Source organism: Pantoea sp. 9140, from assembly GCF_000745295.1.
Taxonomy (GTDB): Bacteria; Pseudomonadota; Gammaproteobacteria; order Enterobacterales; family Enterobacteriaceae; genus Pantoea; species Pantoea vagans.
On the sequence record NZ_JQNO01000001.1, the window covers coordinates 2348382 to 2406052 of the forward strand.

53 protein-coding genes, 1 tRNA gene, 3 pseudogenes and 1 riboswitch (1 of these 58 only partly in view) are annotated in these 57671 nt (G+C 56.2%); of the genes and pseudogenes, 32 read left to right on the plus strand and 25 right to left on the minus strand.

Annotated elements, in window-relative coordinates:
• Together FA92_RS11050 and FA92_RS23610 are read right to left on the minus strand one after the other, a co-directional pair.
• Positions 1-499, minus strand: the beginning of a protein-coding gene (locus FA92_RS11050; protein WP_239780529.1) for a bifunctional diguanylate cyclase/phosphodiesterase. 1019 nt of this gene lie to the left of the window's left edge; 499 of the gene's 1518 nt are visible here — the first part of the coding sequence; its start codon is at positions 497-499; its stop codon lies off the left edge, out of view.
• 616 nt (positions 500-1115) lie between these two features.
• A complete protein-coding gene (locus FA92_RS23610; protein WP_033783580.1) occupies positions 1116-1418 on the minus strand; it encodes a hypothetical protein in 303 nt (100 codons plus the stop codon).
• A gap of 635 nt (positions 1419-2053) precedes the next feature.
• Here FA92_RS23610 and FA92_RS23615 point away from each other — a divergent pair.
• The 4 genes and pseudogenes from FA92_RS23615 (at position 2054) to FA92_RS11075 (ending at position 3869) form a co-directional block, all read left to right on the plus strand.
• Positions 2054-2578, plus strand: a complete 525-nt coding sequence (locus tag FA92_RS23615) for a hypothetical protein (protein ID WP_051926514.1) — start codon at positions 2054-2056, stop codon at positions 2576-2578.
• A gap of 12 nt (positions 2579-2590) precedes the next feature.
• Positions 2591-2851, plus strand: coding sequence for a hypothetical protein (locus FA92_RS23620; RefSeq protein ID WP_072008972.1), 261 nt, complete (start codon positions 2591-2593; stop codon positions 2849-2851).
• Between the two features lie 16 nt (positions 2852-2867).
• Positions 2868-3077 (plus strand): annotated as a pseudogene (locus FA92_RS22670) (hypothetical protein); the annotation flags it as partial.
• A gap of 546 nt (positions 3078-3623) precedes the next feature.
• Positions 3624-3869 carry a M24 family metallopeptidase gene (locus FA92_RS11075; RefSeq protein ID WP_255359546.1) on the plus strand — a complete coding sequence of 82 codons (246 nt, stop codon included), beginning with the start codon at positions 3624-3626 and terminating at the stop codon, positions 3867-3869.
• A 29-nt stretch (positions 3870-3898) separates the two neighbouring features.
• On the opposite strand, the pseudogene FA92_RS11080 reads toward FA92_RS11075, so the two are convergent.
• Positions 3899-4210 (minus strand): annotated as a pseudogene (locus FA92_RS11080) (helix-turn-helix domain-containing protein).
• Positions 4211-4392: 182 nt separating this feature from the next.
• Between FA92_RS11080 and FA92_RS11090 the strand changes: the two are divergent.
• Positions 4393-5268 (plus strand): SDR family NAD(P)-dependent oxidoreductase, encoded by an 876-nt coding sequence (locus tag FA92_RS11090; RefSeq protein WP_051926516.1) that lies wholly within the window; start codon positions 4393-4395, stop codon positions 5266-5268.
• Between the two features lie 275 nt (positions 5269-5543).
• Positions 5544-5885, plus strand: a complete 342-nt coding sequence (locus FA92_RS11095; protein WP_343251857.1) for a VOC family protein — start codon at positions 5544-5546, stop codon at positions 5883-5885.
• Between the two features lie 108 nt (positions 5886-5993).
• On the opposite strand, the gene FA92_RS22685 is transcribed toward FA92_RS11095, so the two are convergent.
• From FA92_RS22685 to FA92_RS11105, 3 genes and pseudogenes are all read right to left on the minus strand, one after another.
• Entirely contained in the window at positions 5994-6284 is a 291-nt protein-coding gene (locus FA92_RS22685; RefSeq protein ID WP_081917149.1) for a helix-turn-helix transcriptional regulator, read from the minus strand.
• 55 nt (positions 6285-6339) lie between these two features.
• Positions 6340-8233: pseudogene (locus tag FA92_RS11100) on the minus strand (relaxase/mobilization nuclease and DUF3363 domain-containing protein); the annotation flags it as partial.
• Positions 8234-8560: 327 nt separating this feature from the next.
• Entirely contained in the window at positions 8561-8935 is a 375-nt protein-coding gene (locus tag FA92_RS11105; protein WP_197061502.1) for a hypothetical protein, read from the minus strand.
• Between the two features lie 63 nt (positions 8936-8998).
• A riboswitch (ZMP/ZTP riboswitch) is annotated at positions 8999-9081 on the plus strand.
• Positions 9082-9097: 16 nt separating this feature from the next.
• Here FA92_RS11105 and FA92_RS11110 point away from each other — a divergent pair.
• A complete protein-coding gene (locus FA92_RS11110; protein WP_033783585.1) occupies positions 9098-9730 on the plus strand; it encodes a LysE family translocator in 633 nt (210 codons plus the stop codon).
• 398 nt (positions 9731-10128) lie between these two features.
• Here the strand turns inward: FA92_RS11110 and FA92_RS11115 are convergent, their stop codons facing one another.
• The 3 genes from FA92_RS11115 to FA92_RS11125 all read right to left on the minus strand — a co-directional run bounded on the left by FA92_RS11115 (position 10129) and on the right by FA92_RS11125 (position 12163).
• Positions 10129-10431 (minus strand): helix-turn-helix domain-containing protein, encoded by a 303-nt coding sequence (locus FA92_RS11115; protein ID WP_013358385.1) that lies wholly within the window; start codon positions 10429-10431, stop codon positions 10129-10131.
• A gap of 4 nt (positions 10432-10435) precedes the next feature.
• Entirely contained in the window at positions 10436-10789 is a 354-nt protein-coding gene (locus FA92_RS11120; protein ID WP_033783586.1) for a type II toxin-antitoxin system RelE/ParE family toxin, read from the minus strand.
• Positions 10790-11074: 285 nt separating this feature from the next.
• Positions 11075-12163, minus strand: a complete 1089-nt coding sequence (locus tag FA92_RS11125; RefSeq protein WP_033783587.1) for a YncE family protein — start codon at positions 12161-12163, stop codon at positions 11075-11077.
• 424 nt (positions 12164-12587) lie between these two features.
• On the opposite strand from FA92_RS11125, the gene fhuE reads away from it, so the two are divergent.
• Positions 12588-14750 (plus strand): ferric-rhodotorulic acid/ferric-coprogen receptor FhuE, encoded by a 2163-nt coding sequence (fhuE, locus tag FA92_RS11130; protein ID WP_081917151.1) that lies wholly within the window; start codon positions 12588-12590, stop codon positions 14748-14750.
• A 78-nt stretch (positions 14751-14828) separates the two neighbouring features.
• Here fhuE and FA92_RS11135 read toward each other — a convergent pair whose 3' ends face one another.
• From FA92_RS11135 to FA92_RS11150, 4 genes are all read right to left on the minus strand, one after another.
• Positions 14829-15230: a cell envelope integrity TolA C-terminal domain-containing protein gene (locus FA92_RS11135; RefSeq protein ID WP_033783588.1), complete on the minus strand. Its 402-nt coding sequence runs from the start codon at positions 15228-15230 to the stop codon at positions 14829-14831.
• Positions 15231-15327: 97 nt separating this feature from the next.
• Positions 15328-15609 (minus strand): hypothetical protein, encoded by a 282-nt coding sequence (locus tag FA92_RS11140; RefSeq protein ID WP_033783589.1) that lies wholly within the window; start codon positions 15607-15609, stop codon positions 15328-15330.
• 189 nt (positions 15610-15798) lie between these two features.
• Entirely contained in the window at positions 15799-17100 is a 1302-nt protein-coding gene (locus FA92_RS11145) for an LLM class flavin-dependent oxidoreductase (protein WP_033783590.1), read from the minus strand.
• 45 nt (positions 17101-17145) lie between these two features.
• The gene (locus FA92_RS11150) at positions 17146-18216 is read right to left on the minus strand and encodes an iron-containing alcohol dehydrogenase family protein (protein ID WP_033783591.1); all 1071 of its coding nucleotides are present in this window, start codon (positions 18214-18216) and stop codon (positions 17146-17148) included.
• Positions 18217-18471: 255 nt separating this feature from the next.
• Between FA92_RS11150 and FA92_RS11155 the strand changes: the two genes are divergently transcribed.
• Genes FA92_RS11155 through FA92_RS11165 form a run of 3 tightly spaced genes read left to right on the plus strand, consistent with a single transcriptional unit; the run spans position 18472 to position 21469 of the window.
• Positions 18472-19017 (plus strand): GNAT family N-acetyltransferase, encoded by a 546-nt coding sequence (locus tag FA92_RS11155; RefSeq protein ID WP_033783592.1) that lies wholly within the window; start codon positions 18472-18474, stop codon positions 19015-19017.
• Positions 19014-20168, plus strand: coding sequence for an amidohydrolase (locus FA92_RS11160; protein WP_033783593.1), 1155 nt, complete (start codon positions 19014-19016; stop codon positions 20166-20168). Before FA92_RS11155 ends, FA92_RS11160 begins: the two co-directional genes overlap by 4 nt.
• Entirely contained in the window at positions 20165-21469 is a 1305-nt protein-coding gene (locus FA92_RS11165; protein ID WP_033783594.1) for an MmgE/PrpD family protein, read from the plus strand. Before FA92_RS11160 ends, FA92_RS11165 begins: the two co-directional genes overlap by 4 nt.
• A 4-nt stretch (positions 21470-21473) precedes the next feature.
• Here the strand turns inward: FA92_RS11165 and FA92_RS11170 are convergent, their stop codons facing one another.
• The 4 genes from FA92_RS11170 to FA92_RS11185 are packed head-to-tail and all read right to left on the minus strand — an operon-like array spanning position 21474 to position 26360.
• Positions 21474-23759 carry a molybdopterin-dependent oxidoreductase gene (locus tag FA92_RS11170; RefSeq protein WP_033783595.1) on the minus strand — a complete coding sequence of 762 codons (2286 nt, stop codon included), beginning with the start codon at positions 23757-23759 and terminating at the stop codon, positions 21474-21476.
• 30 nt (positions 23760-23789) lie between these two features.
• Positions 23790-24551 carry an amino acid ABC transporter ATP-binding protein gene (locus tag FA92_RS11175; RefSeq protein ID WP_033783596.1) on the minus strand — a complete coding sequence of 254 codons (762 nt, stop codon included), beginning with the start codon at positions 24549-24551 and terminating at the stop codon, positions 23790-23792.
• Positions 24544-25467 carry an amino acid ABC transporter permease gene (locus tag FA92_RS11180; RefSeq protein ID WP_013358396.1) on the minus strand — a complete coding sequence of 308 codons (924 nt, stop codon included), beginning with the start codon at positions 25465-25467 and terminating at the stop codon, positions 24544-24546. Before FA92_RS11180 ends, FA92_RS11175 begins: the two co-directional genes overlap by 8 nt.
• Complete coding sequence (locus FA92_RS11185) at positions 25464-26360, minus strand: ABC transporter substrate-binding protein (protein ID WP_033783597.1); 897 nt, start codon at positions 26358-26360, stop codon at positions 25464-25466. The genes FA92_RS11180 and FA92_RS11185 overlap by 4 nt, the downstream gene beginning before the upstream one ends.
• A 680-nt stretch (positions 26361-27040) precedes the next feature.
• Here FA92_RS11185 and FA92_RS11190 point away from each other — a divergent pair.
• Positions 27041-28963, plus strand: a complete 1923-nt coding sequence (locus FA92_RS11190) for a methyl-accepting chemotaxis protein (RefSeq protein ID WP_033783598.1) — start codon at positions 27041-27043, stop codon at positions 28961-28963.
• A 338-nt stretch (positions 28964-29301) separates the two neighbouring features.
• On the opposite strand, the gene FA92_RS11195 is transcribed toward FA92_RS11190, so the two are convergent.
• The gene (locus FA92_RS11195; protein WP_033783599.1) at positions 29302-29562 is read right to left on the minus strand and encodes a hypothetical protein; all 261 of its coding nucleotides are present in this window, start codon (positions 29560-29562) and stop codon (positions 29302-29304) included.
• 200 nt (positions 29563-29762) lie between these two features.
• Here FA92_RS11195 and FA92_RS23775 point away from each other — a divergent pair, with 200 nt between their 5' ends.
• Complete coding sequence (locus tag FA92_RS23775; protein ID WP_255359531.1) at positions 29763-29897, plus strand: hypothetical protein; 135 nt, start codon at positions 29763-29765, stop codon at positions 29895-29897.
• A gap of 72 nt (positions 29898-29969) precedes the next feature.
• Positions 29970-30668, plus strand: coding sequence for an RluA family pseudouridine synthase (locus FA92_RS11200; RefSeq protein WP_033783600.1), 699 nt, complete (start codon positions 29970-29972; stop codon positions 30666-30668).
• Between the two features lie 16 nt (positions 30669-30684).
• Here FA92_RS11200 and FA92_RS11205 read toward each other — a convergent pair whose 3' ends face one another.
• Positions 30685-31224 (minus strand): DUF2058 domain-containing protein, encoded by a 540-nt coding sequence (locus FA92_RS11205; protein ID WP_033783601.1) that lies wholly within the window; start codon positions 31222-31224, stop codon positions 30685-30687.
• Positions 31225-31363: 139 nt separating this feature from the next.
• Here FA92_RS11205 and FA92_RS11210 point away from each other — a divergent pair, with 139 nt between their 5' ends.
• The 3 genes from FA92_RS11210 (at position 31364) to FA92_RS11220 (ending at position 34305) form a co-directional block, all read left to right on the plus strand.
• Complete coding sequence (locus tag FA92_RS11210) at positions 31364-31996, plus strand: TetR family transcriptional regulator (RefSeq protein WP_013358401.1); 633 nt, start codon at positions 31364-31366, stop codon at positions 31994-31996.
• An 83-nt stretch (positions 31997-32079) separates the two neighbouring features.
• Positions 32080-33462 carry a D-arabinono-1,4-lactone oxidase gene (locus FA92_RS11215; protein WP_033783602.1) on the plus strand — a complete coding sequence of 461 codons (1383 nt, stop codon included), beginning with the start codon at positions 32080-32082 and terminating at the stop codon, positions 33460-33462.
• Positions 33463-33474: 12 nt separating this feature from the next.
• The gene (locus FA92_RS11220; protein WP_033733187.1) at positions 33475-34305 is read left to right on the plus strand and encodes a glycosyltransferase family 8 protein; all 831 of its coding nucleotides are present in this window, start codon (positions 33475-33477) and stop codon (positions 34303-34305) included.
• A 94-nt stretch (positions 34306-34399) separates the two neighbouring features.
• Here the strand turns inward: FA92_RS11220 and FA92_RS11225 are convergent, their stop codons facing one another.
• Entirely contained in the window at positions 34400-35521 is a 1122-nt protein-coding gene (locus tag FA92_RS11225; RefSeq protein WP_033783603.1) for a Gfo/Idh/MocA family oxidoreductase, read from the minus strand.
• Between the two features lie 333 nt (positions 35522-35854).
• Here FA92_RS11225 and FA92_RS11230 point away from each other — a divergent pair.
• From FA92_RS11230 to FA92_RS11275, 11 genes are all read left to right on the plus strand, one after another.
• A tRNA-Asn gene (locus tag FA92_RS11230) sits at positions 35855-35930 on the plus strand.
• A 528-nt stretch (positions 35931-36458) separates the two neighbouring features.
• On the plus strand, positions 36459-37592 hold the full coding sequence (locus tag FA92_RS11235; protein WP_033783604.1) for an LLM class flavin-dependent oxidoreductase: 1134 nt from the start codon (positions 36459-36461) through the stop codon (positions 37590-37592).
• Positions 37589-38443 carry an ABC transporter substrate-binding protein gene (locus FA92_RS11240; protein ID WP_033783605.1) on the plus strand — a complete coding sequence of 285 codons (855 nt, stop codon included), beginning with the start codon at positions 37589-37591 and terminating at the stop codon, positions 38441-38443. Before FA92_RS11235 ends, FA92_RS11240 begins: the two co-directional genes overlap by 4 nt.
• Positions 38440-39270 (plus strand): aliphatic sulfonate ABC transporter substrate-binding protein, encoded by an 831-nt coding sequence (locus tag FA92_RS11245; RefSeq protein ID WP_239780531.1) that lies wholly within the window; start codon positions 38440-38442, stop codon positions 39268-39270. Before FA92_RS11240 ends, FA92_RS11245 begins: the two co-directional genes overlap by 4 nt.
• Positions 39197-39376 (plus strand): hypothetical protein, encoded by a 180-nt coding sequence (locus FA92_RS23625; RefSeq protein WP_239780533.1) that lies wholly within the window; start codon positions 39197-39199, stop codon positions 39374-39376. The genes FA92_RS11245 and FA92_RS23625 overlap by 74 nt, the downstream gene beginning before the upstream one ends.
• A gap of 22 nt (positions 39377-39398) precedes the next feature.
• Positions 39399-40448 carry an LLM class flavin-dependent oxidoreductase gene (locus FA92_RS11250; RefSeq protein WP_033783606.1) on the plus strand — a complete coding sequence of 350 codons (1050 nt, stop codon included), beginning with the start codon at positions 39399-39401 and terminating at the stop codon, positions 40446-40448.
• A gap of 315 nt (positions 40449-40763) precedes the next feature.
• Positions 40764-42425: an ABC transporter substrate-binding protein gene (locus FA92_RS11255; protein ID WP_051926520.1), complete on the plus strand. Its 1662-nt coding sequence runs from the start codon at positions 40764-40766 to the stop codon at positions 42423-42425.
• Positions 42426-42478: 53 nt separating this feature from the next.
• Positions 42479-43438: an ABC transporter permease gene (locus FA92_RS11260; protein WP_033783607.1), complete on the plus strand. Its 960-nt coding sequence runs from the start codon at positions 42479-42481 to the stop codon at positions 43436-43438.
• Positions 43438-44385, plus strand: coding sequence for an oligopeptide ABC transporter permease (opp4C, locus tag FA92_RS11265; RefSeq protein ID WP_033784641.1), 948 nt, complete (start codon positions 43438-43440; stop codon positions 44383-44385). Before FA92_RS11260 ends, opp4C begins: the two co-directional genes overlap by 1 nt.
• Positions 44382-45362 (plus strand): ABC transporter ATP-binding protein, encoded by a 981-nt coding sequence (locus tag FA92_RS11270; protein ID WP_033783608.1) that lies wholly within the window; start codon positions 44382-44384, stop codon positions 45360-45362. The genes opp4C and FA92_RS11270 overlap by 4 nt, the downstream gene beginning before the upstream one ends.
• Positions 45359-46429, plus strand: a complete 1071-nt coding sequence (locus FA92_RS11275) for an oligopeptide/dipeptide ABC transporter ATP-binding protein (RefSeq protein WP_033783609.1) — start codon at positions 45359-45361, stop codon at positions 46427-46429. The genes FA92_RS11270 and FA92_RS11275 overlap by 4 nt, the downstream gene beginning before the upstream one ends.
• 132 nt (positions 46430-46561) lie before the next feature.
• Here the strand turns inward: FA92_RS11275 and FA92_RS11280 are convergent, their stop codons facing one another.
• The 3 genes from FA92_RS11280 to FA92_RS11290 all read right to left on the minus strand — a co-directional run bounded on the left by FA92_RS11280 (position 46562) and on the right by FA92_RS11290 (position 51696).
• Complete coding sequence (locus FA92_RS11280; protein ID WP_033783610.1) at positions 46562-47773, minus strand: MFS transporter; 1212 nt, start codon at positions 47771-47773, stop codon at positions 46562-46564.
• Between the two features lie 236 nt (positions 47774-48009).
• Entirely contained in the window at positions 48010-50229 is a 2220-nt protein-coding gene (katG, locus tag FA92_RS11285) for a catalase/peroxidase HPI (RefSeq protein ID WP_033783611.1), read from the minus strand.
• Between the two features lie 444 nt (positions 50230-50673).
• Positions 50674-51696, minus strand: coding sequence for an LLM class flavin-dependent oxidoreductase (locus tag FA92_RS11290; protein WP_013358412.1), 1023 nt, complete (start codon positions 51694-51696; stop codon positions 50674-50676).
• A gap of 208 nt (positions 51697-51904) precedes the next feature.
• On the opposite strand from FA92_RS11290, the gene FA92_RS11295 reads away from it, so the two are divergent.
• The 4 genes from FA92_RS11295 to FA92_RS11310 all read left to right on the plus strand — a co-directional run bounded on the left by FA92_RS11295 (position 51905) and on the right by FA92_RS11310 (position 55918).
• Positions 51905-52867, plus strand: coding sequence for a fatty acid desaturase (locus tag FA92_RS11295; RefSeq protein ID WP_033783612.1), 963 nt, complete (start codon positions 51905-51907; stop codon positions 52865-52867).
• Complete coding sequence (locus tag FA92_RS11300) at positions 52860-53633, plus strand: PhnD/SsuA/transferrin family substrate-binding protein (RefSeq protein ID WP_013358416.1); 774 nt, start codon at positions 52860-52862, stop codon at positions 53631-53633. The genes FA92_RS11295 and FA92_RS11300 overlap by 8 nt, the downstream gene beginning before the upstream one ends.
• Positions 53634-53813: 180 nt before the next feature.
• The gene (locus tag FA92_RS11305; RefSeq protein WP_033783613.1) at positions 53814-54728 is read left to right on the plus strand and encodes a ketopantoate reductase family protein; all 915 of its coding nucleotides are present in this window, start codon (positions 53814-53816) and stop codon (positions 54726-54728) included.
• A gap of 128 nt (positions 54729-54856) precedes the next feature.
• Positions 54857-55918, plus strand: coding sequence for a LacI family DNA-binding transcriptional regulator (locus FA92_RS11310; protein ID WP_033783614.1), 1062 nt, complete (start codon positions 54857-54859; stop codon positions 55916-55918).
• Between the two features lie 88 nt (positions 55919-56006).
• Here the strand turns inward: FA92_RS11310 and tmaR are convergent, their stop codons facing one another.
• Complete coding sequence (gene tmaR / locus FA92_RS11315) at positions 56007-56333, minus strand: PTS system regulator TmaR (RefSeq protein ID WP_004571340.1); 327 nt, start codon at positions 56331-56333, stop codon at positions 56007-56009.
• 160 nt (positions 56334-56493) lie between these two features.
• A complete protein-coding gene (locus FA92_RS11320) occupies positions 56494-57552 on the minus strand; it encodes an FUSC family protein (protein WP_033783615.1) in 1059 nt (352 codons plus the stop codon).
• Positions 57553-57671 lie beyond the last annotated feature (119 nt).

Here is a 57671-nt window from a genome sequence, read left to right on the forward strand (position 1 = left end):
ACTCATCACCACCGATGCGGAATACCTGCGTTTCAGGCCCGGCGAATTCAGTCAGCAGCCGGGCCAGAGCGATCAGTACGGCGTCACCCTGCAGATGCCCGTGAAGGTCGTTAATGCTCTTGAAGTCGTTAATGTCAATCAGGGTAAGGGTGTAGGGTGTCCCGCCTGCGTCAAGTTCAGCAAGGCGGGTGCTGAACGCCCTCCGGTTACCGGTACCGGTCAGCTCATCCGTTCCGGCAAGCAGGAGGGCACTTTTCTCAGCGGCCAGGCTTCTGCGGAGTAGGCCGGCGATGAGGAGGCCCGGGATTATCATTGCCAGCCCGGCAAAGACCGTGGACGTCAGAATAAATCTCAGCCTTTCACTCGCCTCAAAGCCAGCGTCATAGCCCAGGCCAAGTACGCCCGAAACAGGCTTTTCCAGCCCGAACTCCCAGAGAGAGGAAAGTAAAACAATGGTAGCCATGTTAATCATGGCCAGCCGGAAAAGCTTCTGTCGCATCCGGGGACTCCCGTCAGTATAATCAGTGAGCATTGTGCTGTTTTTAATCAGTCCGGAACGGGACGTGCTTCCCGCACAATACCTGCCTGCTGCCAGAAATAACCCGTTATTTATCCTAAATTGAGCATGAGAACGTAAGCGGATGAAGGCTGTCACCGGCTGCCTGCTGTTGCCCGGCCCCGGAAAGAAAGGCTGTACGGGCACCTGTAGTCAGCGAAGAAACCAGAAAAGCAGTCAGAAGCGCATACAGACTGTATCGGCCTTGCGCACTAAAATAACAGGGCCCTGCCAATAATATTCCTGTCGCTGCAGGCGCTCTTTGTAACCCTGACCGCGCACAGGTGAGAGTCACCTGCAGGCAACGCTTCGCCGGACCTGAGTTCAGTTGCCATAATATGTCCCTTACAGGATGGTACGGTACCGAAGGCGCACGCAGAAATGTCGGAAAAAAACCGAAGGCGAAGTTGTTGCGGAGAGAGAAAAAAGAGGGTCCCGTTAAACAGCTTAATCCGGGGAAAAGCATGCTGGTATCGTGTTGCGTCACCGGAATTGCGGCCGACAAACGCCATTGCCCGGTACCGTAAGAATCCTTAGCGGCAGTGGCATTTTAAAGGCGTCAGCGATGCACATATTTTTGTTCCAGACGCGCCATGTCACGTTCTGCTTCCTCAATTTCCGACAGCATCGAGGTCAGAAACGTCGCACTTACGTAAGGATTAAGGCAGGCGCGCCGGTAGCGCAGCCGTAATGCAATAAGACGAATCAGAGACTCCCGCCAGGGCGTTGCGCCGGACACCATTGTCACTTCCTCTTTATCAGTTTTCTGCTTACGCCGCCTGAAGGTTGCCAGCGGCACGTAATTCTGCGCGACTTTTCCGACTGGCTCCTGTGAGACACTCATCAGGCGGGATGCACGCATGCGGACTCTTAACTTCTGCCCCTTGCGGGCAGGCTTTCCTGTACCATACGTCAGAGTACTGTAAAATGCACAGTTGCTGACGGGGGACCCGTTCCGGTGGCGACAGGAACCCGTCTCATTCAGCCTGACGACCCGGCAGTTTTTCTGCTTGATGTCTGCAGGCATAATGAATGCTGAAGGGGTGTTGTTCAGATCGGTGTTTTTTTATAACAGCATTTTCCGGGTATAAAAAACCACCACGAGCACGGTTTAAAGAGGAACTTACTGACTGTTGATTTTATCGTGAACCGGATGAGCCACCGGAGGACCTTAATGATAAAAAAGATGATCACAACAACAAGCGTAAGCGGTAAAAAACTGATTTTTTATGCTTCCGTACCTGCGTCGTATTCACCACCGGCTTTTAGCCTGAGTCCTGCCCTTCATGAATAAAACCCCTTCCTTTCTGGCAGACAGATTAATCAGAATATATACATCTGCGCCCATGGGGTCCGGCAGAATAGCGGCAAACACACGCAGCGAGGCAGTGAACTAAAGCAGTTTCGGGATGTGTGCGTGCAGCGCACGTGTTGTAAGAAACAACCACTGAATGGACTTCATCTCATTTTGATGTTCCATTCCACATAAACGGCGATATGTCGGCCCGCATGATGGCCATACTGGGCGAGACGGCTGCAGGACAGGAGGTTTACTCTATTGATGAGTCATTTCTGGACGTCACCGGCATCAGCAATGTGATCCCACTTGAGACGTTCGGACACCAGATGCGTGAGCGCATCCGGAAAGAAACCGGGCTGGTAATTGGCGTTGGGTTCGGCCCAACGAAGACTCTGGCCAAACTGGCTAACCATGCCGTGAAAAAGTGGATGCAGACAAAGGGTGTGGTGGATTTATCCAGCCCGACCCGGCAGCGAAAGCTGCTTCACCTGACCGACGTCAGCGATATTTGGGGTATCGGCCTCCGCATCACTAAGCGCATGCACCAGCTGGGAATCACCACGGCTCTGCAGCTGGCGGACAGTAACATCAGCATGATCCGGAAAAACTTTGACGTTATCGTTGAGCGCACCACCCGCGAGCTCAATGGCGAGTCCTGCATCGCATTGGAAGACGCGCCGCCGCCGAAGCAGAACATCCTTAATTCACGCTCATTTGGTTAGAGGATCACTGAGTTGGAGGACATGAGGCAGGCCGTTACACTTTATGCCACCCGTGCCGGAGAAAAGCTGCGAGAACAGAACTCGCGTTGCCGACATATCAGCGTGTCGATCGCTACCGCCAGGCACGCAAACGAACTTCAGTATTCAAATACAGCCTCATGCGTCTGCGACTATCCCACCAGCGACACGCGGGACATTATCGAATCTGCGCTACGCGGGCTGAGCACCATCTGGCGCGACGGCTATGTCTTACTGGTGAAGTGTCCGGTTTGAACAGGGGCTATTAAAGGTGGCAGAAGCGGCGATGTACCGCGTTAAACAACTGTTCGGTGGGCATCTTACGCTGCGGGATTATGATGCACAGGTTGGGGAGGCTATAGCCATGATCCGCGCATTAAACAAAATGACGCGAGCAGGCAGCCACAACACGCCCGAGGCGATGATCGAATGGACGCACTGGAAGAACAAAAGCGGCACGGCTCTGCGCGGCGCGGAATGATACGACTTTGATCCCGAGACAGGAAAAATCTCAGAGATCCGCGCCTACTACGCCTCGCCCGCCGACCCGTCCGCCCGCATCAATGAACTGGTTGCGTTCGACTATGCTGATCGGGGCTATCACCTGCAAAGCGCCACGAAGGCAACAACATGATCCGGCACATTGTCTTGTTCCGCCAGCGTCCCGACTCGAGCGTGATGCGGCGCTTGAAGCGCGCCTGGCCGCGCACATGAGCGCCTTAGATGCCGACATTCCGGCTATACGGTTATGACGGGTTGCCGCAAACGAACTGACACGCCCCATTAGCTGGGATTACATCCTAGAGTCCGAAGTCGACAACGCGGCCGAACTCGACGCCTACCTGTTCCACCCGCTGCATGTCGCACTGTTGGCTGATTTGAAGCCGTACTTCGAATGGGCCGCCGTTGACTACACGGTGTAGGACAACGCTGAAACCTTTGCGAGACTGTAACATGACACTGTCTGGAAGCATGCTCATCGGAGCATCCGACGTAACGGGCGACGAAGGCGTCGCCCACGCCATCAATCCGGCAACTAATCAGAAGATCCCGACAGGGGCTGCGACTGGAGGAAGGCATGGTCTTCACCATCGAGCCGATGCTCAATGCCGGCAAGCGCGATACCAGGCAACTGTCCCATGGTTGGACCGTCGTCAAGCGCGACCATTCGCTGTCCGCCCAGTGGGAGCACATTGTTGCAGTGACGGCCGAGGGATTCGAGGTGCTGACGCCTTGGCCCGAGGGGACTGGCGCCTATCCGGCGATTGCCTAACAAAACATCCGCGAGTGTTCGCCTGCCGGTCAGCACGGAAGCCGCGCATCGCCGCTGGCGTCGGCCCACGCAAGAATCGCCTCGAATACCGGCCTCAACCGCCGTGCGGTATCGGTGATTTCGTACTCCACGCGTGGCGGCACCTCGGCGTAGACCGTTCGCCGCACCAGTCCATCGCCTTCCAGCTCGCGCTACCGTGCCGTGAGCATATGTTGCGTCACATCGGGAATGGCGCGCCGTAGCTCGCTGAAGCGATAGGTGCGCTGGTTGAGCAGCCACAGGATTTCCAACTTCCACTTGCCGCTAATCAGGCTCACGGCGCGGCGCATCTTCTCGCGCATGGCTGCTATCTCGGCCGGAGCGGTGGATGTGGTTGCATTAGTATTTTTTTCATACTAGGTACTAAAAATCATCCTTATTTGATTATCGACTATAATCGCATAAACTCGTGCAGTTCAAGCGGGCAGTTTCATCACTGCGGTTCACTCTCTTGCCCGATTTCTTCGATGGAGGCCTGATCGCCATGGCAACGTCCCCCGCCGAGCGCAACGTGCGCGGCAACAACTTCGTGTTCTTCGGCGGTTCGGCCGGCATGGGCCGTGCGGCGGCGCTGGCATTGGCCAGGCGCGGCGCCTCGGTGCTGATCGTGGGCCGCGGCGAGAAGGACGGCCAGGCCGTCGTCGAAGCGGCTCGGGCCGCTGGCGCGGTGTCGGCCGACTTCCTCGCCGGCGATCTGGCCACCGTGGCGGGCATCCAGCAGGTGGCCGATGGCGTACGCGCATGGCGCTCCGAACTGCACGGCGTGCTGCACACGGCGATGGCCGCGTTCCAGGGCAAGCAGGTCACGGCAGACGGTTTCGAGTTCGCCTTTGCTCTCCAGTACTTCGCGCGCACGGCGCTTAACCGACTACTGGTGGAGCGGCTGGCCGCATCGGGCGACGGCCGCGTCGTGCATATCGCAGGTGACGTACCGGGCTTCTTCAAGCCTGATCTGGATGACCTACAATTCGAGCGGCGCAAGTGGGGGTTCTTCAAGTCGGTGCTGGGTACCCACATCCTGGGCTTCCTTCACATCCAGGAAGCCGCGCAGCGCTGGCGAGATCTGCCGGTCAGTCTGACCGCCACCTGCGTGAACTCGACCAAGACCAAGGCGATGGCCGACCCGCGCATGCCGCTGGCGATGCGCCTGATGGGCCAATTCGGCACCACACCCGAGGTATCGGCAACCAATGCTGTGCGGGTGCTGACCCAGGCCTCCGCACAGGGGCTGAACGGCGCGGTCCTGCGTCGCCCAAAGCGCTTCGAGCCGCAGGCCTTGCAGTTCGATTCCGGTGATGCGGCCCGGCTATGGGACATAACCACCGAACTGGCGGCCCAGCGCGGCCTGCGTCTGCCTTGAACGTAATTGAGGCGCGGTTCCTCTAAGCTCTGAACATTCTCTCGAAGGGATTCCCATGACCCTGAATACCGATGCCATTCTTCATCCCAAGCTACAGCATGTCGGTCTGCTGACCGGCAATTTGCAACGCCTGTTCCAGTGGTATCAGACGGTGCTGGGGATGCGGCTGGTCAGCAGCTCGCCCAATCCTACGGCGGCCCCGGGAGGTAGCCCGGCGGCGGCAATAAATAAAGGCCGCCTTCCTGAGCAACGACGAGATCAGCCACCGCTTGGCGGTGATCGAGGTGCCGGGCCTGATTCGCGACCCTCAGCGTTCGCATCATCTACGCATCCAGCACATCGCCTTCGAGTTGAACTCGCTCGACGACCTGCTGGGTACCTACGTGCGACTCAAGCGCAAAAGTATCGTACCGGTGTTCTCGGTGGACGAAGGGCCGCAGACCGCCTTCTACTACGAAGACCCGGACGGCAATAGCGTGGAACTCAATGTCAACAACTACACCGACCATTGGGCAGCGCTAGACCACATGCAGAACTCTGAGGCCTTCGCGAAAAAGCCGCTGGGCATGGACCCGGACAAACTGGTTGCGGCACGCGAAGCTGGGGCCTCAGCCTAGGATATCCACCTACGGGCGTGGCAGGAGGAGTTCCTGCCCGCGCAGGCTTTTGATCCTGCTAAGGTACTGCGACCGGTCGGGCGTGCCTGCCCAGACTACCGGCGTCGGTTACGCCTGCGCGCCCAATAGCGCTTCGGAGAGCGCAAACATGCGTTTAAAGACGCTGTAGAAGGCACTTTCTGATGCACGCCCCAGCGACTTTGCAATGGCGCCATCACGGCGTAAGAGCTGTCGCGCCAAGTGAATGCGCCAGCGGATCAGGTAGTCCAGCGGCGGCAGTCCCGCGTGCTCCTTGAACCTGAGCGCGAAGTCCGGCCGCGACATGCCGGCGACACTCGCGAGATCCTCGACCTTGCAGTTGCGCGCCACGTCGGTGTGCATCAGCCGCAGCGCTTCCATGCGTAGTATTCATTAGTTGCATCGTGTACCTGCTACTAAAAATAGGCGAACATCTAACTGACGGCCCACTTTGCTGCCCAAATTCCCACGACACTGCTCCCCCGTGCACTGTCGAAGCGAGATGCTGCCCCAGTCTCTGTTCCATCACTGATCTCCACGGCACCAGCGAGAAGCCCATGCTAGCATCGCGTAGCGTCCGCTGGCGAGCATGACGGAGCGCCGGTAGATGCCAGCTACGCGCTGCCCGTCCGCAACCGGGCGATGTTCTAGGCCGGTTGCGGCGGCAATGTCCTTGGCGGCTTGCGCCAGTTCCCGATTGCGCAACGTGCCCAGCAGATTGCGGGCGAGGATTACGCGCTGCCCGCGCCGTTGGGCCAACCCCTGTTCTTCGAGGAAGTCAGTGCGCTGCTGCAAGGCCCCCTTGGTGTCGCCACCAAAGCCTAGGTCGCCCAGCCCTCGGCCGCCGCCGATCAACTGCTGATCCAGCCAGGTCGCGCCGATCACGCGCGCCTGCCGCTCGATGGGCAAGTGCGATTTCAGCTCTACGGTGACACCGCCCAGCCGCTGTGTGTCGTACTGGCGGCCACGTTCGGCCAGGTCGTCCGGCACCTTCCATAGCCCTTCGGCCATGCGCTCCACGATGCCGGCGCGGCGCAGGGCTTCCAGCCGGCGGACGTGGGCGGCGACAACCTCCTGCGGGTCGCATCAGGGCGTGGCCCGGCCCTGTTCGATTGCCAGGTGATGATCGGCGCGGTATAGGCCATCGCTCGCCAGCGCAGCGATGTTCTTGTCGGCCGCGCGCACGTCGGCCGAACCCTTCACCTCCACCACCGCGCCCTTGGGGTAGTTCGCCAGCTCGTCGCGGGCGTTCAGCGCGACGTAGTGCGCCTTGCCATCCGTGCCGTCGATGACCAGATAGCCCCGATCGTGCAACTCGTCGGCCAGCCTCTTCGCGGCCAAGCGACCGATGCTGCTGCGGCCATTGTCGCCCGGCTCGAACACGGCCAGCTCGCGCGGCTGCCCGCTCATGGCACGCTACATCGTTCGGATAATGTCGCCACGTTCGCCCAAGGCGCGCAAGGTCTTTTCCGCGTCCGCATGCACGGCCCAGGTGCCGGGCTGCTCGGTCAGGCCAGGCGCTGCAAGCGTTGCAGGCGACCGATCAGCAGCAGGCGCTGGAGTTGCAGCGTCGGTTCGTTGAAGCGTTCGACCTGCACCCGGCCATCCTCGCCGGCCTTACGTTGCAGGGTACGGTCGAGGCTCGTCCACCGCTCTTGCTCCACCTCGCGTTGCAAGGTCTGCTGAATCTCCATTTCGGTGCGCGGCCTCAGCCATTCCGTCGCCAGCTCGGCTGCCCGATGGCGGAAGCCGTGGGCGATGTAGTCGCCCGCGATGATGAGGTCTTTGCCGGTGTCGTCGCACCCACGCACGATCAAGTGGGTGTGCGGGTTGTCGGTGTTCCAGTGATCGACCGCCACCCAATCCAGCCGCGTGCCCAGGTCGGCTTCCATGCGGCCCATCAGGTGCCGCGTGTACGTGCGCAGGTCGTCCAGTTCGGCTCAATCTTCGGGCGAGACGATGAAGCGGAAATGGTGCCGGTCGTCGGCACAGCGTTCCTTGAAGGCATCCAGATCGGCTTCGTCGGCCTGCGGCCCGTAGGCCCAGCCCGGCTCACCATCGCGGTCGGCGCCGTCACGCTCGATGTAGCGCAGGTGCTTAGCGAGCGACTGCAGGCTGGCGTTGCGTTGATTCACCAGCAGGGTCTTGATTGTCACGCGCCGCGACATGGGCGTCAGCCACGCCCCGGCGAAGCGCGCCGCCGACTTGCCGCTGCTGGCTTTGCCGGCCTGCTTGAGCACATTGGAAACGAAGCTCTGGCCCTTGCTTTTGCCCCGGTTTTTCGGGGCGCTGGGGCGCACCCGGAAATCGTCGTCGCGGCGGTCGGTCATGGGCACTGCCGCCTGTGTCGCCACAAAACACCATGACATCAGCAACCGGAAACAGATCAGCCGCGTGATTAAGCGACGGCAGATACGTATTCCCCGGACGCAGTCGCACCGGCAGTTGCCAGAAAGTGTCTGTTACGGCCAGTACGAAAGCATGCCAGTGATGCAACGGAACCGTGCTGACATGCTCGATGGTGTAGACAACCGACATGGAAGCCTGCGAAGAAGACAAGTTTTTCATCGATAAATCCTCCGCGAATAAAAAAAGGGGGGGGGATTTATCCCCCGGACGGGAGTAAATCCCCGTCAGGGTGTGTTCTGTCTTTCTGATTACATCATTTCGAGGGCCGCGATAACTTTGTCACCACAAGCCTCATCCTGCCCTCGGGTCACAGCCTGCTCCCAGACAGGCCGGTTAATTTCTTTACCGAGACTGTCCAGTGCGCAGAGAAGTTCTCTGGCAGTGGCAGGCAGCGGCGGAATATCACCGTCCCTGAGAAAACAGACAAACCAGCCATAGGCTATGCCGGCGTTAATGATGGCGTCTTCCAGATACGTCAGTTCACTGGGTTCATCCCGGTCCGTATGAAGATCGATAGGTTTTGCTGATTTAGCACAATCAATCAGAGAGGGTCTGCTTTGAGCGAAAAGCGGAAGTTGACAATTCTCCGCGAACAGGCCCTGAGAATAGAGTAAACTTCTCACTGCCGCAGCAAATAATGTTTATGATTTGCGAAGCCCAGTGTTGTTGATATTGTGTAATAATAAATGCGCTCATGTTACTGACGCTTAAAGATAGATCACTATCGGGGAGCATGGGTCATTGCTAGCCGCGCGTCTGGGCATAACCTTCCTTGGAGATAAGTTATGCCTGATTACGTACATATTCTTACTTTTGGTCTGGTTGCGTTAGGAATGGTATTAACTCCCGGCCCAAACATGATCTATTTAATTTCTCGCTCCATTTGCCAGGGAAAACGCGCTGGGCTTATTTCCTTGGGCGGCATTGCGCTTGGCTTTGTCTTCTACATGCTTTGTGCCGCATTCGGCATAACAGCATTTGTGTTTGCCATTCCTTATGCCTATGATTTACTTCGTTTTGGCGGAGCTGCTTACCTTCTCTATCTCGCCTGGCAAGCTGTAAAGCCCGGTGGAAATGCCCCTTTTTCCGTTAAAGAGATGTCGGTTGATGGCCCTAATAAACTATTTATGATGGGCTTCATTACTAATCTCGCTAACCCTAAAATTGCCATTATGTATTTATCTTTGCTTCCGCAATTTATTCAACCAGACCATGGCAGCGTTCTAAGTCAGTCACTGGCCCTTGGATGTGTCCAAATCTTTATAAGCCTGATGGTAAATTCCATGATTGTCCTCGTTGCAGGTTCAATAGCAGGGTTTCTTTCAAGTCGTCCTTCATGGATAAAAGCGCAACGTTGGTTTATGGGTACTGTACTGGCAGGGTTAGCCCTGAAGATTGCTTGCGAGGCAAAGCGATAGTGCTTGTTTCCCACTAATGAGCACATCACGACATCAGCAATGTCCTCATATCAACTATGAGGACATCCTGATTTGATCCTCATAAGCTAACATAGATCAATGGTATCAATGTCCGCTTCTGGCACAGAACAGACAGCACTTGTAGATGTGACAATAGTAGCGATCTCTAAATGCATGAGACTGCTCAAATCAGTTTTATTGAATCAGTTTTGATTAGTGGTCATTCTGGTGGTCTTGACAGGGAGAGTTTTCAGGTTTAGCTTACACATTAGCCAGTTATTGGCAAAGGCGATCCCAGTCAGAGGAGCCAGAATTAGAAAAGCCCGCTCAGGGAAACCTGAGCGGGCTTTTTGCATTGATGTTTTTAATCACGGCGGCATGGTTTTCACGCCAGAGGCTTACACCACGAACCCGAAGTGGGAACCATCCGGCAGCTCCACCACCAGCCGCAGTTTCCCCCCCGCCGCATCGACGTAGCGTTTGAGCGTGGAAAGCTTCAGGTCACGCCCCGGCTTTTCCATACCCGCCACGGTCGGCTGTGTGATGCCCAGCGCCTGCGCCATTTCCACCTGCGTTTTCTGCACTTTCTCACGCAGCTCGGCAAGGTGAATGTTGAGCAGGATTTCGGTCGCCATAGCCTGTGCGTCGGCAACGACTTCCGGTTTTTCATCCGCAATAAGCTGTTCCAGCGTTCTGCCCATCACGCTACTCCTTATGGTTAAAGCTTTTTAGCCAGTGTGTGAATTCCCGATCGGCAACCGGAAGCATCTCCTGATAAAATCGCTTTTCATTGCCCGCCTTATTACCGGCACACAGCACAATTGCCGTGCGGTTCGGGTCAAAAGCAAAGAAAGCCCTTATTAGGTCGCCGCGGCTCTGGATACGTAACTCTTTCATGTTGCTATAAGCGGAACCTTTAATCGTATCCGCATAGGGTCGGCTTAATCCCGGCCCCTTTTCCCGCAACACCATCAATGCAGCCAGCACGCAGGCGCGATCGCTGTCATTAAGCGACGTAAACCAGCGATCAAACCGCTCTGTCGTTTTAATCATCCACACGCGATCTCCTTATCAATATAGGTCAGATGCTATATAGGTGTAAAGCGATAACCGAGTGTGATGTAGCGGAATAGGATCAGCAGCGATCTTTAATGAAATGCCAGAGAGGTATTCAGCTACGATAGTGAAGACTGCACAAGATTTGCACAGAGTGGCGAGCTCTATCTGATCTTCTGCGGGTGTGGTGGTCTCATTGCTGTCAGGACGAAAGCCCACTCAGGCTTTCCAGAGTGGACTTCAGGAAGGTCAGCGGCTGAACGCTAAGAGATAACGCCTGGCGTACGTTTATGGCAACACGATACGGGCAATCTCATCAGTGCCTTTAGTGGAGGAGTCTTTGTTAAATTCCGCTTTAAGGGTGACATAGAGCGTATTGTTGTCCGGGCCAATCAACAGGCTGTTTGGATTCTTGTCAAACGACCAGCTGTTTTTCACCGCGTAGGTGGTGGCATCCAGTTGCAGCACTTTCTTCGATTCGCGCTGGCTGATGTAAAGCTCATTGCGTTTAGCGTTGAACTTGATGCCCATCGCATCGCCTTTGATGCGCTTGATCACTGTGCCGGTGCGCTCATCAAAGATCAGCGTCGCTTTGCCTTTGGAATCGTCAGTCACAAATAGCCGACTGGTGGCAGGATCTTCCGCCATGTTCAGGAACAGATACTCTTTGCCATCGCCTGCGGTCCAGCGCTTCTCAATTTTATGGCTGCGTGGATTGATCACCAGAATTTCACCCGAGCCATTGGCCGCATAAATGCGCTCAGTCAGCGGGGAATAGATGATACCGGTGACCCATTTCCCGGCGTTTTTAATCTCGGTTTTCAGCTTAAAGGTTCGGGTATCCACGACGGAGATATACCCCGGTTCGGCTACGCGACCGACATAAAGCTCGTTGCCGTGCCACAGGACTTCACGCGCACCAGCCGGATAGCCCTCTTTACTGATCTTGCCCGGGAACACCAGACGCTGCAGCACTTTGCCACTCTGGGCGTCCACTTTGGAGATCGCGCCATCCAGTGAGTTGGTGGTGTAGAACACCTGACCGTTTTCATCGATAGCGGTACCGAAGTTTTTCATGTCGGTATGCGTTTCGCCTTTAGTCGTCAGCGTGGCCGGGTCGAGACGATAGATCATGCCGCCGTTCACATCCTTAAACGCCTGCGCGCTGGCGACAAACAACGCTTTTGACGCAGAGGAGTAAGCCATTTCGTACAGACCATCACCCAGAGCGCGTTGTGTCACTGCGGTATTAACCGGTTTTGGGGCTTCAGCGGCAGGCGCATCAACTTTTTTAGCAGGTGCCTGACACGCTGTCAGGCTAATGGCAGCGGCGGCAGCCATGGCAACAGCGGCTTTGCGCGGGCTTAACGATTTCATGCAGAACTCCATCAGGGAATAAAGGGTGCCGGGCCATTCTGATCGGCCTGAATAAAGAATGAGAATCATACTCATTAACAATCACTAAGCAAATAACAGCTCAAATTCCTTTAGCCCTCCAGTGCGTTATCACGGCATAAACGTTCAATTTCCGCTTTTTTTTGAGTTCTATTCGCCCTTTTTCAGTGCTAAAAACAGGAAAACGTCAGCAATTACAGGGCTTTTATCGCGCTTATTTAATTGATTTATATCAAATTAATATAATGTTACATCTTGATTTGAATCTTGAAGAGAATTTATAAAGCAAATGATTATCATTGGCATTCTCACAATGAATTCGACATCTGTCTTCCTGTGATGGGCTGAGAAAAATAACAATCAAACGTAATGGCTTAACGCATTACCAACATTTAATGGGAAATTTATGGCTTGTAGTGGCAGGGAATCAGAAAGTAAAAACGTTTTCAGCCTCTCGTTGCTGGCACTGGCGGTACACGCTCTTCTCAACCCCGCTCTGGCGGCAGCGGAAACATCGCAGGATATGGTCGTCAGCGCGAGCCCCGCCGATAGCGGTGAAAGCGATAAACAGAATTACGCAGTCCAGACCACCCGCGCGGGCACTAAATTGATGCTGACACCACGAGATGTACCGCAATCCCTTAGCGTGGTGACACAGCAGCGGATGCAGGATCAGGATCTGCAATCCGTTAATGATGTGCTGACCAATGCCACCGGTATCTCCACCAATCTAATCGACAGTGAACGCTCCGAATACTATTCACGTGGCTTTAAGGTCAGCAACTTCACCTTCGATGGCATTCCGACGTCGGTCAACGATACGTGGAACTATGGCGATGCGGCGTCCGACACGGCTATCTATGACCGCATTGAGATCGTGCGCGGTGCAACCGGGCTGATGACCGGCGCGGGCAGCCCTTCGGCCTCAATCAACATGGTGCGTAAACATGCCGACAGCAAAACCGCCACCGGCACGCTGAGTGCCAGCTACGGCAGCTGGAATAGACAGCGGTATGTAGCAGATCTCTCCTCTCCGCTGAACGGCGACGGCAGTCTGCGCGGTCGTGTGGTGACCGGCTATACCGACCAGCAGAGCTGGCTTGACCGCTATCAGAAGACCAAAAAATTCATTTACGGTGTGATTGATGCCGATCTCACTGAAAGGACAACAGTATCATTGGGTTACGACTATGAAGATGACAATACCGGAAATCCCACCTGGGGTGGCCTGCCAATGTTTTACAGCAATAATGCCACCACGCATTACGACCGGAGCCTGAATTCGTCAGCCAACTGGGCACGTTACAACACCAACTCGCGTAAAGTCTTTGCGGACATTGAGCATAATTTTGATAACGGCTGGAATATTCATATCAACGGCACACACGCCGAAAACACCTTCAGCGATAAGCTGCTCTATGTGATGGGCAATCCCGACCAGGAGAGCGGTGAAGGGACCACCGGTTACGGCAGCATGGATCGTGGCAAGCGTAAAATGGATTCCATAGATGGTTTCGCCAGCGGACCCTTTGAACTGCTGGGCCGTCAGCACCTGTTAATGGCGGGTGCGAGCTACAGTCGCCAGCACAATGCCGCCTACAGTCAGGATGGATTCAGTGATGTGGCGGCGCGTGAAATCTCCACTGCCGATATGGGTATTTTCAATAATCACTGGAACGGTAACGTAGCAGAACCTGAATGGCAGGGCTGGTATCTCAATGATGATGATACGGTTCGTCAGAAATCGGTGTATAGCGCTGCACGTCTGTCGCTGGCCGATCCGCTGTCACTCATCGTTGGCGCACGCTATACCCAGTGGAGTACGAACGGCAGCAGCGGAGAGATGACCAATAACAACACCACGCCGTATGCCGGTCTGGTCTATGACATCAATGATACCTGGTCCGCTTATGGCAGTTATACCGCCATTTTCCTTCCGCAGACATATCGTGATACCCATGGCAGTTACCTCTCGCCTGTCACCGGCAAAAGCTATGAAACCGGTCTTAAATCGGCCTGGAACGATGGGCTGCTGACGGCCAGCGTGGCGATTTTCCGCCTCGAGCAGGACAACGTCGGTCAGGCACTGGATGGCGTCTACCTGAGCGGCAGTGAGCAGGCCTATGCCGCAGCGAAAGGTGCCGTGAGTAAAGGTGCCGAGTTCGAACTGAATGGTGCGCTGACTGATAATCTGCAACTGACCTTTGGTGCAACCCGCTATGTGGCACGTGACCAAAGTGGCCGCTTTAACAGCTATCAGCCACAAACCTCATTTAAGCTTTTTACCCGTTATCAGCTGGCCGCAATCCCCGACCTGACTGTCGGTGGCGGCGTCAACTGGCAGAACCGGGTGTTTAAAGATGTCACCAATGCCAGCGGCGACAGCGTAAGAGTTTATCAGGGCAGTTATCCCCTGGCCTCACTGTTTGCCCGCTATCAGGTGAATAAGCAGGTCGCGGTGCAGGCCAACGTCGATAACCTTTTTGACCGCGAGTACTACAGTTATATGAACAGTTACGTATACGGTGAGCCGCGCAACGTGAACGTCAGCGTTTCGTATCAGTTCTGATACATTCTGTCGCTGAGAAAGCAGACAGCCCGCAATTGCGGGCTGTCTGGTAGACTGATTTAACCGGACAGAAGAGAGTCAGGGTTGCCCTTCCATATTCCAGCGCGCCGATCCCATTACGTCAAAAACATGCTGATCGGTAAACGCCGGGAATCTGGCGCGTTTTGCTGCCTCGGCTAATGCCTGGCAGTAATCTTTATCGCCCCTTTTAATAATAAAGTTCTCCAGAGTGCCATCCTTTTTAAAATCCAGATGCACATTACAGCGTTTCCCATTCCAGGCGTGCGGCGCTGACAGCGCGTCATCCAGTGATTTTTTAATACCCGATGCCTGCTGGCCATAGATATCTTTGTCGCTGACTTTTCCTGAGCGTTTATAACTACAACTATCAAGTGCGCTTTTTTTAATACATTCATGTGGTGTAAGAGGCGCACAACCAGCTGACAGAATGCAGCAGAAAATAGCGATGACCGTTTTCATGGATAAATCCTTTTAAGTGAAGAGGCGACGGAATCTGTGCCCTGGTGAAGCGGGAAATCAGAATAGCTAAATCCTGATTCTCTGTGTCAGAATAGCCCTACTTTCCTGCTCTTTTACGCCAGAAGAGAAAAGTAGCTACGGCTGTCAGCACGCCAATCAGCGGCATGGTCGCTGCGCCCGCCAGGAAGTTGTGCTGGTCAATACGCTGGTTCCTGCGGATATCCGCGAAGCGTGCCAGCGCCTCTGTTTCATCTGATGCACGCACTTCCTCAAACTCTTTTTTATACCCCTGCTCTGTCAGATCTGAAGCCCTTTTTACATCTGATCTTTTCAATGCAACGGTGTGTTTGCCTCTGGAATAGAACCTGTAGTCTGACATTCAGTACGCTCGCGGTCAGAAGAGTGAATGTCTGTTATATCGGGCAGGCAGTGATTTGCAAAACGGTTTTGGTAAAGCGTGAGGCACGATACAGATTTCGTGCTGGTTAAACTAACCGCACGTCATCTTCTGGCAGACTCCGTGCGGTACAGGCGACAACATTCCACGCGATGAGAGTGAGCCCGGCTGTTAAATCACGTCCAGCCCCAGATTCTGACGCAGCGTGGCAAACTCATACTCCTCACGAAACAGCCCGCGACGGCGCAATTCCGGGATCACCCGTTCCACAAACAGATCGAGCTGTTCCGGCATGATGGCGGGCATGATGTTGAAGCCATCCGCACCGCCCTGCTCCAGCCACAGCTGGAAATCATCGGCGATATCTTCAGCCGTACCGACAATCACGCGGTGTCCGCGGGAACCGGCGGCGACGGCGGCCAGTTCGCGCAGCGTCAGGTTTTCGCGTTTTGCCATATCGGTCATCAGCTTAACGCGGCTCTGGTTCCCTTCGCCCAGCGGCACCTCCGGCACCGGGCCATCCAGCGGATACTGACTGAGATCCATGCTGAACCGCAGTGAGAGCTGACGCAGCCCATTCTCAATATCCACCAGCGTATTCAGCGCTTTCCACAGCGCCTTAGCGTCTTCGCGCGTGCGGCCAATAATCGGCATGACGCCAGGCATGATCACCACCTGATCCGGGTTACGTCCGGCAGCCACCACCTGCGCCTTCTGCGCACGATAGAAGGATTGCGCTTCCTCCAGACTGGCAGAGGCGGTAAAGATCACTTCCGCCGTCTCCGCCGCCAGCTTCTGACCATCTGCCGATGAACCCGCTTCGATAATCACCGGACGGCCCTGCGGCGAACGGGTGATATTCAGTGGACCCTGCACCTGAAAATGTTCACCCTGATGATTAATCGGCTGGATCTTCTCATCAACAAAATAGTTTCCGGTCGCTTTATCCGGCTGCACGGCGCCCTCTTCCCAGCCCGCCCACAGTTTACAGGCTACCTCAAGGAATTCACGCGCACGGGCGTAGCGTGAAGCATGATCGGGCATGTCGCTGCGGCTGAAGTTACGCGCAACGTCTGTGGAAAACGAGGTCACGACGTTCCACGCGGCACGGCCCCGGCTGATGTGATCCAGCGAAGAGAAGCTGCGCGCCAGCGTAAAGGGATCGCTGAAGGTGGTGGAGGCGGTCGCGGCCAGGCCAATGCGCCGGGTATTAACTGCCAGCGCCGCCAGCATCGTCAGAGGTTCAAGACGGGCCATGGTGGACGGCAGACGATACATGCTGGTTGCCAGGGCATCACCCACAAAGAAGAGGTCGAACTTACCCGCTTCGGCTTTTTTCGCCAGAGCGATCAGCCAGTCAATATCGGTGGGATCGCCCAGTTGTTCGGTCAGACGCCAGCCACTGACGTGCTGACCCACAGGTTGAACAAACAGGCCGAGCCGCAGGCGACGTGGTGAAGTTGCAGAGTTCATAAAAGATTCCTGGTCTGAAAGATGAAAAAGCGCGCCGCAGCACGCTTAAAGAAGGGTGTCGGTCGCCAGCAGGGCCTGTTCCAGCGTGTTGGCAGAGACGGTAAACGGCAGGCGTTCTGCGCAGGCTTTGGGAAATTTAATTTGCTGTGCGATGTGACGCAGCGCCGTATCACGATCGCCCGGCAATGCAGGAAGCTTTAGTGGCATGCCGTAATAGCGCAGCAGCGCCAGCAGTTCTGCATCCGGCTCCCCGCCATGCTCAATCAGCGACTGCACCAGCAGGCTGAAGCCCACTTTTTCGCCGTGCAGCCAGTGATGGAGTTCCGGCTGGTGGGTCAGACGATTATGGATGGCATGCGCCAGCCCTGGCGTCGGCAGCGCGTCGCGCACGCTGTTCGCCAGCCCGGCCAGCACGATACTGGCATCGATGACTTTGACCAGTTCGGGTGTAACCCGCTGCTGCTGGCAGGCGGCTATCGCGGCCTCGCCATATTGCTGAAACACATCTGCCGCCTGCCGCGCGGTCATCACCTTTAAATCCAGCGCCAGATCGTCGGGGTTATGCCGCTGGTAAGGGCGGAATTCGTAATATTTTGCCAGCGCATCCACAATGCCCGCTTTCAGAAAGCGCACGTCGCTCCGGGCAATGACCTCACTGTCCACCAGCAACAGTTCCGGCATTTTGCCCAGCGGCTGGCTGCGCAGATGCCCGCCCGCTTCGTTATAGATGATGGCAATCGGTGACCAGGCGGCACAGGTCGCTGCCTGAGTAGCAAAGTTAACCAGCGTAAGTGCCGGTAACTGGCTGGCGGCGGCTTTAGCGGCATCCAGCACCCGTCCACCGCCAATCGCCAGCAGCAACTCTGCGCCCTGCTGTTCGGTTTGCTGTTTTACGCGGGCAATTGCCTCTTCAGTACATTCACCCGCTAAATAGTCCAGCTGCCAGTGAATGCCCGATGCCTCAAGACTCTGGCTTAATTCCGGATTAACCGCCTGCCACGCGTGCGGCGAGGTCAATATCCGGATATGGCTGGCGTAGGGTTTAATAAACTCACCGACGCGTGCACGCAGGCCCGCCTCATGTGCATAGGCTCGCGGAGAAGTAATCGCTAACACAGCGGCATCCTGATTATAAGAATTAGGCCAAAAAGGCTTTAATTACATTTAGTTATTAACGAGTGGGTAGTGTTATTTCTTTTTTAAATACTACGACAACCAGCAATTTAAGCAATTGAAAACCGGCCATTTTTTATTCACAAATCTGCATGAGGTTAGTTATTTTTCACATATAGCGACCCGGCTTTTTACTGTTAATCTGCCCCTCTGGCTGAATTAATTAACTGCTTATCAGGCAGTGTTCCGGAAAAGAATATGCAACTCGATTTTCGTCAGGTCAGAGAAGATGAAACAGATGTTTATCTGGCGCTGATGCATGCGGCCTATGCGCCGGTGAAAGCGCTGGGCATTAAGTTTGATGCCGCCACCGCAGACCGCGCTATGGCTCTGGGCCACCTGCAGAGCCACGGGGTGTATGCGCTCTATGCTGATGAGAAGATGGTCTCGTCAGTGACCGTCCGCTATCCCTGGGGGCCGCTGCCCGGCCCGTTTGGTCTGCCGCATATTGGCTGGTTCGGCGCGCACCCTGACTATCCCGGCCAGCAGTTTGGTCGTCAGGTGCTGGAACGGGTCGAACAGGCGATTCTGATCGATCAGCTGCGTGCTCCTGCGGTCTCGCTGGGAACCGCCACCAGTCACCCCTGGCTGCAGGCGATGTACCTGAAGCGCGGCTTTCAGCCAATGCATACCCGCGACCTCGGCAAGGGTCATATCACCCTCTATATGAAGAAAATTCTGGACCCGGTGGCACACGATGCCTGGGTGAGCCGCCAGACAGCCGCACAAGGAAACCCACAATGAGCATCACTATCCCCCCGACATTAGGCGAACCGCTGATCGCCTTCCGTCACGAACTGCACCAGTTCCCGGAGCTGTCGAATCAGGAGTTTGAGACCACGCGCCGACTGCGCGATCAGCTGGAACAGCATCAGATACGCATTCTCGATCTGCCGCTGAAAACCGGCCTGGTGGCGGAAATCGGGGCGTCAGCGGGGCCGCTGATTGTACTGCGGGCCGATATCGACGCGCTGCCGATTGAAGAGCAGTCTGGCGTCCGCTATCGCTCGCAGCATCCGGGCGTAATGCACGCCTGCGGTCATGATTTTCACAGCGCAGCGGCACTGGGCGCGGCGATCCTGTTAAAGCAGCAGGAAGCGAACCTGCCAGGCCGGGTACGGATTCTTTTTCAGGCAGCAGAGGAGACCGGCCAGGGCGCGCCAGAGGTGATTGCCAGCGGCGCATTGACTGACGCGCTGGCGATTTTCGGTATCCACAACGATCCTTCACTGCCTGCTGGCGTCATCGGTTCCAGAGCCGGGCCGCTCACTGCCGCCGTCGACCGTTTTGACATTGCGATTACCGGTATCGGCAGCCATGCCGCCAAACCCGATCAGGGCAACGATCCGATTGTCATCGCGGCACAGATTGTCTCGGCGGCGCAGACGCTGATCAGCCGCAACGCTCCTTCTGCCGATAACGCGGTGGTCTCTATCACCCAGATCCACAGCGGCAGCACCTGGAACGTCATCCCGGATAGTGCATGGCTGGACGGCACGGTGCGCTCGTTTTCATCATCCACCCGCCAGCGTCTTGAGCAGCGCTTTCGGGCAATTGTGGCGGGCATCGCGGCAGCCTTTGATGCGCAGGTGAGCTTTACCTGGCACGCCGGGCCGCCATCGGTAGTAAATGATGCGCACTGGGCGGACTTTGCTTTGCAGCAGGCTGAGAACAGCGGACTGGAAGCACGCGTGGTCGAGGCAAGTCCGATTGGTGAAGATTTTGCCTTCTATCAGCAACAGTTGCCTGGTGCCTTTATGATGGTGGGCACCGGTGAACCCTATGCACTGCATCACCCTGCTTTTCGCATTAACGATGAGGTGCTGCTGCCAACGGCGCGCTATCTGGCCGAGCTGGCACGGGCGGCACTCCTTTCTCCGGAGCGACCACAATGAGCCTGACTGCCGCGCTGGCGGATGCGATTCTCAGCGGCCAGCCGGATGCCCCTGCACGTGAGCATGCGCGCGAAGGCATCCGGGATTTTCTGGCGGTGAGCTGGCCGGTGCTGCAGGGCACCGTACCGGATAGCGGCTTACCGGCTCTGCGCACCCTCTACAGCGATGGCAGCGTGCGTTCACAGGCGCTGCTGCTGGGCTATGCAGGACATGCGCTGGACTACGACGACTTTCATGCCGATTTTCGCGGTCATCCCAGCGTCGTGATCCTGCCTGCACTTTTCGCCTGGCAACGGGTTCAGCCCAGAAGCCTGGAGCATTTTCTGGATGCTTACGTCACGGGGGTAGAGATGGCCGGTCGTCTGGGGCTGGCGGTCAGCCAGCAACATTACGCACTGGGCTATCACAACACGGCGACGCTGGGGACCCTTGCGGCGGCGGCGGCGCTGGCGCGTCTGCTGGAGATGAAGAGTGATACCACGGCCACCCTGCTGGGCATTGCGGCGACCCAGGCCAGCGGATTACGCGCTCAGTTTGGTTCGGCGGTAAAACCGCTGCACGCGGGTTTTGCCGCCGAACGGGCCGTGACAGCGGCTCAGCTGACCCTGGCCGGAATCAATGGCCGCCAGCAGGGGGTTATTGAAGCCTTTGTTGCCGCCAGCAGCGCGGACCAGGCACAGCCGGAGAAATTACTGGAAAACTGGGGCAGCCCGTGGCGGATCAGCACGCCGGGACTTGAATTCAAACCCTTCCCGACCTGCGCCGGTACGCATAGTGCGGCAGAAGCGGCCCGCAGCCTGCGCCAGCAGTGGCTGGCGGCGGGTAAACCGCTGGATGCGCTGCTGAGCCAGATTGTTGATATCACCGTCGGCTTCCCGCCAGGCGGTGACATCGCCGCCTCGATACGGGTGCCGGTTAACGGTATTGAAGCGCGCTTCAGCCTGGAATATGTGATTGCCGCCATGCTGATTTATGGCGATCTGCGCTTGCAGGATTTTGCGGAAGGCGATCTCAATCATCAGGTTATGCCGCTGGCCGCCCGCGTACGTCGCACGCCGGATCAGAGTGCGCCGCCCGATGCGCTCAATCCCGCTCTGCGCTTTCACGTCGTTACGCTGACGCTTGCGGATGGCACAGCACTGCATCAGCGCCGTACACGCCAGCAATCGCTGGCGGAGGGCGTGAATGTCAGCAGTAAGCTACATCAGGCGCTGGGTGACACGTCGCCAGAACTGCTTGCTGCCACTGCGCTGCATTCTGCGGCAGAGTTGCAGATGCTGACCGGGGCGCTGACCCGATAGTGGCTTAGCGCGGCGGAACGAAGGCCTGAACCGGCGTAACCTCACCGGCAAATTTCCGCACCTGCACTACCGTAATCTGGCCGCTGCAGCCCTGCGACAGCGACGAAGTGCCGATATCCATGGTCAGCACATTGGGATTACCGTGGCGGCATAACGGACGGGCGGCAGTGGGCTCGACCGGATCGTACCAGGCACCGGTTGGCAGCTGAACTACGGCAGGCATGATGGTATCCGTGAGACGCGCGCTGGCGAGCACATGGCCGCGCGCGTTAAAGAGTTCGATGATGTCGCCATCCGCGATCGCCTGTGCTGCCGCATCGTCCCGGTTCAGGCTACAGACTTCGCGTCCGTCCCGCTTGCTGCGCTGGCTGTAATCACCAAAATCGAGCTGGCTGTGCAGACGCGTCGCGGGCTGATTGGCAATCAGCCAGAACGGATAGTCGGCGCTGGGTGTTTGCTGCGGTTCACGCCATACCGGATGGCCGGGACAATTTTCATAGCCAAAGCTGGCGATAGTAGCGGAGAAAATCTCAATTTTTCCGCCTGGCGTTGGCAATGGCGCGGCGTCGGGGTCGGCGCGAAACGCATTAATCATCCGGCCACCATCCTTTAACTGCGGCAGCTCCAGCACACCCTCCTGCCAGAACTGACTGAAATCGGGTGTCTGCACCTGATGAGCAGCCAGTTTTTCCTGCAGCTGGTCGTAAAGATGCTGCAACCAGCCACGCGCATCACGCCCTTCGCTGAATGCCGCTTCCCTGCCCAGCCGCCGGGCCAGGTCACGAAAAATCGTATAATCATCCCGGGCTTCGGCGTAAGGCGCAGCCACCGGCTGCATGGCGATTAAATGGCGATCGGTCGGCGCACCGCCGATATCCTCACGTTCCAGCGTCATGGTAGCGGGCAGGACAATATCCGCATGACGCGCCGTGGCGGTCCAGGCGCTTTCATGCACGATCAGCGTATCCAGCTGGCAGAAAGCCTGACGCAGCCGCGCCAGATCCTGATGATGGTGGAACGGATTGCCTCCCGCCCAGTAAGCCAGACGGATATGGGGATAGGTCAGCTGGCGGCCATTGTAGTCAAACTTTGTGCCGGGATTGAGCAGCATGTCGGCGATACGCGCCACCGGAATAAAGCGGTCAATGCCATTTTTACCCTGCGGCAGGGCCGGAAAGCTGACCAGATTATGATGCTTACCATAATGGCCCAACGCACCCAGTGCATAAGTATATCCACCGCCGGGCAGCCCTGGCTGTCCGAGCGCCGCTGCCAGCACCAGGCCGAGCCACACCGGCTGTTCGCCATGCTCGGCACGCTGCAAAGCATGAGCCACGGTCACCAGTACCCGCTTACCGTGCAACTGCCGTGCAAACTGACCGATCAGATCGCTGCTGACGCCGCAGATCCCAGCGGCCCAGTGCGCGTCACGGACTACGCCATCCTCTTCACCGCGAATATAAGCGACCATCTGCGGCCAGCCGATACAGTAACGCGCCAGAAACGCCTCATCGGTTAACGCTTCCGCAATCAGCACCGCCAGCAGACCCAGCATAAACGCCGCATCCGTGCCGGGCCGGAGCGCCAGCCACTCGCCCTGCGCCTCTTCAGGCAGATCGCTTTTCAGCGGGCTCACTGAGATAAACCGGGTACCGCGCTGTGCCGCTCGCTGCATAAAACCGCGCTCGGTGTGTTCGCTCAGGCCGCCGCTGGCCACCTGCGCATTTTTCAGCGCCAGGCCGCCAAACGCCAGCACCACCTCGCTGTGCGCGGCGATCTCCTCCCAGCTCACGCCACGTCGGGCGATCTCGTTCATGTCACCAACAATGTGTGGCAGCAGGACAGATGCCGCGCCGGAACTGTAGCTGTTGACCGAACGGACATAACCGCCCAGCGTGGTGTTCAGAAATCGGTGCACCTGGCTTTGCGCATGATGAAAACGGCCTGCGCTTGACCAGCCGTACGATCCGCCAAAGATGCCTTCCGGGCCGTATGCTTCACCAACCCGCTTAAGTTCCTGCGCCACCCGCTGACTGGCCTCTTCCCAACTGACCGCGACATACTCATCGGCACCACGACGCTGATCCGGGCCTGGCCCGTTTTCCAGCCAGCCACGCCGTATCATCGGCTGCGCGACACGCGCCGGATGATTGAGTGCATGGCGGAAGTTTTGCAACAGCGGGCTGGGATCGGGATCGCGGTGGAACGGCTCAATCAGCAGTTGCTCGTCCGTTTGCTGTACGTGAAAAGCGCCCCAGTGGGCGCTGTGCATTACCGGTTTCTGGGTCATGCTGATTCCTGGTTACAGAAAAAACGGTGCCTAAAGCACCGTTGCAATAAAGTTTCTGACACGTCCGTTGTCCGGCTCGTCGAGGACCTGCTGCGTCGGACCCGCTGCCACAATTCTGCCGCTCTCCATAAATACGATGTTGTCGGCAACTTCGCGGGCAAAGCCGATCTCATGCGTGACTACCACCATGGTGATACCGGAGTGCGCCAGCTGCTTAATCACCTGCAGCACTTCCCCCACCAGCTCCGGGTCAAGTGCAGAGGTCGGTTCATCAAACAGCATGACGCCGGGATCCATCGCCAGCGCGCGGGCAATGGCCACCCGCTGCTGCTGACCACCAGAGAGGTTCTGCGGCCACTCATCTTCGCGGCCAGACAGCCCCACCTGCTTCAGCAGCGCCAGCGCTTTGGTCGTGGCCTGATGACGGCTCTGCTTTTTCACACGTATCGGTGCATCCGTAATGTTCTGCAGCACGGTGCGGTGCGGAAACAGGTTGAACTGCTGAAACACCATGCCAATTTCCGCCCGCTGGCGGGCAATGGCACTGCTGCTGAGTTCGTGCAGCGCCTGGCCTTTTTGCCGGTATCCCACCATCTGGCCGCCGATGCGGATCGTGCCGCCATCCAGCTTTTCAAGATGATTAATACAGCGCAGCAGCGTGGATTTACCGGAACCCGATGGTCCCAGAATTACGGTCACCGATCCGGCAGGAATATCGAGATTAACCTCGTCGAGAATGGTGACGCCGGAGAAGCGCTTAGTGACTTTACGTAGCGCAATTGCTTCAGCCATTGCTCACGCTCCTTTGCGTTTTCGGCAGCGAAAAGCGCGGTAGTGATGACAGCAGGCTGCGCTTTTCTCGCCGCGTCACACCGCGACCAAAATAGCGCTCGACATAGTACTGGCCGACAGAGAGCACAGAGGTCATCAGCAGATACCATAAGGTTGCGACCAGCAGCAGCGGGATCACTTCATAGGTGCGCTGATAAATAATCTGCGCCGAAAACAGCACATCCTGCAGAGAGATCACCGACACCACTGCGGTGGTTTTCAGCTGGCCGATAATCTCATTGCCCGCTGGCGGCATAATGGCGCGCATCGCCTGCGGTAAAACGGTGTGACGGAAAATCTGCGCCGGGCGATATCCCAGGGCGCGAGCCGCTTCAATCTGTCCATTGCCCACGCTCTGGATACCAGCGCGTACGATTTCTGCGGCATAGGCAGACTGATGCATCACCAGCGCGATCACCGCCGCGCTAAACGGACTCACCAGCGCATTGGACTGCGCGCTCCAGAGTTCGCCCAATCCGGGGATCGACAGCGCGATGCGGGGATAGAGCGCGGCGATGTTGTACCAGAGAAACAGCTGCACCAGCATCGGCACACCGCGGAAAAACCAGGTATACGCCCAGCTCACCGCTACCAGTACCGGGTTAGAAGAGAGGCGCATCAGCGCCAGCACCGTGCCAAAAGCGAATCCCAGCACCACCGAGATGGCCGTGAGCTGCAGCGTCATTAACACACCCTGCAGAATGGAGGGCGCAGTGAAGTTCTCTGCAATCACCTGCCATTCAAAGCGCGGATTGTTAATCATCGAATGCGCCATCGCCACCACGCATAACAGCACCACCAGCGCACTCAGCCAGCGTCCGTAGTAGCGTTTACCGACGATTTTCAGGTCGTCGGTGTGGTCCGGAGTTTCTCTCATTTAAAGATCTCTTCGTTGCGTCGGGCTTCGGTCACGGCACCAAAACCGATTCCCCAGTTATCGAGGATTTTCCGGTAGCTGCCATCTTTGATTAACGAATTCAGTGCCGCCTGTACGGCTGGCTCCAGCGGCGAGTCTTTCGGGAACGCGACAGAGACCGGTGCATCATTCACGGTGATTTCACCGCTCATGGTCAGCGGTTTGATCACTTTGGTCTGCCACAACAGCCCTTCATAAGGACCGAGGAACAAGGGAACACGACCGCTGACCACGGCCTGCACGCCCGCCGGACGATCCGGGAATATCGCTACCTTGATCGGTTGTTTACCGGCGGCTTCACAGGCTTTGCTGGTCTCTTCCAGCCGCGTCACCTGAGTCGTACCAGAGCCGGCGCCCACCTCTTTGCCACACACATCGCTGAGGGATTTGAAGGGGGCGATATCAGCGTCTTTGCGGGAAATAATGCCCAGCAGGCTGGCGTTGTAGTAACCGACAAAGTCGATCTGTTTCAGGCGGGTCGGTGTAGCATTGATGTTTGACAGCGCCACGTCGTAACGTCCGGTCTTCAGGCCAGGAATAATATTGTCGAAGCCGCCGGTGTCGCGCCACTGAACGGTGATGCCCAGACGCTCACCAACCGCATTCATGATGTCGATTTCCCGACCAGCCAGCGTTTTGTTGTCTTCTTTATAGAAGGTTGTGGGCGGCGTGTTCGGGTTAGTACCCGCCACAATATAGCCACGCTTAAGGATATCCGCGGGTATCAGGCTTTTCAGCGCCGGATCGGCTTTGACATGTAAGCTGCTTTCAGCTGGCACTGAAGGTTCGGCTGCAAAACTGGCGTGCGCACTGAGCGCGAGGGCAAAAAGGGTCATTCCTTTTATATATTTCACTGGAACCTTTCTCCTGATAGTTAAAATGTTCCCCCCAGAGGGAAAAGTTATCGCGATCTGTTGTCAGCACCGGAAGCCAGAGAAGCAGCGGGCTTCAGTGCTTTTATCATCCTCGTAACGTTCTGTTGTCATTCTCAGTGAAGACCGACGGCGATCACAAATGCTAAAACCGGGATTATTTAGCCGGAATATGGCAATGGAGAGCTTTCTCCGCTTTTTAATCGGGGAGTGAGATGTTGCAGAGCAAGAACATGGGGCAGGTCTGCAGGCGCTGGCGAAATAATAGTAATTTCCGCAGCGGTTCGTTAACAGCCGAACAACCTCTGAAAGTGTCATTTTATTGATAAGTTTATCTTTAAAATTGCTGGAATGTTTTCAAGCTAATTTTCATCAGTCATTTAATTGATCAAAATCAATAAATATTTATTCAGGTAGTGTAAAGACTCTTTACCACAACTTAATTCTTTTAATTATATTTATTAATCAATAATTTAAATTAAAAACATATCACTTAGCAGACAGATAATTACATCGTAAAACAATGGAGTTCTAATTAATAAGGATACTGAATAAATAATAAATAGCCTTAAAGTATTATCAGAAGCTGACGATAAAAAGATCAGGATTGAATTATTTGAATTTCTTTTGTCTGCTTTTGATTCTCAATAAAGGTGAACCTCATGGGCCTTGCTCAACGCATTTCCAGTATTAAAATCGGGAAAAAACTTGGCGTCGGTTTTATCGTCGTCATCGCGGCGTCTCTCGCCATAACCTTTATCGCTTTTGACTGTTTCCGCAGTATTAAAGACAACTCTGCACGCCGCACGACAACCGTGGAAATGGTAAATACGTTAAGCAAGGCACGTCTTAATCGCACGCTTTACCAGTACACCAAAAATCCTGAATTTGCCGCGAAGAACGTTCAGGCACTTAAGGAGCTGGATACCCTTTATCAAAGACTGAGTGGATTTAAGTGGGATGATGAAGGTCAGCAGAAAATTACGCTGATGGGCCAGTTACTTAATGATTATCAGAGTCAGCGCCAGAAGTTTGTGGCATCTGCGGAGGTAACATCTGCCGCCTTTGCTGCCATTAAACCGGGCGCGCTGATCGGTCTTGCTCATCAGTCTGAATTACTCGATATGGCTGTGGCACCCGACGCCGCGCTGCCGGTCATGAAACTGGCCGCCGCGCTGTTTGATGCCGCAAATATTGAAAAAGCGTTTCTTGATAAGCCAACAGCAGCCAGCAGAGATGCGGTTATTGAGGAGTACACCGCCATCAACACGCTGAGTGAGCAACTGGACAGTTTTAATCAGCCAGCGATCAATGCCGTTACGCAAAATGTCATCACGACCCTTGCGCAGCAGCGTCAGGCTTTGACGCAGTATGTTGATGCTTCAGAGAAAGAAAAGAGCGAATCTGCGGGCCTGACCGCAGCCGCAGAGCGGCTCAATGCGGCCGTTTCTGATACCTTTGCCTTCCAGTCCCGGTTGTCGGCTGAATTTATCAAACAGGCAGAGTGGCGCATCGCCTTTGCTGCGCTGATTTGTGTCGTCCTGAGCCTGCTGATCGCCTGGCGGATTACCCGCAACATTACGCTGCCATTGAAAGAGACGCTGAATGCAGCGCAGCGTATTGCCAGCGGTGATTTAACCACCTCACTGAATACCACCCGGGGTGATGAGCTGGGCCAGCTGATGCAGGCCGTCGATGCAATGAATCTCAGCCTGCAGAATATCATTACCAATGTGCGCGATGGCGTCAGCAGCGTGGCGCGTGCCTCGGCGGAGATTGCAGCAGGTAATACCGACCTTTCCTCCCGCACCGAACAGCAGTCTGCCGCCGTGGTTCAGACGGCTGCCAGCATGGAAGAGCTCTCATCTACGGTGAAACAGAATGCGGAAAATGCTCACCATGCCAGCCAGCTGGCAACCGATGCGTCGGTAAATGCCGGACGCGGTGGTGAGATTATCCGTGACGTTATCGTTACCATGAATAACATCAGCCAGAGTTCAGGCAAAATCGGCGAAATCATTCACGTCATCAACAGCATCTCCTTCCAGACCAATATTCTGGCATTAAATGCCGCAGTTGAAGCGGCACGCGCCGGTGAACAGGGTCGCGGCTTTGCGGTGGTGGCCGGTGAAGTCAGAAATCTGGCCCAGCGCAGTTCGCTGGCCGCCAAAGAGATTGAAACGCTGATTCGCAAGTCACTTGATCGGGTTCATGATGGTTCTGAGTTTGTGGAACGCGCCGGAAGCACCATGGATGATATTGTCCGCTCGGTCAGTCAGGTCAAAGACATCATGGGTGAGATTGCTGCCGCATCCGACGAGCAGAATCGCGGTATTTCCCAGATTGCGACAGCAATGGCCGAAATGGATACCACCACGCAGCAGAACGCCGCGCTGGTTGAAGAGTCTTCTGCCGCAGCCAGTTCCCTGGAAGCGCAGGCGGACGATCTGGAAAAAACGGTGGCGGTGTTCCGCTTATCAGCCGGGCAAAACAGCATCAGCCGGGCTGCACCTGCCCTGACACCGCGTTTAGTGCCTGCGATGCCGGTTAAAGCATCAGCAGAATCCAGCTGGGAAAGCTTCTGATACACCGCGCTGCTTCGATATAAGTGTCATGCGGATACAGCCAGCCTGATTTAATGAGGCTGGCTGAAGTACACATTCGCCACAGACAAAGCATCAGAATAATCACAAAAAAACCGGCGCGGGCGCATATTCGCCCGGGTCTGCTGATTGTTTCGGGTCCGGCAGGGTTGTGGCTTAGAAGGCTTTTAAGATGGGTATCAAATCGCGGTGGCAGGAGAAGTGTCATCCATGACAGTTTCTCCGGCCGGTGTACGCTTTCGCGCAACCGATGAGGTCGTCCGCTTCGTCGTTTTCCGGCCGGAGCCGGACTACGTCCACTGGCGTCAGTTCATTTACTGCTAGTTCAGTTCTTCGTTCAGGCTTGCAAGAGTCTGCAGGTACGGCACCTGCTGTTGGGCAACCGACGGTGACTTAAAACTACTCAGCCAGTGCCTGGCTTCGGAGATTTGCGTCAGCCTATCGGTGTTGCTTTCAGATTTCGCCATGTAACCCAGCTGAGTAAAGAGTGATGCGATACTGATTTCTTTCTCACCCAGGGCAAGGCTTAGCGCCGCTTCGCCAATAATGACGTGGCCTTTCTCGTCGTTTTGAAATAACACAGAAAATCCTCCATTAGGTACGAATTGATGACAACCTCACCAGAGACTGTAGTCGTAAAAACAAGACCTGCCCGAATAAATCACTAAAAATCTCGCAACCTGCTGATCGAATACACTTAATGTTTTTTTCCGGATTGTTCTGTTTGTCTCTGCCGTCCATCCTGCCAGACTGGCTGGCCTTATCAGCAACGGATGCACCTATGAAACTCTCTGTTCTTCTCACGTTGTTAGCCGCAACGGTATACCTGGTGTTTGCTGCCCATGGTGGATTCGGCACGCATCAGGCCAGCTTGTCGCTTTCCACTCAAAGCGGTGAAACGGTCACGGAAGAATAAGGGGGAAGTCCGGCGTCGTCAGTGCACCGGCAATCGGTTATGATCCCCTGCCATTCTGCTGCCGGTTGCCCGATGTCTGCCATTATCGATACGTTTATCGCCCCGCCCTGTTTTGATGAGATCACTCTCCTGTTTCAGGACGATCATCTGCTGGTGATCAACAAACCCAGCGGGCTGCTGAGCCTGTCAGGTAAAAATCCGCAAAACCTCGATTCAGTGCATCATCGGCTGGTAAAACGTTTTCCAGGCTGCACGCTGGTTCATCGGCTCGATTTTGGCACCTCCGGGCTGATGGTGGTGGCTCGTAACAAAGCCATTAACGCCGCACTTTGTCAGCAGTTCAGCCAGCGCACGGTGAGCAAAACCTATCAGGCACTGCTGTGCGGACACCTTGCCGATGATGAAGGCGTGATTGACGCCGCGATAGCCAAAGATCCGGCGCTGTTTCCCCGGATGGTGATATGCGCCACTCAGGGCAAGCCCGCACGCTCACGCTATCGGGTCACTGAGCGCAGTTTTTACCGGAGAAAAGAGGGAAAGGAATTGCCGGTTACGCGGGTTGAGCTGACACCAGAAACCGGACGCACCCATCAGCTACGCATTCACTGTCAGCAACTGGGTCACCCGATTCTGGGCTGTGATCTTTACGGCGGGCTGGTGCTGCCGGGCGCTGAGCAGGCAGAGAGGCTGATGCTGCACGCCAGCGGATTAACGTTTGTTCATCCTGTCAGCGGCGAGACACTGCACCTCTCTGCCGCCAGTCCCTTCTGACTGCATCAGCACGCGGTTACCACATCAGATCATCCGGCACTTTGAAGTCTGCATAAGGATCATCTTCGTCCTGCGCTTCTTCGCTCAGCGCGCTGTTTAAGACAATGGCGCTGGCATCACGCTGGGCAATTTTATCCGCCACGCTGGCCGGGATGATGGCGTACTGGCTCTCGCCACTTTTGTCAGCAGTCAGGCGGGCAATGGCAAGACGACCATTGATCAGCTGAGCCTGCGTCGGCTTATCCACCATGATTTTTTTAATCAGGTTGTTGTCGGTGAAGTTGAAGCTGATGTCGCCTCGCGCCACGTCGATTTTGTTCATTTCAATCAGCTGTTTGACCTGCGCTTTGTACTCTTTCGACAGCACAGCCAGCTTCTGCTGCTCATTCAGCTGCTTATCCCGCTCAAGCTGCGCTTTTTTATTGTCCTCTACCGCCGCTCTGGCTTCGCGCGCCTGAACCCGGGATTTCTTCGCGGTACGCTGAACCTTATCCATTTTTTTGCTGGATACTAAGCCCGCTTTCAGCATCTGCTCTTGCAAGGTGAGTTTTGTCATTGTCATCTCTGAACCTGTGAAATTTTGTCCGGGATTATACCTGTAATCTTTCGGGCTGTGCCAGGCTGACGCCGCGATTGCGGGTTACGCCTCAACACTGTGCTAACATTCCCCGGTCAAAATCACCTTATTGAGCACCATGTCAGAGCTAACAAAACGTAAAAATGACCCTGAAGGGCTGAAAAAACGCATCATCGCAGGCGCACTGAAAACCTTCGCTGAATTTGGTATGCAGGGTGCCAGGCTGGAGCAGATTGCTGAGCATGCGCAAACCACGAAACGCATGGTGGTCTATCACTTTGGCAGTAAAGAGCAGCTTTATATCGCCGTGCTTGAGCGGGTTTATCAGCAGATACGTCAGCATGAAACCGGCCTGAACCTGGCGTCGATGGCGCCGGAACTGGCCATGACCCGGCTGGTGGAAGCCAGCTTTGATTACCATGTCGAGCATCCCGATTTTATCCGGCTGGTCTGCAGTGAGAACCTGCTGCGCGGTCGCTACATCACCCAGTCGCCGCAGATTAAAGCGCTGAACCGCAGCGCGCTGGATCTGCTGGATGACATCCTGGCGCGCGGCCAGCAGCAGGGTGTGTTTACTGGCGATGTACAGACCATCGATGTTCATCGCCTGATCAGCAGTATCTGCGTTCATCACGTCTCAAACCGCTACACCTTCAACGCCCTGTTCAGTCCTGACAACAGTGAAGCCGAGAGTATCCGCCGCAATCGTCAACTCGCTGTTACCGCAACGTTACGCTACATCCGCAAATAAATGCCCGCAATCCGGGCTCCGCTTACTCATGGTCTACGCTTAGTAAACATTTGTCATAAAACCGCTATAAAAGGAATGCTGTTGTGAGCAGAGACGCACGCCTCTATCCGCTTCGCCAGACCCATATTGAACCCGATGATGATGCGCTGTGGAACTGGGCGCAGAACGCGCAAATCGGCAGCCGTCAGCAGGTTCAGCGTCCCGCCAGTGAAGCGGAATTGCAGAAACTGATCCGCGAATCACGCGGCAGGATCCGGGTGATCGGCAGCAAGCTGTCACCTGGCCGGATGCTGCATGTCGCTGAAGACGATCTGTTGCTGGATCTCAGCGCTCTGCGCGGTCTGATAGCCAGTGATGAGCAGAGCGTAACCTTTGGTGGCGCGACCCCGCTTGAGCAGGTTTATCACAGTCTGACCGACATGAATCGCATGCTGGCCTCATCGCCAGGCGTGATTGCGATTCAGACGCTGGCGGGCGCAATGGCGACCGGCACGCACGGTCAGGGTTTGCAGCAGAGTTCGATTGCCGATGAAGCGCTGGCGATACGCATGGTGCTGGCCGACGGCAGCGTGCGTGAGTTTGTCCGCGGCGACGCTGACTTTCCGGCGGCGCAGGTCTCTTTGGGTGCGCTGGGCATTGTCACCGCCGTCACCCTGCGTACCCAGCCGTTTAAGATCTTCACCTGCCACAAAAATGCTGTTTCTGCCGATACGCTGGAAGAAGATCTGCTGCGCTGGAACAACGACTATCCGCTGAGCAAAGCCTGGTGGTTTGTTGATGACAACCTGATGCACGTCTGGAACGCCCATGAGGCGAGTGACGAAGAGCGTCAGCGTTACGAAGCGCAGGGTCGTCAGGTGGTGGAACATGAGGGTGAAGCTGACGACAGTCTCAATGACACCATCGACCAGACGCTGGCGCATATGCATCGCGACACGCAGATTCAGGGCAAAGGCGGCAAGCAGTTTCGTACCGTCACCCGCTTTCGCGACTTTACCGATGTTACCGGTGACATCTACCAGCTCTTCTGTCGCGGCATTGCGGTGCCACAGATTAATGTGGAAATCGGCGTGCCGCTGGCAAAAACCCCGGCCATCATCCGCCGGATTAAGGCGTGGTATGCAGAGAACCGTCCGCATATGCACTACCCAATTATCCTGCGCTGCACCGGCGCGTCCTCAGCCTGGCTCAGTCCGGCCGCTGACCAGCCAACCTGCTTCTTCGGCTTTGTGGTCTATTACGCCGACGATGGCTCGCTGTCACAGGAAGGCCTGCACTTCCTGACCGAAGTGGAGAAACTGCTGGCTGAAGAGGGTGGACGCCCGCACTGGGGCAAGTATTACGATGAAGAACGCTACAACTGGCGTGAGATCTATCCGCAGTGGGACGCCTTCCGCGCCCTGCGCCACCAGCTCGACCCGCAGGGCCGGTTGGGGAACGACTACATCACGCCACTTTTTGACTGATTGAGGAACGCTATGTTTGCCTGGGTAACACTGTTAACACAACCCGACTATCTGGTGGGCGTCAAAGCGCTGCACCGTTCGCTGCAGGAGAGCCACAGCCAGTGGCCGCTGGTGGTGATGACCACGCCAGCCATTTCTGATGCTGACTGTCAGATTTTGCAGGATGAAGGCTGTGTGATTAAACCGGTCGACCCACTCTATCCGCGCGCCGATCTGGCTCAGCATTACGCCTCGGCGCAGTTTGGCGAGGTCTGGACCAAGCTGCGTGCCTGGCAGCTTACCGATTATGAGCGCGTAGTGTTTCTGGATGCCGATATGCTGGTGCTGCAGAACATGGATGAGCTGTTTACCCTGGATCTGGGCGATAATCCGCTGGCGGCCTGTCACGCCTGCCGCTGTAATCCCAACCAGATCGCCTCTTATCCGCCGGAGTGGCAGCCAGAGCAGTGTCACTATACCTGGCAGGCACGCGGTGAGCAGGCTCCGGAGAGCGTTGACTACTACCTGAACGGCGGTTTTCTGGTACTGAAGCCTGACAATGCGGTGTTCGATATGCTTGAGAAGCGCATTGCCGCGATTGATGATCTCAGCGCCTATCCCTTCTCCGAGCAGGATCTGCTGAATGAAGTGTTTGCCGAACGCTGGAAGCCGCTCTCTTATATCTACAATGCGTTAAAAACGCTGCCGTTCCAGCACAGCGGCCTGTGGCAGGGTGATGAGGTGAAGAATCTGCACTATATTCTGGCGAAGCCGTGGAAGCGCGATCTCAACCAACCCGAAAGTGATCGCGATCGCTTCTATGCGCTGGATAAGCTGTGGTGGGAAAAAAGCGGTCTGATCTGACTGTATACGGGCGGGATACTCCCGCCCTTCCCGCCTGTTCATTCAACCTTGTAACCTGCCACTTCGCCAAATCCTCTCTTACTCAGATTCTGTCTTACACCTCGACCCAGCGGCGCTGCTCAGCGGAGTGTGCAATCGCTTCCAGCACCTTCTGCACCTGCAATCCCTCGGCAAAATCGGGCCACATGCGATCGCCGGCTGCGATGCCGTTAACCAGGTCGCGGATCTCCACCGTTTTTTGATCGTTAAACCCGATGCCGTGCCCGGCAGAGACACAGAAGTTCGCGTAGTCAGGATGGGCCGGTCCGGTCAGGATCGTTTTAAATCCCTGTCGCCCGGCAGGTTCGTCATGCAGATAAAGCTCCAGTTCCGCCATGCGCTCCTGGGTGTAACGCAGCGTGCCTTTGGTGCCGGTGACAACATAGGTCAGGCCCATTTTTGCGCCACAGGCAATGCGTGAGGTTTCAATCACGCCGTGTGCACCATTACGGAAGCGCAGCAGCGCGCTGGCCTGATCTTCGTTTTCAACCGGTAACTGCCGCGCAGGCTCTTTCGGGTCGGGCCGTGAAGTGATCACCGTCATCATATCGCCACTCACCTCAGCAATATTGCCGACCAGATAGTGCGCCATATTGACGATGTGCGCCGCCAGATCGCCCAGCGCACCAAGGCCTGCCAGCGCTTTCTGGCAGTGCCAGTCGAGCGGCGTCTCCGGTCTGGCGAGGTAATCCTCGTTATGGGTGCCGTAGAAATGCACCACGTCGCCAATCTCGCCTCTGGCAATAATCTCTTTTGCCAGCTGGCTGGTCGGGTTTTTCATGTAGTTGAAGCCAACAAGGGTTTTCACCCCTGCCGCCTCAGCAGCTGCCACCATCTCCTGCGCATCCGCCACGCTTAACGACAGCGGCTTTTCTGAATAGACGTGCTTGCCGTGGCGTATCGCCTCCAGCGCCATCTCTTTATGCAGGAAGTTGGGTGCGCAGATATCTACCACATCAATCGCCGGATCGCTGACCAGCGCGCGCCAGTCGCCGGTGGAGCGCGCGAAACCAAAGGTTGCCGCCTGACGCGCCGCCAGCTCAGGATTCACTTCGGCCAGCATCTCCCGCACGATTTCGCCTTTCAGCGCGAATACAGTGGGGGCCTGGGCATAGGCTATTGCGTGGCAGCGCCCGATATAGCCGCTGCCAATCATGCCGATTCTGACTTTGTTCATTTCAACTCCGGATATTCAGTTCAGGGTTGAAATGGAATCTACGTTTCATATTTGTTGCTGACAAAGTCAGAATTGAGACTTTGTGACGCCTGTAAAAAACTATCCGGTTAAATCATGCGTAGTGCGGTCTGACAAGGGCTTTGCCGCATCATAACACCTCATAAACACCTCAGTCTGACGTGCCTCTTTTTAGCGCAGGAAGCCGCTGAGATGACCATTCATTCATGGCCCGAATCGCTATTGTGGTGACTATTTCAGCAGTCGCACAGATTTGTGAAAAAGAGCTTTGACATGATCCGGCGTGGCCGTTACTATGCGCCCCGTTCAAACGATTCCTCTGTAGTTCAGTCGGTAGAACGGCGGACTGTTAATCCGTATGTCACTGGTTCGAGTCCAGTCAGAGGAGCCAAATTCGAGAAGCCCGCTCAGGAAACTGAGCGGGCTTTTTGCTTTTCTGACGTCTGTTCAAATGTTCCACAACAAATATTCAATGACAGACAACGCCACAGAGAATAACTCACAGGGAAAGCAATCAGCGACACGTCATCGTTCCCTTATCAGGCCAAGCCTGTTTCTCTTTAATAAACTCTGATTGTGATGATGCCAGCCTGAAATGGGCAAGCGGGTAACTGATACCAACCCCGGACCACATAGCCTGACAAAAAAGCGCCATCACTATCTCCTGCCAATGATATCCACCTGCTGATGCGTATTTAACGCCGTAAAGCGTCAAAATATGAAATGAAAGCGAATCACTGTTAATAACGGATAAATAACGGCCCAGCAGGGTCGCGTTTATTTTAACAACCTTCCTAACCCGGCTTGATAAATAACCTTAAGCCTGGATATAGATAAACTTTGCCATAATTAGTATTTCCCCTCGCAATAACCCTTTGTTATTCCTTTGGTTCCTGTTTGTATTACTTTGAGAACCACCGTGGAAATTTACTGGTATCTGACCGCGCCAGACGGTCATCAACCCTGGGCCGCCTCCGGCAGCCGGCAGGTCAACTACGCCTATTTCCAGCAGGTCGCCCGTGCGGTTGATCATCTGGGTTTTACCGGCGCGCTGCTGGCGACCGGTGCCCATGACCCCTGGATTCTGGGGGCGTCACTCATTCCCTATACCGAACGCATGAAGTTCCTGATTGCTATCCAGCCGGGTCTGATCTCACCCACCCTGCTTGCCAAAATGGCCGTGACGTTTAACCAGTTTTCGAAAGGCCGGGTGCTGCTCAACGTGGTCAGCGGTGATAAAAACACGCTGGGCGCTTACGGCATGCACCTGGATCACGATGCCCGATATGACCTTAGTGACGAATTTTTGCAGGTATTACGTCCCCTGCTCAATCAGGAAAATGTCAGCTTCAAAGGGGAACACCTGGATATTGAGAACGCCAGGCTGGCATTGAGCAATGGCGGATATCCCCCGCCACCGCTGTGGTTTGGTGGCTCCTCTGAAGCGGCACAGGAAGTCGCGGCAAAGCACATCGACACCTATCTTTCGTGGGGAGAGACGCCCCCACAGGCCGCAGAGAAAATCGCCCAGGTGAAAGCCAGAGCCGATAAACACCATCGCCAGTTACGCTACGGCATTCGTCTTTATGTGATCGTGCGCGAAACCGATGAGCTTGCGTGGCAGGCGGTAGACGCGCTTTATGCCTCGATGGACGACAGCGCCATTGCCGCCCGGCAGCACCTGGCCCGCGGTTCAGACTCAATAGGCCAGTCCCGTATGAGTGCCCTGCACAATGATCAGAAACCCGCCGATCCGCGCGAGCTGGAGATCTACCCTGGACTGTGGGCGGGCATAGGCCTGGTGCGTCCCGGGCCTGGCACCGCTATCGTCGGCAGTCCGGAAACGGTCGAACGGACCCTGCGAGCCTATCAGCAGGCGGGGGTTGAGGTGTTTATCCTGTCCGGTTTCCCCTTGCTTGAGGAAGCCTATCGCTTTAGCGAACTGGTGATGCCACGACTGTCGCTCACCCCGCCGGATGACGCGGCAAAGAATACCTTTACCTGGGGAAATCTGTGGGATCGTCCGGTCGGAAGTGGAGATCCAGCACAATGAAAATCCGTCTGGGAAGCCATCCCAGTAATCTCTCGCTGTTTATTCTGCGCCATCGCGATGTCATCGAACCTGCCGCCAGAGACCGGGGCTGGCAGCTGGAATGGTTCGACTATACCCAGGGCGCACGCAGCGGCGAGTGGCTGGCTGATGAACAGGTCGATGTGGTTGGCACCGGGTCAACCCCGCCGATAAGTGCGCAGGCCACCGGGCTGGACGTCGCTTATCTCGCCAGCTCGCCGCCACGTAATAACAACTGCGCGTTGCTGACATTGCAAAGCAACGCTATCTCCTCGCTGCGTGGTAAGCGACTGACGGGCATGCCCGGTTCTTTCACCGATCATTTTCTGGCGCGTCTGCTGCAAAAACAGAACCTGCGCCGCACCGATGTCACCCTGCTGGACCTGCAGGGGCAGGATGCCATGACTGCGTTACGCAATGGCGACATTGATGGCTGGCTGGCGATCGATCCCTGGCTGACTCGCGCGTTACAGATAAAGGATGTCGTTGCGCGCTCCACCGTCGGCGATGAAATCATTAACCGTTCACTGTTCTGGACGCGTGCCGCCTGGCAACAACGTTACCCCGAAGTCGCAGCCTGGGTCGTGAAACAGTTGCGCGTAAATGATGCCTGGATTGAGCAGCATCCGGTAGCCGCCGCGCAGATTCTTGCCGACAAACTCAACCCGGCCATCCTGCCTGATGAGTGGCTGAAAACAATACGCGGGCGTCCCTGGGGTATCACCCCAGCCAGTGACGCTCTGTTAGCCGAACAGCAGCAGCAGGCTGACGATCTTTTTGCCGTGGGTTTCATCCCGATGGCTTTATCCCTGAACGCCAGGAGACAGATATGACCCGCTGGATACCCCGTACCGCTGTTGCTGCACTGATACTGTGTGCCGGAATGGCCATGGCGACTGAACCGCTCACGCTGCGCATTGGTTTTCTGCGAGGCCCCACGGACTTAGCGCTGGCTAAAGAGAAAGGAACGCTGGAAAAAGCGCTGGCCGCGCATCAGGTGAACGTCGTCTGGTCGGGCCCGTTTGCGGCTGCCGCCCCGGCTTATGAAGCGTTAAATGCCGGTTCAATTGACATGACCACCGGCAGCTCCACAGCGTTTGTTACCGCCATCGCTGCGGGTTTGCCGTTGCGTTTCTTTGCTTATCAGGCCATGCCCGGTGAAGGTGAAGGGATTGTGGTACGCAATAGCAGTGATATCCATTCGTTGCAGGATCTGCGCGGCAAAAAGGTGGCGGTGAATAAAGGCGGGACAGGCGAGTATCTGCTCTCACGCGCGCTGGATCGTGCCGGGATTCCGGAGCAGGAGGTGACCAAAGTTTATCTCAGTCCTTCCGACACCGGTACAGCATTTGTGGGAGGACATGTCGATGCCTGGGCGACCTGGGATCCCTTCCTCTCTCTGGCCATACAGAATTATGACGCCCGCCAGCTGAGTACGGGCCAGCAGATTGGTTCGGAAAATGCAGCAGGTTATTTCGTCAGCGAAGCGTTTTATCAGGCGCACCCTGAAGTGCTTAACTGGGTTTATGACGTATTGCAGCAAGAGAACCACTGGGCTAAAGCCCATCCGCTTGAGGCAGGTAAAGATGGGGCAGCAGGGAAGCACACTGGCGGCACTGCTGGGCAAGGTCAACACCTTTCCCATCACGCCGGTCGATGACGCCGCGATAATCCATATCGGGCATATAGCCGACTGGTATCAGCAACAGGGTCTGATCGCCAGCCATCCGGATATTCGCCAGCATGTCGTCACGCTGACGCCTTAAGCCCCGGGATGAGTAAAACAGAATGACGCAACCGGCTATCTCGCATATCTCGTTTCTGACACCGGGGAATTATCCTGATGACGCTCCGCTTCAGGGTCTTGAACAGACGTTACAGCTGTTCGAACGCGGTGAACAGCTGGGTTTTAATGGTGCCTGGGTACGCCAGCGACATCTGGAACATGGCGTATCGTCAGCCAGCACCTTTCTCGCCGCCGCCACGCAACGTACCCGCCAGATAGAACTGGGCAGCGCCGTAATTCAGATGGGTTATGAGAGTCCATTTCGTCTGGCCGAAGACCTGGCGACAGTGGATATTCTCGCCAGGGGACGGTTGAATGTCGGCCTGAGCGCAGGCGCACCCAATCATCTTGAGTTAATCGGTCATTCTGTCTGGGGTGATGCCTGGCAGCAGCAGGATTTTTCTTACCAGCGCGTCCTGACTCTGCGCGATAACCTGAGTGGCCGCTTCTTCGGTGATGACAATACGGTCATTCTCTCACCCGGCAATACGCAACGCCCGCGTGTTCAGCCCTTTGCAGCCGGTCTGGTCGACAGATTGTGGTACGGCGGAGGATCACTTCGCTCGGCGCGCTGGGCAGGCAGCCACGGGTTTAATCTGCTCGCGGGCAATCTCACCTCCGGTGAAGAAACGGATGATTTTTACCAGGCACAGCGGACACTAATCCAGCTGTATCGTGAAAATCTCACGGCTGCCGGTCGGCGTGCGGCGCGCATCGCCCTGGGACGCGTCATCATTCCCACCGACAGTGCGGATGCCACCACCCGCAGACATTATCAGCAGTTTGCCGCCAGCCGCTACCCACGCACTCTGGCACCCCAGGGCTCCCGACGCACCCTGTTCTCTCAGGATATCGTGGGCAGTGCGGAGCAGATTCTCGAACGGCTGTTTCACGATCCCGTCTTACGTCTGGTGAATGAGCTGAGAATTGAACTGCCTTATGAATTGCATTATGCGGAGTACAGCCAGATTATCAGCGATTTTGCGACGCTGATTGCGCCGGAGTTGGGCTGGACAGCACTGCCGCATGTCTCACACGTTGGGCCCGAATGAAATCCACAATGACAGTCAGCGGTAAATATCCTTACCGCGGCATTCCGTTTTAACGCGTTAAAAATAGCGCAGACGTCCGGATTCGTAACCGATCTTTTTAATGTGCCGTAACGTTGATCTGAGTCGCATTCTTATAATAAAGACAATTATTCCCAAGCTTATCCATAAATAACATAAGGACATTTCGTTATTTGTTATAGCGTTTGATTGTTAGACACCGGATCAGGGGAAGATTAATTTTCATTTTTTGTAAATGAACATTGTCATTATATTTTTGAGGGATCTCTTTTGGTCAGTTTAATAAACAAACAAAGCATGCAGTTCAGACTTAAAATAGCACTCTTCAGCAGCCTTGCAGCCTTCAGCTCTATGACGTTTGCCGACGATGCCCTTAAAGAAGGTATCACCCCGGCCACCGATTCCAGCCAGATTCCGGCAGCGGCGAAATTGCGCAAAGATACGGTGGTGGCGGGCATTTCTGAACCTCAGGGAATTTTTAACCCTTACTTTTTTGTCAACGGCTGGGATGAAAATGTCACCAACGTCATTTTTTCACGCCTGATTGACTGGGACAGCCACGGCAATCTGGTGCCGGGTCTGGCGGAAAGCTGGACGGTAAACCCGGATTACAAAGTCTATACCATTAAGCTGCGCCCCAATCTGACGTTCAGCGACGGCTCCCCACTCACCGCTAAAGACGTCGCCTTTACCCTTACCGTCCTGTACGACCCGAAATATGATGGCGACACCGACATCACGCTCGCGAATATTGCCGGGGGTGCGGAATATAAAGCAGGTAAAGCCGACAGCGTCAGTGGCCTGAAAGTGATCGATCCCCTCACGCTCCAGATCACCACCACACAACCTGGCGCAACCACACTGGCAAAAATTGGCGGGCCGGTGCTGTCGGAAGCTTATTACGGCAAAGGCTATAAGCGTGGCAATCTTGACTATCTGCGCACCCTGCATGGCAAACCGCTGGGCAATGGCCCCTATGTCTATGACAAATACATCCCGGGGCAGGAAATTCGTTTTCATGCCAATAGCCACTTTTATCGTGGCACACCGCCAACGCCTCGTTTTATTTATCGCGTCACTAACCCCTCAACCAATTTCCAGTTGTTCCAGACCGGTGAAACGGATTACGACGCCTTCACTTCACGACCGGATGATATTGAGCAGCTGAAACTGCTCGGCTTTGCCAATATCAATCTCTACGGGTCCAGTGATTACAGCAAAGTCGAGTTCAACGTTCGCCGCCCGGCGTTGCAGGACGCGAAGGTACGTCAGGCGCTGATTTACGGGCTGGATCGTCAGAAGCTAATCGATGTGGTGTACCAGGGGTATGGCAGGGTTGCTGTCGAACCTATCGCGCCTATCTCCTGGGCGTATAACCCGGATGGCGTGAATCCCTACAAATACGATCCGGCACAGGCGAAAAAATTGCTTGATGAGGCGGGCTGGAAACCCGGAGCCGATGGTATTCGCGTAAAGGACGGCAAACGTCTTGAACTGACCTTACTGGCAAGCAAAAAAGTGCTGAACGACGCGCTTATCCCGATCGCCAAAGAGGACTGGCAGAAAATTGGTGTGCTGCTGAAACCCCAGGTGGTGGACTTCAATGCGCTGATGGCGCAGCGCAAAGCGGGCAATTACGACCTGGCGTCCTTTAGTACCAGCACGTTAAACGATCCGCATGACGGGGTATGGGATTACTACAGCACCGAGGCCAGGGAGTCCGGTTATAACAATCCTCAGGTGGATAAGCTGATTAACGAAGGCAATGCCGTGCTGGATGTGGCACAGCGCAAACCGATTTACCACCAGCTGTATAAAGTGCTGGCAGATGACCCACCGGTGATCCTGCTCGGTTATCGCCAGATCCTCTCCGCCAGCAGCGGCCGCGTGACCGGCTTTAAACCGGATATCTATAACGGCCTGACCGGCAGTCTGCCGGACGTCAAAATCGTTAAGTAACCTTGCCCACTGTTCAGCCGTCGGGACTTCCTGACGGCTGATATGAGAAGACCATGAGAAATTTTATCCTGCGGCGGCTGCTGAACACCCTGCCCATGCTGCTGTTTGCCTCTTTTATCATTTTTATGTTGTTTGCAAAGACACCCGGTGACTTTATCGACGGCAACGTGACGCTGACCGCCGCGCGCGCAGCTGAACTGAAGGCGATTTACGGCCTTGATCAGCCGCTGCTCACCCGCTATCTGCACTGGCTCGGCCAGCTGTTGCGGGGTGATTTGGGTTTCTCACTGCAATACCAGATTCCTGTCACTCAGTTGCTTAACCAGTACGTCTGGAATTCCTTCCTGCTCGCCAGTGTCGCGCTGGTATTTTATTGGGGAATTGGCCTTGCCGCCGGTATCGCGTCGGCAATCAAACCCAACTCGTGGTTCGATCATCTGGTCAGCGTGCTGGTGTTTGCCGCAATGTCTTTTCCAACCTTTTTTCTCTGCCTGCTGTTAATCAAATGGTTCGCGGTAGATCTGCACTGGTTGCCGGTCGGCGGCATGACCAACACCGGCAGTGATGACAGCGGCTGGGCCTATATTGTCCAGGTGGCGGCCCACCTGATGCTGCCGGTGCTGGCACTGGTGATGTTGCAGGCGGGCAGCCTGACGCGCTATTTTCGCGCCAGCATGCTCGACGTCATCAAAATGGATTTCATCCGCACTGCCCGGGCAAAAGGTTTACGCGAACGCACGGTGATCATGAAACATGCGTTACGCAATGCGCTGCTGCCGATCATTACCCTGCTCGGCTTTGAGCTACCGGGCCTGTTCTCGGGTGCCCTCATCACCGAAAAAGTCTTCAACTGGCCGGGTGCAGGACATATCCACATCGATTCGCTCGCTGCCCGTGACTATCCGGTGCTGATGGGTTTCACGCTGTTTCTGGCGGTATTAACTATCCTCGGCAATCTGCTGGCCGACGTGCTTTACGCGTGGGCTGACCCGCGTATTCGGGTGAGTTCATGATGATCAGTTCACTTTTTTCCACGCAACGCCGCCTGCGCAAAGCGGTAATCCCTGCGCTGGCCCAGGCCACGCCCTCACCGTGGCGCCAGGCATGGCAGGCATTACGGCGCAATCCGCTGGCGATGCTGTGCCTGGTTTTACTGATTGTCATGGCGATCTGGTGCGTGCTGGGGCCGATCTGGTCGCCGTGGCAGGATGACGCCACGGATGCCCTGATGATCAACAAACCGCCAGGGGCGCAACACTGGCTGGGAACCGATTTCCTGGGGCGGGATGTCTACACCCGTTTGCTCCTTGCCGGGCGCATTTCGCTGACCATTGGCCTGCTGACGATGTTGCTGTCGGTGGCGCTGGGTTATCTGCTCGGTGCCGTGTCGGGCTACGCGGGTGGCCTGACCGACAAGCTGATTATGCGTCTGGCCGATCTGGTCATGACCATTCCCAGCCTGCCGCTGCTGATTGTCGCTGGCGCCATGCTGTCGGAACTCGATTTCTCAGCGGATGCGCGCATCTATATGGTGGTCATCATGCTGAGCCTGCTGGAGTGGCCTAAACTGGCGCGGCTGGTGCGCGGGCAAATCCTTTCGCTGCGCGAGCGTGATTTTATGCTGGCAACGCAGGTACTGGGCCTGTCATCACGTCGCCGCCTGTTTGGTCATCTGCTGCCCAATACCATCCCGATTCTGGTGGTGATGGCGACGATGGCAGTGGCGAACGCCATTCTGAGCGAGTCGGCGCTGAGCTATCTCGGTCTTGGCGTCGTCCCGCCGACACCCTCCTGGGGCAACATGATGGATGCCGCCAATAGCCTGATCGACTTCCAGCGTCGCCCGTGGCTGTGGATGCCACCGGGCATCGCCATCTTTATCACCGTGGTTGCCATTAACGTACTGGGCGACGGCTTGCGTGATGCGCTCGATCCCCGCATGAAACGGAGCCAGAAATGAGCCAGCCACTGATCACCTTTGAACAGTTATCCGTCTCCTTTGCCGCCGAACAGGGGCGTGTGCAGGCCGTGCAGGAGGTCTCCTTTACTATTCATGCCGGACAGACCCTGGGTATTGTCGGCGAATCCGGCTGTGGCAAAAGCGTTACCGCCATGTCGTTGATGGGACTGTTGCCGCCGCAGGCCGCGCGTATTGACGGCGGCGCCATCCGCTTCCAGGGGCAGGATCTGCTGACACTCAATCCCGCCAGGATGGCCGACCTGCGAGGCAACCAGCTGGCGATGATTTTTCAGGAACCGATGAGCGCCCTGAATCCGGTGCTGACCATTGGCGAACAGCTGTGTGAGCCATTGATTCGCCATCGGGGGGAATCGCCTAAAGCCGCCTGGCAGCAGGCGATCGCGCTGATTAGCCGCGTCGGACTGGCGCGCGCGGAGAGTCTGATGACCAGCTACCCGCACCAGCTGTCCGGCGGCATGCTGCAACGCATCATGATTGCGATGGCACTCAGCTGCCAGCCGAAACTGCTGATTGCCGACGAGCCAACCACGGCGCTGGACGTCACCGTTCAGGCTCAGATTCTGCGTCTCCTGCGCGATCAGGCCCGTGCCAGCCAGATGGCGCTGATGCTGATCACCCACGATCTGGGCGTCATTGCCCGGATGGCGGAGCAGGTAGTCGTGATGTATGCCGGGCGGGTTGTTGAATACGGCCCCACCGCAGAGGTACTGCGTAATCCGCTGCATCCCTATACCCAAGGCCTCATCGCGTCCCGACCGGTTCCCGGCGAGCGGCGACGTCGGCTCTATTCCATCCCCGGTCAGGTGCCCGATCTTGCCGCGCTGCCCGCATTCTGCGCTTTTTTTGACCGCTGCGAACGCGCCAGCGAAATCTGCCGGGCAGGCATACCGCCGCTGGTGGGTACAACGCGGCAGGCCGCCTGTTTTCACCGTGAAAAAGTGGAATCTTTCGCATGAGTTCTGAATACATCATTGAAGTGGACGGGCTGAAGAAGCACTTCCCGATACGCGATGGCCTGTTTGGTCAGGAAACCGATCAGCTTCGTGCCGTTGACGGTGTCAGCTTTCGCATCCGTCCGGGCACCATTTTCGGTCTGGTGGGCGAATCCGGCAGCGGCAAAACCACCGTAGGCCGCACTCTGCTGGGCTTATATGATAAAACCGCTGGCACGATTAAATATCGGGGACAGGACCTGTCGACGCTGACGGCGCGGGAAATGCAGGCGCTGCGCCCCAGAATCCAGCTGGTGTTTCAGGATCCCTACAGCTCTCTCAATCCGCGTATGCGTATCGGCGATGCAATTGGTGAGGCGCTACTGGCGCATAAACTCTGCACCCGAGCGGAGTTGTATGACAGAGTGATCGCGGTAATGAAGATTTGCGGGCTGGCTCCGCAACATTACCCGCGTTTCCCGCACGAATTCTCGGGGGGACAACGCCAGCGCATTGGCATTGCCCGGGCACTGATTCTCAATCCGGACTTTATTGTCGCCGATGAGCCCATTTCAGCGCTGGATGTCTCCATTCAGGCGCAGATCATCAACCTGTTTTCCGATCTGCGCGATGACCTCGGCGTCACCTTCCTGTTTATTTCGCATGACCTCGGCGTGGTGGAACATCTTTGCGATGACGTGGCGGTGATGTATCTCGGGCAACTGGTGGAGACCGCCAGCCGCGACGCCCTGTTCAGTCAGCCGCTGCATCCTTACACGCAGGCGCTACTGGCCGCCGTACCGACGCTCGACCCACAACATGAACCCACCGAGGTGATCAAGGGGGAGATTCCGGATCCGTCACACCCGCCATCCGGCTGCCGCTTCTCGTCACGCTGCCCGCAGGCGGAAACGCAGTGCCGCGAGGCAGTACCGGAATTACGTGAAGCGTCGCCCGGGCACCATGTGGCGTGTCATTTGATCCAGCAAAACAGAGAGGGAGTTACACCAGACAGTGCAACCAGATTGGTGAAACCCGCAACTATTGGTGGTCATCAGGGCGGTCCTGACAGAAATATCATTCAGGCTTAGCGTGATGAGTAGTCAGTTACTGGCAAAGACGTGCCCGGTCAGATGAGCCAGATTCGTAAACCCGCTCAGGGAAACCGGAGCGGGTTTTTTGTTGGGTATTATTTCACTTCTCTTATTCCGTCCGGGCAGCGCTCAGGACTCTCTGGCCGACACCACCCTGTTTTTCTGGCGAATGCCAATAAGGTATAAAGCACATTCCAGCAGGGCAAACAAAATCAGTAAATAGAAGATGGATGATGGCGGGATAAGATGGCTGTTAAGCAGGTAGCCGAAGAGAATAGCGTTGGCTCCACCGCCTGACATCGCAATATTCTGCACACCGAAGTAGGCCCCTTTCATATCATCACGGGCAATAGAATCGATAAAAAGAAACTCCGACGGAACAAGAATGACCTCGCCTAACGAGAAGAATACGGTGGCGATAATCCAGAACAGGGTCAGTTCAGAGACATGATAGAAATATAATCCCATCACCAGTAATCCGGTTCCGGCCATCACGCTGAACACCATATTTTTCTGTGTAATCCTTTTGCCAATAACATACTGCAACAGAATGACCGTTGCTGCGTTGATACTGACAATCAACGTAATCAACCTCAGTGCTTCTGACTCGCTGACCACATATCCCAGATACTGCGATAAATACGTCGCAAAACGGGCATAGACCAGCGCGCTGAACAACCCCCCAAGGGTAAAAAGCTGCAACCGATAATCGCTGATTAATACGCTGAACGTCTGTTTCAGGCTGGTTTTCGGCCCGTTAACGGGAGAGTTTACCTGCAGATGAGCATCGTAACGTCGGTAGTACAGGCTGAGTATGCAGAGTGAAATAAAACTTAATCCTGCGGACAACCACATCGGCGCATGTACGGCATAGTGACTGGCGAGAATACCGAGAATCGGCGCGCTGCAAAAAGCGATATTAATCAGGGTATAGGTAACCGAAAAGGCGGCTCCTCGTTGGTCAGCAGACAACAAGCCTGACAGAAGCGATTTTACTGCGAGGTGCATGGTGGTGAAAGCGACCTCAATCATGATAAGTAAAACCAAAACCTGAATGAAGTGTTGGACGTGTGTTAATAAGCCATAGACAACAACCGAGAGGAGAATCGCCAGAAAAAGGGACCGCTGAGCAGTGAAGCGATCAATTAACACGCCACACCAGACACCCGCCACCGTTGCTATCACCAGGCTGCCTCCCAGCGCATAGCCTGTCATCAGCGGATTAAACTGCAGTGTCTGTGAAAGGTAGATGGGAAAGAGCGTGAAAGTGAGTGCTCTGCTGAAATGTAATATGAAATCGAGCGTAAAAAGGGGCCATAAAAAAGAGAATCTGATCATCATAGCCAGTCCGTCAGTCAGAATAATAAAATGACTTTATCTGGCGACAGAGCGCATCCGAAATGCCAATTAAGCAATAACATTTATGTTTTAAGCGTCATCGCTGAAGAGGTAATTGAGCTTTAATACCCGACAGGAACAGATTTTCTGAACATGCCTTTACACCCTTGAGGCTTTCAGACACGCAAAAAAACCCGCTGACATCAGCGGGTTTCTGGTTTTTAAAACGTCAACAGCAATCAGATATCGAACCGGTCCAGATTCATCACTTTGGTCCAGGCGGCGACAAAGTCTTTGACGAATTTTTCGCGGGCGTCGCTGCTGGCATAGACTTCCGCCGAGGCGCGTAACACCGCGTTGGAACCAAACACCAGATCGGCGCGGGTGGCGGTGAAACGGGTTTCACCACTCACACGATCGCGTCCGATGAATTTCTCATTGCTGCCATCAGTCGCTTTCCACTCGGTACGCATATCCAGCAGATTCACGAAGAAGTCTGTGTTCAGCGATCCCACATGGTGGGTGAAGATACCGTGCTGGCTGCCATCGAAATTAGCGCCCAGGGCACGCATCCCGCCCACCAGCACCGTTAACTCCGGCACGGTCAGGGTCAGCTGCTGCGCTTTATCGATCAGCAGGCTTTCGGTGGTGGTTTTGCCGAAGCCGGTGCCGTAGTTACGGAAACCATCCGCACGCGGTTTAAGCAGATCGAACGACTCAATGTCGGTCTGATCCTGACGCGCATCGACACGGCCCGGGGTAAAGGGTACGTCGATCGAGACGCCAGCCGCTTTCGCCGCCTGCTCAACACCGACAACACCCGCCAGCACGATCACATCCGCCAGTGAAGCCTTGTGGGCTTCGCGCTGAATGGCTTCCAGCGCTGGCAGGACGCGTGCTGCGACGGCATTGATGTCCCACTCACGCTGCGGCAGCAGTGCCAGTCGGGCACCGTTGGCGCCGCCACGTTTGTCGCCACCACGGAACGTTGATGCCGAAGCCCAGGCAACAGAGACCAGCTCGCTGACGCTGAGGCCGGATGCGGCAATCTTCTCTTTCAGCTGGGCGATGTCTGCCACGGTTGGGTGATAAACCGGTGCAGGCAGCGGATCCTGCCAGATCAGATCTTCCTGTGGCACTTCAGGTCCGATGTAGCGCGCTTTCGGTCCCATATCACGGTGCGTCAGCTTAAACCACGCACGCGCAAACGCTTCGTTGAACGCCTGCGGATCGTTGTGGAAACGACGCGAAATTTTTTCAAACTCCGGGTCAAAACGCAGCGTCAGGTCGGTGACCAGCATGGTCGGCTTGTGTTTCTTAGTGGAATCAAACGCATCCGGGATGATATCCGGCGCATCAGCTGCCACGAACTGAATGGCACCCGCCGGGCTGCGTGTCTGAACCCACTCATATTTGAACAGGTTCTCGAAGAAGTAGTTGCTCCACTGGGTCGGTGTCTGCGACCAGATCACTTCCAGGCCAGAGGTAATCGCATCTGCGCCGACGCCCGTGCCGTGGCTGTTAACCCAGCCCAGGCCCTGCGCTTCAATCGGTGCGGTTTCCGGATCGACACCTACGTGGCTGGCCGGTGCGGCACCGTGGGTTTTACCCAGCGTATGGCCACCCGCGATCAGTGCCACAATCTCTTCGTCGTTCATGCCCATGTTGCCAAAGGTGGCACGAATTGCCGGGGCAGCAGAGGCAGGATCGCCGCTGTGTTCCGGGCCTTCCGGGTTCACGTAGATCAGACCCATCTCGGTAGCACCCAGTGGCGACTGTGCCAGGGATTCCGGGTGACGGTGTTCCAGCCAGGCGGCTTCTTCGCCCCAGTTCACATCCATATCCGGTTCCCAGACGTCGTCACGTCCGGCACCAAAGCCAAAGGTACGGAAGCCGGAGTTTTCCAGCGCAACGTTACCCGCCAGGATGTAGAGGTCAGCCCAGGAGATTTTCTGACCATATTTCTGTTTAATCGGCCACAGCAGGCGGCGCGCTTTATCCAGGCTGACGTTGTCCGGCCAGGAGTTTAACGGCGCAAAGCGTTGCTGACCACGGCCTGAACCACCGCGTCCGTCTACGGAGCGATAGGTTCCGGCGCTGTGCCAGGCCATGCGGATGAACAGGCCGATATAGCTGCCCCAGTCAGCGGGCCACCAGGCCTGTGACTCGGTGAGCAACCCTTTAATGTCAGCTTTCAGCGCAGAGTAATCTAATTTGGCAAATTCTTTACGGTAGTCGAAGGATTCATCAAGCGGATTCGAACGGGATGAGTGCTGGTTCAGCAGGTCAACGCGGAGCTGGTTAGGCCACCAATCGCGGTTGGTTGTGCCGCCACCCGGAGCCTGATTGGGCTGCGCTGGCTTGCCCGCATGAAAGGGGCATTTGCTTTCAGGCGCTTCGCGATCGGCTTCAACAATAGGCTTTGCATCTTTTGCATCTTCATCAATGGAATTGCTCATGGTCACACCTCTTTTTGTATTTTCATCGCTACTCTATAGAGGATTTTCAGGAACTCACACCTGTCTCATCCTATAAGATTGATAGCTTATCCCTTTGAATAAGGTTTGTTTCAACAGCTTCCAGCAATGGCGCAACGGATGTAGCTACCCGGAATCATCAACGAAGCGGCATCGATGCTCATCAGACTATTCCGGCACAACCGGTTACACAACCGTCTTATTCACTGCTGGCAGAGCAGCGGCCAGACCTGATATGGCCGCGTTCGCTGGCTAAACCGGTGTAGTTGCAGGGATAGACGGAACTGATGCGAAGCAGAAACGGCAGAAATACGAGAAGAGAAAATGATTAAAAAGCGTTAACGATCGCAGAGGTGAATGGCAGGTAATACCGCTTTATGAAGAAACAACAGAGCGCCCGGCTTGCGCGGGCGCTCGACTTCAGACTTAACGCCAGCCGAGTTCCGGGGCGACGTACTTCAGAATCGCCTCAATCACATGGGCGTTGTAGGCGACACCAAGCTGATTAGGCACGGTCAGCAGCAGCGTGTCTGCTTCGGCAATCGCCTCATCCTGCGCCAGCTGCTTAATCAGTACTTCTGGCTCTGCGGCATAGCTGCGGCCAAAGATGGCGCGGGTTTTCTCATCCAGGAAACCAACGGAATCCTGATCGTTACCGCTGCGGCCAAAGTAGGCGCGGTCCATATCATTTACCAGCGCAAAGATGCTGCGACTGACGGAAACGCGTGGCGCATGCTGATGCCCCGCCGCTTTCCAGGCCTCGCGGTAGGCGCGGATCTGTTTCGCCTGCTGAATGTGGAACGGCTCGCCGGTCTCATCATCTTTCAGGGTTGAGCTTTGCAGGTTCATGCCCATTTTCGCCGCCCATTCTGCGGTAGCGTTGGAGCCGGATCCCCACCAGATACGGTCACGCAGCCCTTCCGAAAGCGGCTCAGGGCGCAGCAGACCTGGCGGATTCGGAAACATCGGCTGTGGATTCGGCTTAGCAAAGCCTTCGCCACGCAGCACCTCCAGAAACTCTTCGGTGTGGCGACGGCCCATATCCGCATCGCTTTCACCCGCTTTCGGTTCAAAGCCAAAGTAGCGCCAGCCATCGATCACCTGCTCGGGTGAACCGCGGCTCAGACCCAGCTGCAGACGACCGTTGGAGATGAGGTCTGCCGCGCTGGCGTCTTCCACCATGTAGAGCGGGTTTTCGTAGCGCATGTCGATGACACCGGTGCCGATCTCAATCGTTTTAGTGCGTGCTGCCACGGCAGCCAGCAACGGAAACGGCGAGCTGAGCTGGCGGGCAAAATGGTGGACACGGAAATAAGCGCCATCTGCGCCCAGCTCTTCGGCGGCGACCGCTAAGTCGATCGATTGCAGTAACACATCCTGCGCGGTGCGGGTGGCGGACTGCGACGAAGGCGTCCAGTGACCAAAGGATAAGAAGCCGATATTTTTCATCTGCATTTCTCCTGACAGGCGATAAACGCCTGTGGGCATGAGTCGATTTTTGATAGGGAAAGGTTACGCCCTCCGCGCCGCCACTGATAGTCAATATCTTTAAGCGCCATATTCAGGAATTTCGACATAGCTAAGCAGATTATCCACTTTGTCTTTGTCCGCGCTTTCTTTCACTCTCCAGACTCCCGCTTCTGGTGTCAGGTGAACGATGCACAACGGTTATCTCTCTTTACAGCAGCGCGCCTGGCTGAAACAGCGCGCGCGCAGCTGGCTCTGGCGCAGCGAACTGCCAACCTGGCTGCTGATGGGCATGATTTACGGTGGCTGGTTCTCGGTAATGCTGAACTGGCAGACGCTGGGACAGATGCCCGCTACCCTGCTGCTGATCGTTTTCACCACCTGGTATATGTCGCTGCAGCATGAGCTGATCCACGGTCATCCCACGCGCTGGCCGCGGGTGAATCAGCTGTTCGGCACCCTGCCGCTGGCGGTCTGGTATCCCTATGGGCTCTATCGCGACTCTCATCTGGCCCATCATCGCAATCACACCCTGACCGAGCCGGACGAAGACCCGGAAACCTACTATTTTTCCGCTGCCCGCTGGGCGCAGTTGCCGCGCTGGCAGCAGCGGCTGATTCATCTGCGCAACACGTTTCCGGGACGGTTGCTGCTTGGCCCGCTACTGGATATCGCGTCGACCGTTGGCGGGATGTGGCAGGCGTTGCGACGTGGTGATCGCTATGCGACGGGCATGTGGCTGCTGCATGGCGCGCTGCTGGCTCTGCTGTTTTACTGGATGACGGAGCTCGGGTTTTCGCCGCTGTGGTATCTGCTGGCGGTAAGTTATCCGGCGCTGGCGCTGACCAAGATACGATCCTTTTACGAGCATCGTGCAGCGGACGACCCGCTGGCACGTTCGGTGAATAATGAAGCGGCCTGGCCCTGGCGCATACTGTTCCTGAATCTGAACTACCATTCAGTGCATCACGATCTGCCTGGCGTTCCCTGGTATGGCCTGCGCCCGCTCTATCTGCGCGACCGCGAGCATTACTATCAGCGCAACCACGGTTTTCGGGTGGCGGGCTATCGGGTCTGGCTGCGTCAGTTTTGGGCCAGACCGGTTAGCGTCAATGCCCATCCGGGCCGCTCAGGGGAGAAAACCCATGAATAATCTGCTCGCTTTGCCCATGTATGCCCTCCATCCGCCTGCCACGCGGGCATTGATGCAGGCTGTGGTTACGCTGCTGGCGCAGCATGACACCGACGCGCAGCCGGTCTGGCCTGATGATCTGCTGGCTCACTGGCGGGATGAGCGGTTGCTGCTGAGCCAGACCTGCGGCTATCCGCTGGTCAGCCAGTTACCAGCGGTTCAGCTGGTCGGCACCTTTCACTATCAGGCTTTGGGCTGCAGCGGGCGCGATTATCGCAGCTGGCTGGTGGCGCGGGATAAACAGGCGACGCTTGCCGATTTCAACGGTCAGCGGGCCGTGGCTAACAGCCCGGACTCGCAATCCGGCTATAACGCGCTGCGGTTTGTGGCGGCGCTTCAGGGCGTGACCTTTTCACAGCTGCTGCTGAGCGGCGGACACCGTCAGTCGCTGGCGGCGCTGCGTGATTCACAGGCAGATATCGCCGCTATCGACTGTGTGAGCTGGGCGCTGCTGGCGCGCTATGTGCCGGATGAACTGCGCGGCCTGCATATCATCGGTGAGACGCCCGCCGCACCCGGTTTGCCGCTGATCACGGCCGCCTCAACGTCAGCGGCCCGGCTGGCGACATTACGCACGGCGCTGCATCAGCTGGTAAGCGATCCCGCCTGGCGCGGCGTCTGCGACGACAATCTCATCAGTGGATTCAGCCCGGTGCAGCGAGACGATTATCAGGACGTGCTGGCGTGGGAACAGCAGGCCGCCGCGCTGGGCGTCACCCGGCTTTAACGCCGCATGCTGATTCGCCCTTCTGACCGGGAAAATCTGATTTTTCTGCATCCTCGCCTCACTGCTCACGCTTTCCCTGCCTGTTTTTTCACGCACCCCGATACGCTGCGCCGGAGGCTAACGCTGGTAAGCGCGCTCACGGCGTTCTAAGGTAAAGGTTTTCAGCAAAGGAAGAGTGGAATGCGGATTCTGATGGCAGGCGCCGGCGCGACCGGTGGATACTTTGGTGCACGACTGGCTCAGGCGGGTCAGGACGTGACTTTTCTGGTGCGTGAACGCCGTTATCAGCAGTTGCAAAACAATGGGCTGGTGTTGCAGACGCCGCAGGGCACCGAAAAGTTACAGCCGCAGCTGACGCAGGCCAGCACCCTGACAGGTCACTTTGATCTGATTATTGTGACGGTAAAAAGCTTTACCCTTGATCAGGTGATGGAGGACATTGCGCCGGCTGTCGGCCCGGACACGCTGATCATGCCAATTCTCAACGGAATGCGGCATATCGCAACGCTGCAACAGCGTTTCGGCGAAGATAAGGTGATTGGTGGCCTGTGCAAAATCAACGCCACGCTGGGTGATCAGGGCGACGTCATCCAGATGACGCCACTGCACCAGCTCTTATACGGCGCGCTGGACGGCAACAATGATGAACGGCTGCAGCGGGTTGATGCTGCGCTGCGCGACTGTCAGGTTGATACCCTGTTCAGCGATAACATTATGGATGAGCTGTGGGAAAAGTGGCTGCTGCTCAGCACCCTCGGCGCAGTCTGCTGCCTGGCACGCGGCGATACCCGGCAGATCCTCACCGCGCGCGGCGGCGAAGCGCTGCTTCAGGGGATCTTTACGGAGATCCTGTCTGTCATAACTGCCGAAGGCTATCAGCCGCGCCCGGCGGTGACGGCCCGCATTTTTGAACTGTTAAACAATCCCGCGACCCCGATGACCTCCTCAATGTACCGCGATCTCACCCAGGGTTATGATATTGAAGCCGATCAAATCATCTGCGACCTGCTGCTGCGGGCGAAACGAAACGGGCTTGCCACGCCGCTGCTGAATGCGGTGGATGTAAACCTGCAGGTCTATCTGCAGCAGCGTTAACAACCGGCAGCGTTCGCGGGTCGGCTACCGCCACGTTTCCCGCTGGCGTGGCGGTAAACGTGTGGCTGGCAGCAGCAGTACAGCACGAAAATTTGTTACACTCGTCGCTTCATCTATTGGAGAGTTCAATGACTTCCCGCTCCGTGACCCTTGATGATGTCGCTCAACTGGCCGGCGTCTCATATCAAACCGTTTCACGTGTTTTAAATCGTTCTGAACAGGTGTCAGCCCGCACGCGGGAAAGGGTTGAGGCGGCGATGCAGCAGCTCAATTATGTGCCCAATCGGGTGGCGCAGCAGCTGGCGGGCAAGGCGACGCGCACGCTGGGTCTCGCGACCAGCGACCTGGCCCTGATGGCACCGGCGCAGATCGCCTCGGCGATTCAACAGCGTGCTGCACGGGCGGGTTATCATCTGGTGATTGCGATGGACAGCGGCCACGATGCGGCCGCCACCGTGAATGAACTGCTGGCTCAGCGGGTTGATGGGCTGCTGATTAACCTGCCGCTGGATGCCGATGAAGCGCAGCAGATCCAGCTGCTGTGCGGCGGCAAGCCGGTGCTGTTTCTGGATGTCGAACCGCAGGCGGCGGTGGCGCAGTGTCAGTATCCCAATGAGTCCGGCGCACGTGCCGCCGTTGAACATCTGGTGGCGCTGGGGCATCGTCAGATTGGCCTGTTAAGCGGGCCGCTGCGCTCGGTGTCAGCCCGTCAGCGCGAAAACGCATGGCGTCAGGCGCTGGCCGATCATCAGCTAACGCCGCATTGCGCGCTGCGCGGTGACTGGAGCGCGCAATCGGGTTATCAGGCACTGCTGACTCAGTTGCCCGATGACCTGCCGCAGGCGCTGCTGGTCGCCAACGATCAGATGGCGCTGGGTGCGATGCGGGCGCTGCATCAGTATGGTGTCGCCATTCCTGGCGAGATCTCCGTGATTGGTTATGACGATACCGCCGAGAGCGCGTGGTATCAGCCGCCGCTGACCACGGTGCGGCAGGATTTACACTATCTTGGCGCAATGAGTGTTGAGCGGATGCTGGCGCGGCTTCAGGATGAAGAGGCACCAGACAACGCGCTGGAAACCATGCTGGTGATCCGTGAGACCACCGCCCCGCCCGCGGATGAGCGGGTCGATGTAGTGGCGCTCTCCCGTCAGCTACAGGAGATTGCCCGCAGGCTGGCGGGTAAATAATTCTGCGCTGATACAGGCAATAAAAAACCCGCATCACCGACGTGAATGCGGGTTCGCATGGAACGCAAAACGCATAAGCGCCCTGTTCTTATGCTTTCGGGTGTTCGCCCACGCCCATCGCTTTGATTTTTTTCGACAGCTCGCGACGCTCTTTCGACAGGTCGGCGTTTTTGATGATGTACTCATCCACGCGGTCTTCATAATCCACACGCATGCTGGCGATGATTTCCTGAATAGCCTCAACGCTCATGCCGGGTTTGATATATTCGCTCAGGTTGTCGAGCAGCAGAACGCGCTTCTGGTTATCGCGGATTTTCTTCTCGTTATCGACAATTTCACGCTGCAGTTTGTTTTTGCGGCGGAACATACGCACGAACTCCAGTACGTCCTGAAATGACTGCTTGGCATTTTCCATGATGGCACCTTTCTTTAAGCCTGCTGACGCAGGGAGAGAGTCAAAACGATCAGCTTAGCGGCTAGCCCGCCAGGTAAGCAATTTTCACAGCTAAATTCAGACTGGCTCTTATCTTAGCGCAAAGAAACCCGGTTTCACATTAAGTCATTGTCTGAGGTGATTATTTGCGCAACGCCATCCGCATCAGATCGGTCATGCGCTCCAGCTGTTTCGCCAGTTCCAGCGTCAGCCAGACATAGCCGTAGATTGGCGTCTCTTCCAGCCCGTCGCTGCCCGCTTCGGCGATCAGTCTGCGCAGTTCGCCACTGATTTCGGTCAGCTCATGGCTGTTGGCTATCACCTCTTCTGTTTCACCCTCAATCGCCATCACCGAGAGCGCCCGTAGCGTGTTCTCTGTCATCTGCTGAGTGCGGCGGAGTGCAGGCGCGTTAAGCATAATCAGGTGACTCTCACGCGAGGCCCACCAGGCATTAATCTGCATCTCAATGGTGTAAACCATATTACGGTTTATGGTCTGAATCGCTTCAAGCACCGACTTCGGGATGCGCGTCTCTTTGCTCGACGGTTCCAGCAGCGCACGCATTTTGATCACGCTGGTCAGCAATTTGCCCAGCGGCTTGTTGAGGCGTGGCTTTTCAACCAGGTTGGGCGAGAAACCAGCGTGATAGATTTTTGCCATGCCCGCCAGCATGTCGGAGAGCTGAATGCGCCAGTGTGTATAGGCGCGCTGCGCCCAGATCGCGGTAAACAGCAGCGCCATCAGCGATCCCAGAATCACATCTCCGCCGCGCCACAGCGCCACGGTGAAATCGCCAGTTGGCGCACCCACAACCACGCTCAGGGTAATCCCGATCAACAGTGCCATATAGGGATGTTTGCCCAGCGTCAGGTAGCCGCTGATTACCATGATGATGCCGCACCAGGCCAGCATCACCGGCATGGAGATCAGCTCCAGCTTCAGGGCAATCAGCCCGGAAATCGACCCCGCCACCGTGCCGCAGATGCGCTGCAGGGCTCGCGGAAAAACATTTCCCCAGGTGGAAATGGGCCCCATCACCACCACCAGCGTGATCAGCGGCCAGGTGCCTTCCGGAATACCGGTCGCCCGGACAAAGATGAAGCAGAGTAAAAAGGCGATGGCAATGCGCACGCCGTGGACGGATCGGTAATGGCGATAAAACCAGAACTCCAGTTTCGAGATGGGCTTGTCAGGACGCAAAGTGACTTTCCGGTTACGGGAACATGATGGGGCTATCTTAACCCTGAACGCGGCTCGGGCTTAGCACGGGCCAGATATTTCAAAACAGTTTTGACGTTCGCTTACAATTATCAACATCC

Coding starts and splice junctions, on each gene's coding strand:
- FA92_RS23610 (WP_033783580.1), bottom strand. CDS start 1,418: ATGCGTGCATCCCGCCTGATGAGTGTCTCACAGGAGCCAGTCGGAAAA.
- FA92_RS23615 (WP_051926514.1), top strand. CDS start 2,054: ATGTCGGCCCGCATGATGGCCATACTGGGCGAGACGGCTGCAGGACAG.
- FA92_RS11090 (WP_051926516.1), top strand. CDS start 4,393: ATGGCAACGTCCCCCGCCGAGCGCAACGTGCGCGGCAACAACTTCGTG.
- FA92_RS22685 (WP_081917149.1), bottom strand. CDS start 6,284: ATGGAAGCGCTGCGGCTGATGCACACCGACGTGGCGCGCAACTGCAAG.
- FA92_RS11110 (WP_033783585.1), top strand. CDS start 9,098: ATGCCTGATTACGTACATATTCTTACTTTTGGTCTGGTTGCGTTAGGA.
- FA92_RS11115 (WP_013358385.1), bottom strand. CDS start 10,431: ATGGGCAGAACGCTGGAACAGCTTATTGCGGATGAAAAACCGGAAGTC.
- FA92_RS11125 (WP_033783587.1), bottom strand. CDS start 12,163: ATGAAATCGTTAAGCCCGCGCAAAGCCGCTGTTGCCATGGCTGCCGCC.
- fhuE (WP_081917151.1), top strand. CDS start 12,588: ATGGCTTGTAGTGGCAGGGAATCAGAAAGTAAAAACGTTTTCAGCCTC.
- FA92_RS11135 (WP_033783588.1), bottom strand. CDS start 15,230: ATGAAAACGGTCATCGCTATTTTCTGCTGCATTCTGTCAGCTGGTTGT.
- FA92_RS11140 (WP_033783589.1), bottom strand. CDS start 15,609: ATGTCAGACTACAGGTTCTATTCCAGAGGCAAACACACCGTTGCATTG.
- FA92_RS11145 (WP_033783590.1), bottom strand. CDS start 17,100: ATGAACTCTGCAACTTCACCACGTCGCCTGCGGCTCGGCCTGTTTGTT.
- FA92_RS11155 (WP_033783592.1), top strand. CDS start 18,472: ATGCAACTCGATTTTCGTCAGGTCAGAGAAGATGAAACAGATGTTTAT.
- FA92_RS11160 (WP_033783593.1), top strand. CDS start 19,014: ATGAGCATCACTATCCCCCCGACATTAGGCGAACCGCTGATCGCCTTC.
- FA92_RS11165 (WP_033783594.1), top strand. CDS start 20,165: ATGAGCCTGACTGCCGCGCTGGCGGATGCGATTCTCAGCGGCCAGCCG.
- FA92_RS11170 (WP_033783595.1), bottom strand. CDS start 23,759: ATGACCCAGAAACCGGTAATGCACAGCGCCCACTGGGGCGCTTTTCAC.
- FA92_RS11175 (WP_033783596.1), bottom strand. CDS start 24,551: ATGGCTGAAGCAATTGCGCTACGTAAAGTCACTAAGCGCTTCTCCGGC.
- FA92_RS11180 (WP_013358396.1), bottom strand. CDS start 25,467: ATGAGAGAAACTCCGGACCACACCGACGACCTGAAAATCGTCGGTAAA.
- FA92_RS11190 (WP_033783598.1), top strand. CDS start 27,041: ATGGGCCTTGCTCAACGCATTTCCAGTATTAAAATCGGGAAAAAACTT.
- FA92_RS23775 (WP_255359531.1), top strand. CDS start 29,763: ATGAAACTCTCTGTTCTTCTCACGTTGTTAGCCGCAACGGTATACCTG.
- FA92_RS11200 (WP_033783600.1), top strand. CDS start 29,970: ATGTCTGCCATTATCGATACGTTTATCGCCCCGCCCTGTTTTGATGAG.
- FA92_RS11205 (WP_033783601.1), bottom strand. CDS start 31,224: ATGACAAAACTCACCTTGCAAGAGCAGATGCTGAAAGCGGGCTTAGTA.
- FA92_RS11210 (WP_013358401.1), top strand. CDS start 31,364: ATGTCAGAGCTAACAAAACGTAAAAATGACCCTGAAGGGCTGAAAAAA.
- FA92_RS11220 (WP_033733187.1), top strand. CDS start 33,475: ATGTTTGCCTGGGTAACACTGTTAACACAACCCGACTATCTGGTGGGC.
- FA92_RS11225 (WP_033783603.1), bottom strand. CDS start 35,521: ATGAACAAAGTCAGAATCGGCATGATTGGCAGCGGCTATATCGGGCGC.
- FA92_RS11240 (WP_033783605.1), top strand. CDS start 37,589: ATGAAAATCCGTCTGGGAAGCCATCCCAGTAATCTCTCGCTGTTTATT.
- FA92_RS11245 (WP_239780531.1), top strand. CDS start 38,440: ATGACCCGCTGGATACCCCGTACCGCTGTTGCTGCACTGATACTGTGT.
- FA92_RS23625 (WP_239780533.1), top strand. CDS start 39,197: ATGGGGCAGCAGGGAAGCACACTGGCGGCACTGCTGGGCAAGGTCAAC.
- FA92_RS11250 (WP_033783606.1), top strand. CDS start 39,399: ATGACGCAACCGGCTATCTCGCATATCTCGTTTCTGACACCGGGGAAT.
- FA92_RS11255 (WP_051926520.1), top strand. CDS start 40,764: ATGCAGTTCAGACTTAAAATAGCACTCTTCAGCAGCCTTGCAGCCTTC.
- FA92_RS11260 (WP_033783607.1), top strand. CDS start 42,479: ATGAGAAATTTTATCCTGCGGCGGCTGCTGAACACCCTGCCCATGCTG.
- opp4C (WP_033784641.1), top strand. CDS start 43,438: ATGATCAGTTCACTTTTTTCCACGCAACGCCGCCTGCGCAAAGCGGTA.
- FA92_RS11270 (WP_033783608.1), top strand. CDS start 44,382: ATGAGCCAGCCACTGATCACCTTTGAACAGTTATCCGTCTCCTTTGCC.
- FA92_RS11275 (WP_033783609.1), top strand. CDS start 45,359: ATGAGTTCTGAATACATCATTGAAGTGGACGGGCTGAAGAAGCACTTC.
- FA92_RS11280 (WP_033783610.1), bottom strand. CDS start 47,773: ATGATGATCAGATTCTCTTTTTTATGGCCCCTTTTTACGCTCGATTTC.
- katG (WP_033783611.1), bottom strand. CDS start 50,229: ATGAGCAATTCCATTGATGAAGATGCAAAAGATGCAAAGCCTATTGTT.
- FA92_RS11290 (WP_013358412.1), bottom strand. CDS start 51,696: ATGAAAAATATCGGCTTCTTATCCTTTGGTCACTGGACGCCTTCGTCG.
- FA92_RS11295 (WP_033783612.1), top strand. CDS start 51,905: ATGCACAACGGTTATCTCTCTTTACAGCAGCGCGCCTGGCTGAAACAG.
- FA92_RS11300 (WP_013358416.1), top strand. CDS start 52,860: ATGAATAATCTGCTCGCTTTGCCCATGTATGCCCTCCATCCGCCTGCC.
- FA92_RS11305 (WP_033783613.1), top strand. CDS start 53,814: ATGCGGATTCTGATGGCAGGCGCCGGCGCGACCGGTGGATACTTTGGT.
- FA92_RS11310 (WP_033783614.1), top strand. CDS start 54,857: ATGACTTCCCGCTCCGTGACCCTTGATGATGTCGCTCAACTGGCCGGC.
- tmaR (WP_004571340.1), bottom strand. CDS start 56,333: ATGGAAAATGCCAAGCAGTCATTTCAGGACGTACTGGAGTTCGTGCGT.